62 protein-coding genes and 1 riboswitch (1 of these 63 cut by a window edge) are annotated in these 55,243 nt (G+C 69.4%); of the genes, 50 read left to right on the top strand and 12 right to left on the bottom strand.

Going from position 1 to position 55,243, the window contains the following annotated elements:
- The 13 genes in view from ACOACQ_RS00310 to ACOACQ_RS00250 are tightly spaced (at most 58 nt apart) and all read left to right on the top strand, a layout consistent with a single transcriptional unit that may run on beyond the window.
- Nucleotides 1-588, top strand: the 3' end of a protein-coding gene (locus ACOACQ_RS00310; protein ID WP_420287366.1) for an MCE family protein. The gene continues 735 nt to the left of window position 1, outside the view; 588 of the gene's 1,323 nt are visible here — the last part of the coding sequence; its start codon lies beyond the left edge, outside the window; it ends in the stop codon at nt 586-588.
- Complete coding sequence (locus ACOACQ_RS00305) at nt 585-1,688, top strand: MCE family protein (RefSeq protein ID WP_420287365.1); 1,104 nt, start codon at nt 585-587, stop codon at nt 1,686-1,688. The genes ACOACQ_RS00310 and ACOACQ_RS00305 overlap by 4 nt, the downstream gene beginning before the upstream one ends.
- Nucleotides 1,688-2,668, top strand: a complete 981-nt coding sequence (locus ACOACQ_RS00300; protein WP_378597094.1) for an MCE family protein — start codon at nt 1,688-1,690, stop codon at nt 2,666-2,668. The genes ACOACQ_RS00305 and ACOACQ_RS00300 overlap by 1 nt, the downstream gene beginning before the upstream one ends.
- The gene (locus tag ACOACQ_RS00295) at nt 2,668-3,903 is read left to right on the top strand and encodes an MCE family protein (protein ID WP_378597095.1); all 1,236 of its coding nucleotides are present in this window, start codon (nt 2,668-2,670) and stop codon (nt 3,901-3,903) included. Before ACOACQ_RS00300 ends, ACOACQ_RS00295 begins: the two co-directional genes overlap by 1 nt.
- Entirely contained in the window at nt 3,900-5,258 is a 1,359-nt protein-coding gene (locus ACOACQ_RS00290) for an MCE family protein (protein WP_420287364.1), read from the top strand. Before ACOACQ_RS00295 ends, ACOACQ_RS00290 begins: the two co-directional genes overlap by 4 nt.
- Complete coding sequence (locus ACOACQ_RS00285; RefSeq protein WP_420287363.1) at nt 5,255-6,526, top strand: MlaD family protein; 1,272 nt, start codon at nt 5,255-5,257, stop codon at nt 6,524-6,526. The genes ACOACQ_RS00290 and ACOACQ_RS00285 overlap by 4 nt, the downstream gene beginning before the upstream one ends.
- Entirely contained in the window at nt 6,487-7,125 is a 639-nt protein-coding gene (locus tag ACOACQ_RS00280) for a hypothetical protein (RefSeq protein ID WP_378597099.1), read from the top strand. The genes ACOACQ_RS00285 and ACOACQ_RS00280 overlap by 40 nt, the downstream gene beginning before the upstream one ends.
- An 11-nt stretch (nt 7,126-7,136) precedes the next feature.
- On the top strand, nt 7,137-7,958 hold the full coding sequence (locus tag ACOACQ_RS00275; RefSeq protein ID WP_420287362.1) for a hypothetical protein: 822 nt from the start codon (nt 7,137-7,139) through the stop codon (nt 7,956-7,958).
- A 19-nt stretch (nt 7,959-7,977) separates the two neighbouring features.
- Nucleotides 7,978-8,976, top strand: coding sequence for an NAD(P)/FAD-dependent oxidoreductase (locus ACOACQ_RS00270; RefSeq protein ID WP_420287361.1), 999 nt, complete (start codon nt 7,978-7,980; stop codon nt 8,974-8,976).
- Nucleotide 8,977: 1 nt separating this feature from the next.
- Nucleotides 8,978-9,448, top strand: coding sequence for a pyridoxamine 5'-phosphate oxidase family protein (locus ACOACQ_RS00265; protein WP_378597103.1), 471 nt, complete (start codon nt 8,978-8,980; stop codon nt 9,446-9,448).
- Nucleotides 9,449-9,453: 5 nt separating this feature from the next.
- Nucleotides 9,454-9,657, top strand: a complete 204-nt coding sequence (locus ACOACQ_RS00260) for a ferredoxin (RefSeq protein ID WP_378597104.1) — start codon at nt 9,454-9,456, stop codon at nt 9,655-9,657.
- Nucleotides 9,658-9,659: 2 nt separating this feature from the next.
- Nucleotides 9,660-10,565, top strand: a complete 906-nt coding sequence (locus ACOACQ_RS00255) for a 3-oxoacyl-ACP reductase (RefSeq protein WP_378597105.1) — start codon at nt 9,660-9,662, stop codon at nt 10,563-10,565.
- A 58-nt stretch (nt 10,566-10,623) separates the two neighbouring features.
- Nucleotides 10,624-11,379, top strand: coding sequence for a glucose 1-dehydrogenase (locus ACOACQ_RS00250; RefSeq protein ID WP_378597106.1), 756 nt, complete (start codon nt 10,624-10,626; stop codon nt 11,377-11,379).
- A 93-nt stretch (nt 11,380-11,472) separates the two neighbouring features.
- On the opposite strand, the gene ACOACQ_RS00245 is transcribed toward ACOACQ_RS00250, so the two are convergent.
- Nucleotides 11,473-12,084 (bottom strand): TetR family transcriptional regulator, encoded by a 612-nt coding sequence (locus tag ACOACQ_RS00245; protein WP_420287360.1) that lies wholly within the window; start codon nt 12,082-12,084, stop codon nt 11,473-11,475.
- 189 nt (nt 12,085-12,273) lie between these two features.
- On the opposite strand from ACOACQ_RS00245, the gene ACOACQ_RS00240 reads away from it, so the two are divergent.
- Genes ACOACQ_RS00240 through ACOACQ_RS00230 form a run of 3 tightly spaced genes read left to right on the top strand, consistent with a single transcriptional unit; the run spans nt 12,274 to nt 15,466 of the window.
- Nucleotides 12,274-13,569: a glycosyltransferase family 4 protein gene (locus tag ACOACQ_RS00240; RefSeq protein ID WP_420287359.1), complete on the top strand. Its 1,296-nt coding sequence runs from the start codon at nt 12,274-12,276 to the stop codon at nt 13,567-13,569.
- 11 nt (nt 13,570-13,580) lie between these two features.
- The gene (locus ACOACQ_RS00235) at nt 13,581-14,330 is read left to right on the top strand and encodes a class I SAM-dependent methyltransferase (RefSeq protein ID WP_378597109.1); all 750 of its coding nucleotides are present in this window, start codon (nt 13,581-13,583) and stop codon (nt 14,328-14,330) included.
- Entirely contained in the window at nt 14,327-15,466 is a 1,140-nt protein-coding gene (locus ACOACQ_RS00230; protein ID WP_420287358.1) for a prenyltransferase, read from the top strand. Before ACOACQ_RS00235 ends, ACOACQ_RS00230 begins: the two co-directional genes overlap by 4 nt.
- Here the strand turns inward: ACOACQ_RS00230 and ACOACQ_RS00225 are convergent.
- Nucleotides 15,437-16,111: a class I SAM-dependent methyltransferase gene (locus tag ACOACQ_RS00225; RefSeq protein WP_420287357.1), complete on the bottom strand. Its 675-nt coding sequence runs from the start codon at nt 16,109-16,111 to the stop codon at nt 15,437-15,439. The genes ACOACQ_RS00230 and ACOACQ_RS00225 overlap by 30 nt on opposite strands.
- 64 nt (nt 16,112-16,175) lie before the next feature.
- Here ACOACQ_RS00225 and ACOACQ_RS00220 point away from each other — a divergent pair, with 64 nt between their 5' ends.
- Nucleotides 16,176-18,200, top strand: a complete 2,025-nt coding sequence (locus ACOACQ_RS00220; protein ID WP_420287356.1) for an acyl-CoA dehydrogenase family protein — start codon at nt 16,176-16,178, stop codon at nt 18,198-18,200.
- A 3-nt stretch (nt 18,201-18,203) separates the two neighbouring features.
- On the opposite strand, the gene ACOACQ_RS00215 is transcribed toward ACOACQ_RS00220, so the two are convergent.
- Nucleotides 18,204-19,469 (bottom strand): alpha/beta hydrolase fold domain-containing protein, encoded by a 1,266-nt coding sequence (locus ACOACQ_RS00215; protein WP_420287355.1) that lies wholly within the window; start codon nt 19,467-19,469, stop codon nt 18,204-18,206.
- A gap of 87 nt (nt 19,470-19,556) precedes the next feature.
- On the opposite strand from ACOACQ_RS00215, the gene ACOACQ_RS00210 reads away from it, so the two are divergent.
- Nucleotides 19,557-20,966: a WS/DGAT/MGAT family O-acyltransferase gene (locus tag ACOACQ_RS00210; protein WP_420287354.1), complete on the top strand. Its 1,410-nt coding sequence runs from the start codon at nt 19,557-19,559 to the stop codon at nt 20,964-20,966.
- Here the strand turns inward: ACOACQ_RS00210 and ACOACQ_RS00205 are convergent.
- The gene (locus ACOACQ_RS00205) at nt 20,963-21,874 is read right to left on the bottom strand and encodes an alpha/beta fold hydrolase (RefSeq protein WP_420287353.1); all 912 of its coding nucleotides are present in this window, start codon (nt 21,872-21,874) and stop codon (nt 20,963-20,965) included. The two genes, ACOACQ_RS00210 and ACOACQ_RS00205, sit on opposite strands and share 4 nt — an antisense overlap.
- A 34-nt stretch (nt 21,875-21,908) precedes the next feature.
- Here ACOACQ_RS00205 and ACOACQ_RS00200 point away from each other — a divergent pair, with 34 nt between their 5' ends.
- Genes ACOACQ_RS00200 through ACOACQ_RS00180 form a run of 5 tightly spaced genes read left to right on the top strand, consistent with a single transcriptional unit; the run spans nt 21,909 to nt 26,544 of the window.
- Entirely contained in the window at nt 21,909-24,059 is a 2,151-nt protein-coding gene (locus ACOACQ_RS00200; protein ID WP_420287352.1) for an acyl-CoA dehydrogenase, read from the top strand.
- Nucleotides 24,056-24,562, top strand: a complete 507-nt coding sequence (locus tag ACOACQ_RS00195; protein WP_420287351.1) for an FAS1-like dehydratase domain-containing protein — start codon at nt 24,056-24,058, stop codon at nt 24,560-24,562. The genes ACOACQ_RS00200 and ACOACQ_RS00195 overlap by 4 nt, the downstream gene beginning before the upstream one ends.
- A 1-nt stretch (nt 24,563) precedes the next feature.
- Complete coding sequence (locus ACOACQ_RS00190) at nt 24,564-24,992, top strand: Zn-ribbon domain-containing OB-fold protein (RefSeq protein ID WP_420287350.1); 429 nt, start codon at nt 24,564-24,566, stop codon at nt 24,990-24,992.
- The gene (locus ACOACQ_RS00185) at nt 24,989-25,378 is read left to right on the top strand and encodes a MaoC family dehydratase (RefSeq protein WP_378597120.1); all 390 of its coding nucleotides are present in this window, start codon (nt 24,989-24,991) and stop codon (nt 25,376-25,378) included. Before ACOACQ_RS00190 ends, ACOACQ_RS00185 begins: the two co-directional genes overlap by 4 nt.
- Complete coding sequence (locus ACOACQ_RS00180) at nt 25,375-26,544, top strand: lipid-transfer protein (protein WP_420287349.1); 1,170 nt, start codon at nt 25,375-25,377, stop codon at nt 26,542-26,544. The genes ACOACQ_RS00185 and ACOACQ_RS00180 overlap by 4 nt, the downstream gene beginning before the upstream one ends.
- Nucleotides 26,545-26,629: 85 nt before the next feature.
- Here ACOACQ_RS00180 and ACOACQ_RS00175 read toward each other — a convergent pair whose 3' ends face one another.
- A complete protein-coding gene (locus ACOACQ_RS00175; RefSeq protein WP_420287348.1) occupies nt 26,630-26,938 on the bottom strand; it encodes a putative quinol monooxygenase in 309 nt (102 codons plus the stop codon).
- A gap of 56 nt (nt 26,939-26,994) precedes the next feature.
- On the opposite strand from ACOACQ_RS00175, the gene ACOACQ_RS00170 reads away from it, so the two are divergent.
- A complete protein-coding gene (locus ACOACQ_RS00170) occupies nt 26,995-27,231 on the top strand; it encodes a hypothetical protein (RefSeq protein WP_378597124.1) in 237 nt (78 codons plus the stop codon).
- On the opposite strand, the gene ACOACQ_RS00165 is transcribed toward ACOACQ_RS00170, so the two are convergent.
- From ACOACQ_RS00165 to ACOACQ_RS00155, 3 genes are read right to left on the bottom strand one after another with little or no spacing between them, the layout of a single operon-like run.
- Nucleotides 27,232-28,023, bottom strand: a complete 792-nt coding sequence (locus ACOACQ_RS00165; protein ID WP_420287347.1) for a DUF817 domain-containing protein — start codon at nt 28,021-28,023, stop codon at nt 27,232-27,234. It abuts the gene before it with no gap.
- Nucleotides 28,024-28,026: 3 nt separating this feature from the next.
- On the bottom strand, nt 28,027-28,518 hold the full coding sequence (locus ACOACQ_RS00160) for a cupin domain-containing protein (RefSeq protein WP_378597126.1): 492 nt from the start codon (nt 28,516-28,518) through the stop codon (nt 28,027-28,029).
- Nucleotides 28,519-28,539: 21 nt separating this feature from the next.
- Nucleotides 28,540-28,680: a hypothetical protein gene (locus ACOACQ_RS00155; RefSeq protein WP_378597127.1), complete on the bottom strand. Its 141-nt coding sequence runs from the start codon at nt 28,678-28,680 to the stop codon at nt 28,540-28,542.
- A gap of 80 nt (nt 28,681-28,760) precedes the next feature.
- Nucleotides 28,761-28,915, top strand: a riboswitch (FMN riboswitch).
- Nucleotides 28,916-29,042: 127 nt separating this feature from the next.
- Between ACOACQ_RS00155 and ribD the strand changes: the two genes are divergently transcribed.
- The 7 genes from ribD to ACOACQ_RS00120 are packed head-to-tail and all read left to right on the top strand — an operon-like array spanning nt 29,043 to nt 34,037.
- Entirely contained in the window at nt 29,043-30,062 is a 1,020-nt protein-coding gene (gene ribD / locus ACOACQ_RS00150) for a bifunctional diaminohydroxyphosphoribosylaminopyrimidine deaminase/5-amino-6-(5-phosphoribosylamino)uracil reductase RibD (RefSeq protein ID WP_378597158.1), read from the top strand.
- A gap of 4 nt (nt 30,063-30,066) precedes the next feature.
- Nucleotides 30,067-30,681, top strand: coding sequence for a riboflavin synthase (locus ACOACQ_RS00145; protein ID WP_378597128.1), 615 nt, complete (start codon nt 30,067-30,069; stop codon nt 30,679-30,681).
- Nucleotide 30,682: 1 nt separating this feature from the next.
- Nucleotides 30,683-31,936: a bifunctional 3,4-dihydroxy-2-butanone-4-phosphate synthase/GTP cyclohydrolase II gene (locus ACOACQ_RS00140; RefSeq protein ID WP_420287346.1), complete on the top strand. Its 1,254-nt coding sequence runs from the start codon at nt 30,683-30,685 to the stop codon at nt 31,934-31,936.
- 1 nt (nt 31,937) lies between these two features.
- Entirely contained in the window at nt 31,938-32,423 is a 486-nt protein-coding gene (gene ribH, locus ACOACQ_RS00135; protein WP_378597132.1) for a 6,7-dimethyl-8-ribityllumazine synthase, read from the top strand.
- A 45-nt stretch (nt 32,424-32,468) separates the two neighbouring features.
- Nucleotides 32,469-32,732 carry a phosphoribosyl-ATP diphosphatase gene (locus tag ACOACQ_RS00130; protein WP_378597133.1) on the top strand — a complete coding sequence of 88 codons (264 nt, stop codon included), beginning with the start codon at nt 32,469-32,471 and terminating at the stop codon, nt 32,730-32,732.
- Nucleotides 32,733-32,742: 10 nt separating this feature from the next.
- Complete coding sequence (gene hisG / locus ACOACQ_RS00125; RefSeq protein WP_420287345.1) at nt 32,743-33,585, top strand: ATP phosphoribosyltransferase; 843 nt, start codon at nt 32,743-32,745, stop codon at nt 33,583-33,585.
- A 59-nt stretch (nt 33,586-33,644) separates the two neighbouring features.
- Nucleotides 33,645-34,037 carry a PH domain-containing protein gene (locus tag ACOACQ_RS00120; protein WP_378597136.1) on the top strand — a complete coding sequence of 131 codons (393 nt, stop codon included), beginning with the start codon at nt 33,645-33,647 and terminating at the stop codon, nt 34,035-34,037.
- Here the strand turns inward: ACOACQ_RS00120 and ACOACQ_RS00115 are convergent.
- Genes ACOACQ_RS00115 through ACOACQ_RS00105 form a run of 3 tightly spaced genes read right to left on the bottom strand, consistent with a single transcriptional unit; the run spans nt 34,034 to nt 36,699 of the window.
- A complete protein-coding gene (locus tag ACOACQ_RS00115) occupies nt 34,034-34,921 on the bottom strand; it encodes an aldose 1-epimerase family protein (protein WP_420287344.1) in 888 nt (295 codons plus the stop codon). The genes ACOACQ_RS00120 and ACOACQ_RS00115 overlap by 4 nt on opposite strands.
- Nucleotides 34,922-34,943: 22 nt before the next feature.
- Nucleotides 34,944-35,480, bottom strand: a complete 537-nt coding sequence (locus tag ACOACQ_RS00110) for a uridine kinase family protein (RefSeq protein ID WP_420287343.1) — start codon at nt 35,478-35,480, stop codon at nt 34,944-34,946.
- Nucleotides 35,464-36,699, bottom strand: a complete 1,236-nt coding sequence (locus tag ACOACQ_RS00105; RefSeq protein ID WP_420287342.1) for an amino acid deaminase/aldolase — start codon at nt 36,697-36,699, stop codon at nt 35,464-35,466. The genes ACOACQ_RS00110 and ACOACQ_RS00105 overlap by 17 nt, the downstream gene beginning before the upstream one ends.
- A gap of 34 nt (nt 36,700-36,733) precedes the next feature.
- On the opposite strand from ACOACQ_RS00105, the gene ACOACQ_RS00100 reads away from it, so the two are divergent.
- The 19 genes from ACOACQ_RS00100 (at nt 36,734) to argH (ending at nt 54,858) form a co-directional block, all read left to right on the top strand.
- A complete protein-coding gene (locus ACOACQ_RS00100) occupies nt 36,734-37,294 on the top strand; it encodes an SseB family protein (RefSeq protein ID WP_378597140.1) in 561 nt (186 codons plus the stop codon).
- A 253-nt stretch (nt 37,295-37,547) separates the two neighbouring features.
- Nucleotides 37,548-38,267, top strand: a complete 720-nt coding sequence (gene infC / locus ACOACQ_RS00095; protein ID WP_420287341.1) for a translation initiation factor IF-3 — start codon at nt 37,548-37,550, stop codon at nt 38,265-38,267.
- 63 nt (nt 38,268-38,330) lie between these two features.
- On the top strand, nt 38,331-38,525 hold the full coding sequence (gene rpmI, locus ACOACQ_RS00090) for a 50S ribosomal protein L35 (protein WP_378597142.1): 195 nt from the start codon (nt 38,331-38,333) through the stop codon (nt 38,523-38,525).
- 38 nt (nt 38,526-38,563) lie between these two features.
- On the top strand, nt 38,564-38,950 hold the full coding sequence (gene rplT, locus ACOACQ_RS00085) for a 50S ribosomal protein L20 (RefSeq protein ID WP_378597143.1): 387 nt from the start codon (nt 38,564-38,566) through the stop codon (nt 38,948-38,950).
- 16 nt (nt 38,951-38,966) lie between these two features.
- Nucleotides 38,967-39,785 (top strand): TrmH family RNA methyltransferase, encoded by an 819-nt coding sequence (locus ACOACQ_RS00080; protein ID WP_420287340.1) that lies wholly within the window; start codon nt 38,967-38,969, stop codon nt 39,783-39,785.
- Between the two features lie 61 nt (nt 39,786-39,846).
- Nucleotides 39,847-40,890: an ATP-binding protein gene (locus ACOACQ_RS00075; protein ID WP_420287339.1), complete on the top strand. Its 1,044-nt coding sequence runs from the start codon at nt 39,847-39,849 to the stop codon at nt 40,888-40,890.
- Nucleotides 40,891-40,905: 15 nt separating this feature from the next.
- Nucleotides 40,906-41,502, top strand: coding sequence for a DinB family protein (locus ACOACQ_RS00070; protein WP_378597146.1), 597 nt, complete (start codon nt 40,906-40,908; stop codon nt 41,500-41,502).
- 50 nt (nt 41,503-41,552) lie between these two features.
- Nucleotides 41,553-42,677 carry a phenylalanine--tRNA ligase subunit alpha gene (pheS, locus tag ACOACQ_RS00065; RefSeq protein ID WP_420287338.1) on the top strand — a complete coding sequence of 375 codons (1,125 nt, stop codon included), beginning with the start codon at nt 41,553-41,555 and terminating at the stop codon, nt 42,675-42,677.
- Nucleotides 42,677-45,160: a phenylalanine--tRNA ligase subunit beta gene (pheT, locus tag ACOACQ_RS00060; RefSeq protein WP_420287337.1), complete on the top strand. Its 2,484-nt coding sequence runs from the start codon at nt 42,677-42,679 to the stop codon at nt 45,158-45,160. The genes pheS and pheT overlap by 1 nt, the downstream gene beginning before the upstream one ends.
- Before the next feature lie 43 nt (nt 45,161-45,203).
- On the top strand, nt 45,204-46,259 hold the full coding sequence (gene argC, locus ACOACQ_RS00055) for an N-acetyl-gamma-glutamyl-phosphate reductase (RefSeq protein WP_378597149.1): 1,056 nt from the start codon (nt 45,204-45,206) through the stop codon (nt 46,257-46,259).
- Nucleotides 46,256-46,699 carry an ACT domain-containing protein gene (locus ACOACQ_RS00050; protein WP_378597150.1) on the top strand — a complete coding sequence of 148 codons (444 nt, stop codon included), beginning with the start codon at nt 46,256-46,258 and terminating at the stop codon, nt 46,697-46,699. Before argC ends, ACOACQ_RS00050 begins: the two co-directional genes overlap by 4 nt.
- Before the next feature lie 25 nt (nt 46,700-46,724).
- On the top strand, nt 46,725-47,882 hold the full coding sequence (gene argJ / locus ACOACQ_RS00045; RefSeq protein WP_378597151.1) for a bifunctional glutamate N-acetyltransferase/amino-acid acetyltransferase ArgJ: 1,158 nt from the start codon (nt 46,725-46,727) through the stop codon (nt 47,880-47,882).
- Nucleotides 47,883-47,896: 14 nt separating this feature from the next.
- Nucleotides 47,897-48,832, top strand: a complete 936-nt coding sequence (argB, locus tag ACOACQ_RS00040) for an acetylglutamate kinase (protein WP_378597152.1) — start codon at nt 47,897-47,899, stop codon at nt 48,830-48,832.
- An 8-nt stretch (nt 48,833-48,840) separates the two neighbouring features.
- Nucleotides 48,841-50,061: an acetylornithine transaminase gene (locus ACOACQ_RS00035; protein ID WP_420287336.1), complete on the top strand. Its 1,221-nt coding sequence runs from the start codon at nt 48,841-48,843 to the stop codon at nt 50,059-50,061.
- Nucleotides 50,058-51,002, top strand: a complete 945-nt coding sequence (gene argF, locus ACOACQ_RS00030; protein ID WP_420287335.1) for an ornithine carbamoyltransferase — start codon at nt 50,058-50,060, stop codon at nt 51,000-51,002. The genes ACOACQ_RS00035 and argF overlap by 4 nt, the downstream gene beginning before the upstream one ends.
- Nucleotides 50,995-51,534, top strand: a complete 540-nt coding sequence (locus ACOACQ_RS00025) for an arginine repressor (RefSeq protein WP_182376135.1) — start codon at nt 50,995-50,997, stop codon at nt 51,532-51,534. Before argF ends, ACOACQ_RS00025 begins: the two co-directional genes overlap by 8 nt.
- A complete protein-coding gene (gene argG, locus ACOACQ_RS00020; protein ID WP_378597154.1) occupies nt 51,531-52,961 on the top strand; it encodes an argininosuccinate synthase in 1,431 nt (476 codons plus the stop codon). The genes ACOACQ_RS00025 and argG overlap by 4 nt, the downstream gene beginning before the upstream one ends.
- Nucleotides 52,961-53,434 (top strand): NUDIX hydrolase, encoded by a 474-nt coding sequence (locus tag ACOACQ_RS00015; protein WP_378597155.1) that lies wholly within the window; start codon nt 52,961-52,963, stop codon nt 53,432-53,434. Before argG ends, ACOACQ_RS00015 begins: the two co-directional genes overlap by 1 nt.
- A complete protein-coding gene (gene argH, locus ACOACQ_RS00010) occupies nt 53,431-54,858 on the top strand; it encodes an argininosuccinate lyase (protein ID WP_420287334.1) in 1,428 nt (475 codons plus the stop codon). Before ACOACQ_RS00015 ends, argH begins: the two co-directional genes overlap by 4 nt.
- 186 nt (nt 54,859-55,044) lie before the next feature.
- Here the strand turns inward: argH and ACOACQ_RS00005 are convergent.
- A partial coding sequence (locus ACOACQ_RS00005) for a hypothetical protein (RefSeq protein ID WP_420287333.1) occupies nt 55,045-55,243 on the bottom strand: 199 nt, incomplete at its 5' end.

The following is a 55,243-nucleotide window of genomic DNA, read 5'->3' as shown; positions in this document are numbered from 1 at the left end:
GCCGACCTCGACGTCTTCTTCTCCGACCTCACCGGCCTGGCGAACACCGCGCGTCGCATCCTCGGCGACAACGAGCAGAACCTCATCCGGATGGGTGAGGTCACCGCTCCGGTGATCGCCCTGCTGGCGCGGTACTCGCCCGAGTTCCCGTGCCTGATCCGCGGCGCCGCCAACTACGAGCCGATCCTCTCCAAGACCTTCGAGGGCAACGTCGTCAAGCAGTACATGGAGTTCGGCAACCCGCAGTTCCGTCCGTACGACGAGCGCGACCTGCCGGAGTACGGCGAGGTCGGGCACGGACCGTGGTGCCTGGGCCTGCCGAAGTTCACCGTGCCGGCTCCCGGCGTGAAGCTCGACCAGGGGTCCGACATCGACGAGAAGGGCGGGTACCTCCCGTTCCCGATCCCCGGCCTCCCCAACCCGAACCCCGCCGCAGACATCGACAGTGGCTACGCCGGCAGCGCCGGCGAGCAGGAGGTCCTCAACGCGATGCTCGCTGGTGACAGCGGCCGTTCCCCCGAGGCGTACGGCGCACTGGGGTCCCTGTTGTACGGGCCCGTGGTCCGCGAAGGGAAGGCGGCCGGATGAGTCTCCCCACCGAAGCGAACCTGCGCCGTCAGCGCAACCACGCCACCTACTCGGCAGCGATCAAGCTCGGCGTCTTCACCATGGTCTCCATCTTCGTGACCGGCCTGCTGGCCGTGATCATGGGCAACATCGGCTTCGGCGATCGCAACGAGTACCGGGCCATCTTCACCAACGCGACGTCGCTGTCGAAGGGAGACGACGTACGCGTCGCAGGCGTCAACGTCGGCGAGGTCAAGAAGGTCGAGCACTACGAGCGTTCCCGGGCGATCGTGACCTTCAAGGTCGACGCGGGCGTGAAGATGACGACCGCATCGCGTGCCGAGATCCGGTTCCTCAACCTCGTCGGTGACCGCTACATGGCGCTCGAGGCAGGCACCGGCTCCGAGGACGCGCGACCGCTCGAGGACGGCGGGACCATCCCGGTCGACCACACCAAGCCGGCCCTCGACCTCACCGTGCTCTTCGACGGCTTCAAGCCGCTCTTCGCAGCGCTGAGCCCCGAGCAGGTCAACGAGCTCAGCATGAACCTGGTGCAGGTGCTGCAGGGCGAGGGCGGAACCGTGAAGAGCCTCCTCGCACACACGGCTTCACTCACCGGCACGCTCGCCGACCGCGACGCGCTGATCGGTGACGTGGTGACCAACCTGAGCCAGACGTTGAAGACCGTCGACGAGCGCCACGACCAGCTCAGCACCCTGGTGATCGAGCTGAAGGACTGGATGACCGACCTGGCGAAGGATCGCGACACGATCGGCTCCTCACTCGACAACATCTCGCAGCTCACGGTGACCGTGGCGGACCTGTTGCGCCGGGGCCGGCCGTTGCTCAAGGAGGACATCGCCGCGCTGCGCGCGCTGTCCAGGCTGCTCAACAAGCCCGAGAACCGCGCCAACCTGTCGCAGCTCCTGGACCGGATGCCCGAGACGATGCAGGACCAGACCCGGACCGGCACCTACGGCTCCTGGTACCAGTACTACGTCTGCGGCTTCTCCGCGAAGATCAGGCTGCCGCTGGTCGCGAACCTGCCGATCATCAAGGAGATCCAGAAGTACATCGGGGACATCGAGTTCCACTCCAGCGCGCCGAGGTGTCAGGACTGATGGCCAGGGCAAGCGAAGCACGCGTACTGCGGCTCGGCGTGATCACCCTCGTGGTGATGGTGCTGGTGTCGGCGGCGACCTTCAACCTCGGCAAGTTCCCGGGCTTCCGGGGTACCACGTACTACGCCGAGTTCAGCGACGCCAGCGGCATCCACAAGGGCAACATCGTCCAGGTGGGCGGGATCCGGGTGGGCCGGGTCAGCGACGTGACCCTCGACGGGGACAAGGTCGTGGTGAAGTTCGACCTCGACGGCGACGTCGACTTCGGCAAGGAGAGCACGGCCTCGATCGAGGTCCTCAACCTGCTGGGCGAGAAGTACCTCGACGTGCAGCCGGTCGGCAAGGGCCAGCTCGCCGAGGGCGGCACGATCCCGGTCGAGCGCACCGAGTCCGCGTACGACATCGTCGGCGTCTTCAGTGACCTCACGAACACGACCGAGGACATCGACACCCAGCAGTTGTCGGAAGCGCTGGACACGGTGGCCGACACGCTCGATGTCTCCGCCCCCGAGATCCAGGCGTCCTTCGACGGCATCGCGCGCCTCTCGCGCAGCGTCGCCTCCCGGGACGAGGAGATCCAGACCCTCTTCGAGAGCTCGAAGGAGGTCACCAAGGTCCTCTCCGAGCGCAGCGACGACATCGTGAAGCTGATGAAGAGCAGCGACCTGGTCTTCCAGGAGCTCACCAAGCGCCAGACCGCTGTCCACGACCTGCTGGTCAACGCGCGCCTCCTGGCGCAGGAGCTGCGCGGCCTCGTGAAGGACAACGAGAAGCAGATCGGCCCCGCCCTCAAGGAGGTCGACGGCCTGGTGAGCTTCCTCTCGAGCAAGAAGAAGAAGATCAAGGAGACGCTGGCGGCCCTCGGTCCGTACGTCTCCATCCTGTCCAACATCATCGGCACCGGCCCGTGGTTCGACGCCTACGCGGCGAACCTGCTCGCCCTGCCCACCGGTGAGTTCCTGCCCGGATTCCCGGAGTGATGACGATGGTTTCCTCGATCTTCAAGCGCATCGACCGACGGGTCCTGATCCTCGTCGGCGTGGTCCTGCTCGTCGCCGTCATGATCAACGTCTTCAACTCGCCGACCAGGATGAAGACGGTGACCGCGCACTTCCCGCGAGCGGTCAGCGTCTACAAGGGCACCGACGTCCGGATCCTCGGCGTCAACGTCGGCAAGGTGACGGCAGTGACCCCGGCCGGCAACTCGGTCCGGGTCGAGATGGAGTACGACGCGTCGTACAAGATCCCCGCGGAGGCCCAGGCCGTCATCGTGACGCCGACCCTGGTCGCCGACCGGTTCGTCCAGCTCACGCCCGTGTACGTAGGAGGCGACGTGATGGCGGACGGTGCCGACATCGCGCTGCCGCAGACCGGGGTTCCGGTCGAGCTCGACCGCATCTACGCCAGCCTCCAGTCGCTGACCCAGGCGCTCGGCCCCAACGGGGTCAATGCCGACGGCACCCTCGACCACCTGCTGGCGGCGGGGGAGAAGGCCTTCTCGGGGCAGGGCACCAAGGGCAACCAGATGATCCGTGACCTCGCCCAGGCCGCCGAGACGTTCGGCGACGGCGCCGGCCCGTTGTTCGAGACGGTGACCTACCTGGCCGAGTTCACCAGGACCCTGGCCGAGAACGACACCCTGGTGCGCGCCTTCATGCAGGACCTCACTGGTGTCTCGGCGATGCTCGCCGAGGAGAGCGACGAGCTGGAGCAGGCCGTGACCGCGGTCGCCCAGGCCGTCGGCAGCGTCGAGTCCTTCGTGAAGAACAACCGGGATGCGTTCGTCACCGACGTGCGGAAGCTGACCGACGTGCTGAGCACCATCGTGTCCGAGAAGGACAACCTGAAGAAGGCGATGGAGGTCGCACCCGTGGCCATGGGCAACCTGCACATGGGCTTCGACCACGTCACCGACTCGCAGAACTCCCGCATCGGCATCGGTGGCCAGATCTGGGATGCCGACGGCTTCCTCTGCGCCGTGATCCAGCAGCAGCCGGGCATGCCTGCCGCGCTCAAGGACACGACCTGCGACCTGATCGAGAAGCTGCTCGAGCCGATCATCAGCCAGTTGCCGTGGCTGCCGCCCGAGTACAAGTCGTACCTGCCCAAGCAGGTCGACACCCCCCAGGGGATCCGGCGACCCGAGGTCACCGAGGTCTCCTACTCGACGGGTGACAACGCCTCGGTCGAGAGCCTGCTCGGAGGTGGATCGTGACCAGCCGCTTCGTGGATGGCCGACTCGGGCGCCGGTGGGCCCGCGGTGCGGCGGCGCTGCTGGCCGGCGCCGTGCTGCTCACCGGATGTGACTTCGACGGCGCCTATGACCTGCCCCTGCCCGGGCACCCGGTCGACGCCGACGACGCCTTCGAGATCACGGCGTACTTCAAGGACGTCCTCAACGTCGTCCCGCGGTCCCCGGTCATGGTCGACGACGTCGTCGTCGGCGAGGTGACCGAGGTCGAGCGGGCCGGCTGGAACGCCAAGGTCACCCTGATCCTGCGCAAGGACGTGGTGCTCCCCGACAACGTCATCGCCGACATCCGGCAGGTGTCCCTCCTCGGCGAGAAGTACGTCGCCCTCGAAGCCCCGAAGGAGCAGGTGGCCACCGGTCGTCTGGCCGAGGGCGACACCATCCAGCTCGCCGAGACGGGCCGGAACCCGGAGGTCGAGGAAGTGCTCGGCGCCCTCTCGTTCCTGCTCAGCGGCGGCGGCGTTGCCCAGCTCGGCACGATCGTGCACGAGGCGAACCAGGTGATGTCGGGACGCGAGGACCGGTTGCGCAACCTGCTGTCGTCCCTGGACTCGGTGGTCGGCACCATCGACCAGCAGAAGGTCGACATCATCAACGCGCTGCAGTCGATGAACAACCTGACCACCAAGCTCAACGCGGAGAAGGACACGATCGGCGAGGCGCTCGACGCCACCGGCCCGGCGATCAAGGTCCTCGCAGCCCAGCACGACGAGCTGATCGCGATGCTGACCGCCCTCGACAAGCTGGGCAAGGTCGGCACCCGGGTCATCAACGCGAGCAAGGAGGACGTGCTGAGCATCCTCAAGGACCTCAGCCCGGTCCTGCGCAAGCTGACCGAGGCCGACGAGCAGCTCGCACCCGGCCTCAACCTGCTCGTGAGCTTCCCGTTCCCGCAGTCGGCCAACAAGATCGTCGAGGGCGACTATGCCGACACGATCATCCGCGCCGACCTGGACATCGCCAACCTCTACAAGACGCTGGGGCTCCCGGAGATCCAGCTGCCCGACCTCGGCGAGGTGCTGAACCAGGTGACCCGGTGCCTGCAGAGCGGGAACCTCACCGGGACCGCGTGCGCCAAGGTGCTCAACGACGTCAACCTGCTCAAGGACCTGCAGGACCAGTGCAAGACGGCCGCGCTCAGGACGAGCCCGGTGTGCAAGCTGCTGAACTCGCTGCCGACCCTCGACCTGAACAACCTGTTGAAGAACGGCCTGCTCGGCTCGGACGGCCCGCTGGCGGGTCTCACCCGCGGCCTGTTCGGCACCGAGGCGTCGTACGACAACGACACCACCGAGAGCCTCCTGGGAGCGACGGCATGAGCCGCGGCGTACGGATCCGGCTGATGGCCTTCGTCGTGCTGAGCGCGGTGGGCATCACCTACATCACGGCCAGCTACCTCGGCCTGGTCGACAAGGTCACCGGTCGTGGCCTCACGGTCACTGCGACGCTGCCCGGCTCCGGCGGCATCTTCGAAGGCAGCGAGGTGACCTACCGCGGCGTCAAGATCGGCAAGGTCTCCAAGGTGGTGCCGACCGAGGAGGGCATCGACCTGACCCTCGCGCTGGACCACGACGCGAAGGTCCCGCTCGACTCGGCGATCTCGGTGCACAACCTCTCTGCTGTCGGTGAGCAGTACTTCGACTTCCAGCCTGCTGACGACAAGGGCCCGTACGCGAAGGACGGGTCGAAGTTCGTCGGCACGGCCGAGTCGCTCCCCGTCGATGAGGGCGACCTGCTGGTCGACCTCAACCAGTTCGTCCAATCGGTCGACAAGGAGAGCCTGCAGAAGGTCGTCGAGGAGCTCGGCGTCATGTTCAACGACACCGGGGCAGACCTCCAGCGACTGCTCGACGGTGGTTCGAAGTTCATCGCCGAGGCCAGCGAGCACACCGACGAGACGATCGCCCTGCTGAACGACGGCCTGACCGTCCTGCGCACCCAGCAGGGCGAGAAGGAGAACATCCGCAAGTTCGCCGCCGACCTGAACACGGTCACGACGATGCTGCGGGAGAACGACGGAAGCCTGCGCACCGTCCTCAGCGCCACCCCGGGCGCCGCGCGCGAGCTGACGCGCCTGTTGAAGGAACTGGAACCGACCCTGCCGATCCTCTTCGGTGACCTCGTCACGATCGACCAGATCCTGTTCACCGAGCTCGACGGGCTCGAGCAGCTGCTCGTCACCTACCCGGCGCTGATCGCTGGTGGGCCGAGCGGGAGCACGGCCGACGGCTACGGCCACGTCAACCTCCAGTTCGACTACAGCGTCCCGCCCTGCACCCAGGGCTACGTGCCGCCCGAGGACTGGCGTTCCACGCAGGACCTGACCGACGTGGAGCCCGCAGACGTGAGCTGTACGGCGCCCCCGCCGTACGCCATGCGGGGCAGCAGGTACGTCCCGGCGAACCGCAAGAACCGGGCGTCCCCGGGCCGCGTCTACAGTGGCACCTACGACCCGTCCACCGGCGCTGTGCCCGGACTGGTCGACACAGCAGGGAACCCGGTGAAGCTGATGCAGCCGGAGAACCTGTCCGTCCTGGGAGGGGATGCGTGGAAGTGGCTGTTGGTGGGTCCGGTGGCGAGCCGGTGACCCCGGCGTTGACCGAGGAACGCAGCCGCGTCCGGCTCAACATCGCGCTCTATGCCGCGATCGTGATCTTCGCGTGCATGGCCGTCCTGGTCGCGATCGCGTTGAAGTCGGAGCTGGACTCGCGCGTCGACGGTGTCGACGTGGTGCCCGGTGCCGGACAGGACGTCGGCCGCGGCATCGTCCAGGCCGTCCCCCTGGCCAAGGACTCGGAGCAGGAGCGCGTCGCCGCGCAGCTCGAGGCCGCGACGAAGATGGTCACGGCCTTCGTGAACTTCAGCTACAAGGAGCCCGACGCGACCATCAAGTCGGTGCAGTCGATGTCGACCGGGGACTTCCTCAAGGAGTACAACAAGGGCGTCTCCGGCCTGAAGAAGCTCGCCAGCGAGGCCCAGTCCAGCATGGTCGCCGAGGTCGTCTGGTCCGGCCTGGTGGCCGGCGACAACGACTCGGCCACCGTGATCGTCGCCACCAGCGGCACGGTCACCAACAAGACAACGGAGTTCAAGGAAGAGGCGCGCAACTACCGGATCCAGGTCGAACTGGCCCTGGTCAAGGACCGCTGGCTCACCCGTGACCTCCAGTACGTGCAGTTGGGCTGAGGAGTACCCCCATGAGTCGCCCCACACCCCGACGCCCCGCGAGCTCGCGCGGCACCACGCCCCGACCGCGCAAGCTTGCCGGCCAGAGCCCGACGACGCGTCCGGAAGAGACCGACGAGACGGTCGAGTTGGCCGACAAGGCCGACAAGGCCGAGACGGCCGACGAGGTCGAGGCGGTCGAGACCACGTCCGAAGCGTCGACGCCGGAGCCCGCCGACGAGCCGACCGTCGAGTCCGGTGCACCCGGCCTGCTGGCTCGCCCGCGGACCACGCGCCGTCTCGTGATCGCCCTCGTGCTCGTCGCCCTGGTCCTCTTCGCCCAGGCCGTGTGGTTCGGGATCCTGAAGGTGACCGAGGACGACCCGGCGCCCAAGGTCACCGACACCGCCGGTGAGATCACCGTGCCCGACGGCCGGCCGGTCGTCGCTTCCGAGATCGCCACCGTCGAGGGTGTGGAGGCAGCCGCCAAGGCTGCCCAGGACATCGTCGCGGTCGACTACCAGAAGTACGACGCCGAGGTCGACGCTGCCGCCAAGGTGATGACCTCGAAGTTCGAGGGGCAGTACCGCACGACCGCAAGGGACATCAAGGAGCAGTTCGTGCTCCAGAAGACGGTGGTCCAGGCCAACGTCGTCGCCCAGGGTGTCGTCCGGGCCAACCGGACCAGGCTGCAGGCGCTGGTGTTCCTCAACCAGGTGGTTTCACGGGAACGCGAGGGGAAGCCGGAGACCGTGGTGACGCCCTTCAAGGTGCTGGTCACGATGGTGCACACCGACCAGGGCTGGCTCGTCGATGGTCTCGACACGGATCAGCGGCGAGACAAGACCAACTAGAACACGTTACAGTTCTGTGGTGGCCACCTCCGAGAGCGTCGAGTGCGACGTCGTCATCGTCGGCGCCGGGCCCACGGGGCTGTTCGCCACCTACTACGCCGGCTTCCGTGGCCTGCGTGTGGCGCTGATCGACTCGTTGCCGGAGCTCGGTGGCCAGATCACCGCGATGTACCCCGAGAAGGCGATCCTGGACGTGGCGGGCTTCCCGTCCGTGAAGGGTCGCGAGCTCGTCGACGGCCTGGTGGCCCAGGCGCTGACCGCGGAGCCGGTCCAGCTGCTGGGCCGGACTGCGCTCGAGCTCGTGGCCAACGAGGAGTCCGGTGTCAGCCTGACCCTCGACGACGGCACCGTCGTGAACGCCAAGGCACTCATCATCACCGCCGGCATCGGGAAGTTCAGCCCGCGCCCGCTTCCGGCGGCTGCCGGATGGATCGGGCGCGGTGTCGAGTTCTTCGTGCCGAGCTTTGCGCCGTACGACGGCAAGGACGTCGTCATCGTCGGGGGAGGCGACAGCGCCTTCGACTGGGCCCTCCACCTCGAACCGATCGCGCGCTCCGTCACGCTGGTGCACCGCCGCGACGCGTTCCGCGCGCACGAACGCACCGTCGAGCAGGTCCGCTCGTCCTCGACCCAGTTCGTCACCAAGGCTGAGGTGACCGCGCTGCGCGACGCTGCCGGCGGCACCGACGGAGAACTTGCCGAGGTCGAGATCACCGTCGACGGCGTGCCGCAGGCCCGGCCGGCGCAGGCGGTCGTGGCGGCGCTCGGCTTCGTTGCCGACCTCGGCCCCCTCCAGCAGTGGGGGCTCGAGACGCACCGTCGCCACATCGTGGTCGACGGGGCCATGCGCACGAGCCTGCCGCGGGTCTTCGCGGCCGGCGACATCACCGAGTACGACGGCAAGGTCCGCCTGATCGCCGTGGGCTTCGGTGAGGCCGCCACCGCGGTCAACAACGCCGCCGTCGTCATTGACCCGAGTGCCCACGTGTTCCCGGGCCACTCGTCGGAAGGAAGCTGACATGGGTGCTGCAGGACGCGACAAGGTGAAGCTCACCGATGAGGAGGTCGCCGCGCTGTTGGGCGAGAACCTCAAGGTGCAGGTGGCCGCCAACGGGCACGAGGGATTCCCGCACCTCACCACGCTGTTCTACGTCGTGCGCGAGGGCAAGATCGCGTTCTGGACCTACGGACGCAGCCAGAAGATCGTCAACCTCGAGCGGGACCCGCGGGTCACCGCGCTCGTCGAGGACGGCGTCGACTACTTCGAGCTGCGTGGCGTATCGATCGAGGGACGCGCGGAGATCGTCCGCGACTACGACACGATCTTCGAGATCGGCGCGGCCGTCGCCACCCGGATGGTGGGTGCCGAGTCCTTCGAGGCACTGGGGGACTTCGGGCGCGAGACGGTCGAGAAACAGGCGACCAAGCGGGTGGGCGTGATCATCCACCCCGAGAAGGTCGCTTCCTGGGACCACCGGAAGATGACGTGAAAGGCATGACTGACATGAAGATCAAGGTCGACTTCGACCTGTGTGAGTCCAACGGGCTGTGCGAGGCCATGGCGCCCGAGGTGTTCGAGCTGGACGACGACGACTTCCTCCAGCTCCACACCGAGCAGACGACCGACGAGAACATCGCGCAGGTCCGTCAGGCGGTTGCCGCCTGCCCGCGCGCCGCCATCACGTTGGTGGAGGAGTGAGCGTGGCAGACAGCACGTCGCTCGAGGGCAAGGTCGCGGTCGTCACGGGAGCAGGTGCGGGCCTGGGTCGCGCCGAGGCGCTGGCCCTGGCCGCCGCTGGCGCGAAGGTCGTCGTCAACGACCTCGCCGGAGCCGGTGACGACGCCGTCGAGGAGATCCGTTCGCTCGGTGGCGAGGCAGTCGTCGTCGAGGGTGACATCAGCCAGCGCAGGACGGCCGATGCCTTGATGACCGCAGCGATCGACGGCTTCGGTGGTCTCGACGTCGTCGTCAACAACGCCGGCATGACGCGTGACCGGATGCTCTTCAACCTGACCGACGACGAGTGGGACGCGGTCATCGCCGTCCACCTGCGCGGCCACTTCCTGCTCTCGCGCAACGCGGCGTCGTACTGGCGCGGTCGGGCGAAGGCGAGCGAGTCCGGCCTGACCTACGGCAGCATCGTCAACACGGCCTCCGAGGCCTTCCTGGGTGGCTCGCCGGGGCAGGCCAACTACGCCGCGGCCAAGGCCGGGATCACCGCGCTCACGCTGTCCACGGCCCGTGGACTGGGCAAGATCGGCGTCCGCGCCAACGTCATCTGCCCCCGGGCACGCACCGCGATGACGGCCCAGGTCTTCGGTGAGGACCAGTCCGGCCTCCAGGTCGATCCGTACTCCCCGGACCACGTCGCACCCGTCGTGGCGTACCTCGCCTCGCCGGCAGCCGAGCGGATCACCGGCCAGGTCTTCGTCGTGTACGGCGGCATGGTGGCCCTCGTGGCGGCTCCGGTCGTCGAGCAGCGCTTCGACAAGTCGGGCGACCTCTGGACCGGTGAGGACCTCGACAAGCAGCTCGGCGACTTCTTCGCCGACCGGGACCCGGCCAACGGCTTCGCGGCCGACTCGATCATGCAACTGACCGTCTGAGGGTTTCGAGGCTCGCTGCGCTCGCACCTCAACCACCGAGAAAGACAGATAAGAGATAATGGGTCGTCTGGACAACAAGGTCGCCATCGTCACCGGTGGCGCACAGGGACAGGGCGCCGCGATCGCGCGTGCCTACGTCGCCGAGGGCGCCAAGGTCGTCATCGCCGACGTGGCGAAGGAAGCAGGTCAGGCGCTCGCCGACGAGCTGGGTGACAACGCCCACTTCATGCACCACGACGTCAGCGACGCCGCGTCCTGGACCGCGCTGGTCGAGGACGCCAACACCCGCTTCGGCCCGGTCAACGTGCTCGCGAACAACGCCGGCATCCTCCGCTTCGGTGACATCGAGCGGATGCCTGCCGAAGAGGTCGAGCTCGTGTGGCGGGTCAACCAGCTCGGCGTCTTCCTCGGCATGCAGTCGGTGGCCCGCACGATGCGCAAGAACGGCGGCGGCTCGATCATCAACGCCTCCTCGGTCGAGGGCCTCGCCGGCATGCCGTCCTGCACCGCGTACGCCGCCACGAAGTGGGCGATCCGCGGCATGACCAAGTGCGCCGCGATGGAGCTCGGTCCGAAGGGGATCCGGGTCAATTCGGTGCACCCCGGCATGATCGACACCCCGATGACGCGGGTCCACGGTGGCGACGCCGCCATGGAGTACGGCGCCAGCAAGGTGCCGCTGCGCCGGGTCGGTGTCCCGGAGGACATCGCACCGGTCTACGTGTTCCTGGCCAGCGAGGAGTCGTCGTACATCAACGGCGCCGAGATCGCCGTCGACGGTGGCGTGACGAGCACGCACGCCTTCGGTGCCTGAGCGCGTCAAATGGTCGGCAGCGCGGCGGGAGGCGTCGGCTGGCAGCTTGCTGCCCGCTGCTGCGCCGGAGACGCGCTCGGCCCGATGGAGCAGTCAGTCCCGGAGGATCAGATGAATCGCCGTGTCCATGTGCGCAGCGGTCTCCGCTGCGGTGGAGCGGCCGGTCACCCAGGCGACCAGCGCCGAGAGCCACACGTCACCGAGGACCCGTGCCACGGCGACGTCCTCGTCGGTGATCGAGCCCTCGGCGGGGACCCCGCCGTGCATGGCGTGGGTGACGATCGAGGTCATCGACATGCCGACGACGTGGATCTCGTTGGCGACGCTGCTGTCGGCGAACATGAAGGCCCGGGTCAGCGCCTCGGTGAGCTTCGGGTCGCCCTGCATGCCCCGCGCCATCCGCTTGAGGACATACAGGACGCGGTCGGCCTGGGTGTCGCCGGGGATCTCCCGCTCGTTGAGCCGGACGGCCGTCTCCTCGAACTGACGTCCGAGGGCGGAGACCAGCAGATGGATCTTCGAGGGGAAGTAGCGGTACAGCGTGCCCAGGGCGACGTCGGCCTGCTCGGCCACCGCCCGCATCTGGACTGCATCGAAGCCGCCGGCCGTGGCGAGTTCGTAGGTGGCGTCGAGGATCCGCTTGCGTCGATCGCGCTGCGCGGCAGAACCAAGGTCGTCTGTCGACGTCGAGTTCGCGATGGTCACCGTGTCTCCTGTGTGGGTCTGACGTTGCGGTCCCGTTGGGTCCACAGATATAGGCTACTGGCAGGTAGCGCATAATTAGAAACACGTTCCAGTTTTGTTCGGCCCTGCTTCCACCGGGAGCTCGGCGCCGTGACTCAGCGCAATGAGCCAGCGCCTGAGCAGTACCCCAGTGAGATTAAGGAGATCCGAATGCGGATCGCAATGCTGTCCTACCGCAGCAAGCCCCACGTGGGCGGACAGGGTATCTACATCCGTCGGTTGACCCGGGAGCTCGCTGCCCTGGGCCACACCGTCGAGGTGTTCTCCGGCCAGCCCTACCCCGAGCTCGACGAGGGGGTGACCCTCACCAAGGTGCCGAGCCTCGACCTCTATCAACCAGGCGACGAGTTCCGCAATCCCCGCCCGAGCGAGTACCGCGACCTGATCGACGTCGAGGAGTGGCTCAGGATGCGCAGCGGCGCGTTCCCGGAGCCGCTGACGTTCAGCAAGCGCGTGGTGAAGGTCCTCAAGGGGCGGCGCGACGACTTCGACATCGTCTTCGACAACCAGACCCTGGCCATGCCCCTGCTCGGCATCGAGGACCCCGCGGTGGTGGGCCTCCCGCTCGCCGCGACCATCCACCACCCGATCACCATGGACCGCCGCATCGAGCTCGCCGCGGCCGTCTGGGCCAAGCGCAAGGCCGGCTCGAAGTGGCGCTTCGAGCTGCCGAAGATCGGCGTGTGGCGCTGGTACTCCTTCCTCTCCCAGCAGAAGCGGACTGCGCCCCGCCTGCGCCGGGTGATGGTGCCTTCCGAGTCGTCCAAGCGCGACATCGTGCGTGAGTTCAACGTCGACCCGGCGCGGATCGAGACGATCCTGCTGGGCGTCGACGATCGCTTCGTGCCGCCCACCGAGCCCCGCGTACCCGGCCGGGTCCTCGCGATGGCCAGCGCCGACGCGCCACTGAAGGGCATCTCGGTCCTGCTCGAGGCGTTTGCCAAGCTGGTCGTCGAACGCGACCTGGAGCTCGTGCTGGTGACCAAGCCCAAGGAGGGTGGCGTCACCGAGAAGCTCATCGACCGCCTCGGCATCGCCGACCGGGTCTCGTTCGCCAACGGCCTCTCCGACGACGAGCTCGTCGCGCTGATGGGCTCGGCCGAGCTGGCCTGCGTCCCCTCGCTGTACGAGGGCTTCTCGCTGCCGACCGCCGAGCTGATGGCCTGCGAGACGCCGCTCGTGGTCTCGCGGGCAGGGGCCATCCCGGAGGTCGTCGGTCCCGACGGCCTCTGCGCGGACGTGGTGGAGCCCGGAGACGTCGGAGCACTGACCGCTGCGCTCGCCGCGCTGCTGGACGACCCCGCCCGCCGTGCCGAGATGGGCGCCGCGGGACGCCGCCGCGTCAAGGAGCTGTTCAGCTGGACAGCCGTCGCTGTGAGCACTGCGGCCGTCCTCGAGGACGTGATCGCCGAGTACAAGGCCGAGATGGCCGAGAAGAAGGCCTGAGGAGAACTGACATGCTGACCGTTGACTTCGACCGACTGGGCCTCAAGCCCGGTGACCGCGTGCTCGACATGGGCGCCGGTGCCGGCCGCCACAGCTTCGAGATGTACCGCCGCGGTGCAGACGTGATCGCGTTCGACATCGATGCCGATGAGCTCGAAGGCGTGCGCGACCTGTTCGTCGCGATGAAGGAGGCCGGCGAGGTCCCCGAGGGCGCCGAGGCCGACGTCAAGCAGGGTGACGCGCTCGCGCTGCCCTTCGCCGACGGTGAGTTCGACCGGATCGTGTGCTCCGAGGTGCTCGAGCACATCCACGACGACGTCGCGGCGATCCGCGAGCTGATCCGGGTCCTGCGGCCCGGTGGAACCCTGGCCGTGACCGTGCCCCGCTGGTTGCCCGAGGTCATCAACTGGAGCCTCTCGGCCGACTACCACAACGCCGAGGGCGGCCACATCCGGATCTACACCGACCACGAGCTGGTCGACAAGGTCACCAAGGGCGGCCGCTTCAATGACGGCACGCCCGGTGAGGCGATGCTGTTCGAGGGCAAGAGCTACACGCACGGCCTGCACTCGCCGTACTGGTGGATCAAGTGCGCGGTCGGTGTCGAGAACGACAACCACCCGCTCGCGAGGGCGTACCACAAGCTCCTCGTCTGGGAGATCATGAAGCAGCCCAAGGCCCTGCAGGTGGCCGGCAAGGTGCTCGACCCGATGATCGGCAAGAGCATGGTGCTGTACTTCCGGAAGCCGGACGCCGGATGACCGGCGTGATCCCCGAGGTGCCGCTGAGCCGGCTCCCGTACGTCGAGGGCGTCATCAGCGCCCAGCAGGTCGCCGACACCGCAGCGGCGATCGCGGCGATGCAGGAGCCGTGGGGCGCCGTGCCGTGGACCACGGGCGAGCACGTCGACATCTGGAACCACGTCGAGGCCGCCATGGCGATGCTCGTCGGTGGACAGGTGGAGGCCGCCGAGCGCGCCTACGCCTGGATCCCGACCGTCCAGCGCGCCGACGGTTCCTGGCCGATGAAGCTGGTCGGCGGCGTGGCCGACGACGAGCGCGGCGAGGTCAACATGTCGGCGTACTTCGCCGTCGGCCTGTGGCACCACTGGCTGGTGCAACGCGACCTCGCCTTCATCCGGAGGTACTGGCCCTCCGTGCGGGCCGGCCTGGACTTCGTCGTGTCGCTCCAGCAGAGCTTCGGTGGCATCCGCTGGACCCCGGTCGACGACTTCTGCCTGCTCACCGGCAACTCGAGCATCTATCACTCGCTCCGTGCGGGTGTTGCGCTCGCCGACCTGATGGACGACCCGCAGCCCGAGTGGGAGCTGGCGGGTGGCCGCCTCGGTCACGCCGTGCGCACCCACCCGGACCTGTTCGAGGACAAGACGACGTACTCCATGGACTGGTACTACCCGGTCCTCGGTGGCCCCGTCCGTGGCGACGCGGCCCGCGAGCTGCTGGCCCGGCGCTGGAACGACTTCGTGGTCCCCGGCCTCGGCATCCACTGCGTCGACACCAACCCCTGGGTCACCGGTGCGGAGACCTGTGAGCTCGCGATGGCGCTCGACGTCATCGGCGACCACACCCGTGCGCTGGCACTGCTCACCGAGATGCAGCACCTGCGCGAGGACGACGGTCGCTACTGGACCGGTTGGGTGTACGACGACCCGACGCGACCGTCCGACGGGGAGCCCCGCAACGTGCACTGGCCGGTCGAGCACACGACGTACACCGCGGCCGCGGTGCTGCTCGCGGTCGACGCCCTCGGGGAGACCTACGGGCACGCATCGCCGGGCTCGGGGATCATGCGCGGGACCTCGCTGGCCCCGCACTTCGAGGAGATCGCCCTCGAGTGCGACTGCCCCTCAGCGGACCGGGTCTCCAGCCACGCCTGACGTGCGCTGGAGGATGCGCATCGAGCCGACGGCGTCGATCTCGGTGAACTGGCCGCTGGCCAGTGCGGGAAGGTAGATCAGCTCGTAGGGCGGGCGACCGCCTTCGGCCGGGTCGGGGAAGACGTCGTGGATGGCCAGGTAGCCACCTGCATCGACCCAGCGCGGCCACCCGAGGAAGTCGTCGCGGGCGGGCTGTTCCCCGTGCCCGCCGTCGATGAAGAGCAGCGAGAGCGGCGTGCGCCAGTGCGCGGCGACGGTCGTGGACTGGCCGACGATCGCGACCACGTGGTCCTCGAGTCCGGCGCGGGCGATGTTCTTGCGGAACTGGCCCAGGGTGTCCATCAGCCCGAACTCCTGGTCGACCACCGTGGTGTCGTGGTGCTCCCAGCCTGCCTGGTTCTCCTCCGACCCGCGGTGGTGGTCGACGGTGAAGACGGTTGCGGGTGTGCCGGCTGCGGTCACCTCGCGCGCGGCGGCGCCCAGGTAGATGCCGGACTTCCCGCAGTAGGTGCCGACCTCGAGGGCCGGGCCGTGGGGGAGGCGTTCGCGGGCCACCCGGTAGAGCAGGTCGCCCTCGTCCTCGGGCATGAAGCCCTTGGCGCGGCGCGCGTGTTCCAGCAGGTCGGACGGCATGGTGTCGGGCACGGGGTGATTCTAGTAAACTGAAACCTGTTCTACTTCGCCGCACCAACGAACCCACGGGAGCACCATGTCCCTCGGCATCACCGACGACCAGGTCGAACTGGCCGACAACCTGCGCAAGTGGGCGGCCAGCCTGGACCCGATCGCAGCGGCGCGCGCCGCCGAGGGCGACGTCGCTGCCCGTTTCGACGAGGTCTGGTCGGCCGCCGAAGCCATGGGGGTCACCACGATCGCGGTGCCGGAGTCGGCCGGGGGTGGGGGAGGAACGGTCCTCGACCAGGCGGTCGCGCTCGAGGCCTGTGCGCACGAACTGGTTCCCGGCGGCCTCCTCGGTTCGGCCGTCGTCGCCACGCTCCAGCAGCGGGCGGGTCGCTTCGGCATTCAGGTCCACCCCGGTGGCGCCGTGTGGGACGGCGGCACGGCGATCGAGAGCTTCCTGCTCGACGGAGCAGGGGAGGTCACCCCTGAGGCCGGCATCGACCTCAGTGCCCGTCACGCCCGATCCCACGGTCCGGCTGGGGACGCGGGGGAGCCGCGTCGCCGCCTGGTCGCCGTCACCCTCGCTGCGGCCGAGGCCGCCGGGGTTGCTCGCTGGTGCCTGGAGACCGCGGTCGACTACGCCAAGGTGCGCGAGCAGTTCGGGCAGAAGATCGGGGCCTTCCAGGCCATCAAGCACCTGTGTGCCCAGATGCTCGAGACCGCCGAGGCCGTCACGGCCGCCGCCTGGGACGCGGCAGCGTCGGCCGATGGTGACGACGTCGAGCAGTGGTCGTTCGCGGTCGACGTCGCGCAGGCGACCTGCTTCGACGGCGCCGTCGAGGTGGCCAAGGGCTGCATCCAGGTGCTCGGCGGCATCGGCTTCACCCACGAGCACGACGCCCACCTCTACTTCCGCCGCGCCCTGAGCCTGCGTGCGCTCGTCGGTTCGGCCGACGACGCTGCCGAACGGCTCACGGCTGCCGCCGTGGCCGGAGTACGACGCCAGGTGGACGTCGACCTCGAAGGGCGCGACGACGCGATCCGCCCCGAGGTACGGGCTTCCGCCGAGCGCATCGCTGCCCTGCCGGCGGGCGACCAGCGAGCGGCACTGGTGGAGACGGGTTACCTGACGCCGCACTGGCCCGCGCCCTACGGGCTCGGCGCCGATCCGACCACGCAGATCGTGATCGACCAGGAGCTCGGCCGGGCGGGCGTCGTACGACCGGACCTGGTGATCGCCGGGTGGGCGGTGCCGACGATCCTCGCCCACGGCACCGACGCGCAGCGCGAACGCTTCGTGCTGCCGTCCCTGCTGGGGGACCTGGTGTGGTGCCAGCTGTTCTCCGAACCGGGATCCGGCTCCGACCTGGCGTCGCTGCGCATGCGCGCCGAGCGGGTTGACGGCGGCTGGCGCCTGACGGGCCAGAAGGTGTGGAACTCGATGGCCGAGCGTGCGGACTGGGGCATCTGCCTGGCCCGCACCGATCCCGACGTCCCGCAGCACAAGGGCATCACCTACTTCCTGGTGGACATGAGGTCCGCGGGGATCGAGGTCCGGCCGCTGCGCGAGATCACGGGGGAGGCGCTGTTCAACGAGGTGTTCCTCGACGACGTCTTCGTGCCCGACGACTGCGTCGTGGCCGAGCCCGGTGACGGGTGGAAGCTGGCCCGCACGACGCTGGCCAACGAGCGGGTCGCGATGGCCAGCGCACGCCTCACCAAGAGCGTGGAGCGTGCCGTCGAGATCGCCGCGTCCCGCGACCTCGGGCCGGTCGCCCGGGTCCAGGTCGGCCACCAGGTGGCCCTCGCCACCGTCTGTGCCCTGCTGGGTGTCCGCACCACGCTGCGTGCCCTCGGCGGTCACGGCCCGGGTTCGGAGTCGAGCGTGGCGAAGCTGCTCGGCGTCCGCAGCCGTCAGGACTCCTCGGAGCTGGTCGTGAAGCTCCAGGGCGACGACCTCGCCGTGCTGGGCCCGATCAGCAAGGTGTCGGAGGACCCGCTGGCGGCCGACATCTGGGAGCAGCTCAACACGCGCTGCCTGTCGATCGCGGGCGGTACGACGCAGATCCTGCGCAACGTGGCCGCGGAGCGGATCCTCGGCCTGCCGCGCTGAGGTCTACTCCGCTGCGATGACCTCGGCGGGCGAGCCCTGCTCGCGGCGCCAGAGGTTCCAGTGCCAGTTGAGGAACCGCTCGGTCGCGCGCACGAGGTGCTGCGACCGGATCGACGGGAAGATGTCGAACGCGTGCTGGGTGGTCGGCAGCTCGGCGTAGCTCACCGTGCGCTTCGAGGTGTCCCGCAGCGCCTTGACGAAGGCGCGCGCCTGGCCCACCTCGACGAGCGTGTCGTTGACGCCGTGGATCACGAAGAAGTCGGGAGCGTCGGAGGTGATCCGCAGCAGCGGCGACGCCTGCTCGTAGACGTCGGGCAGGTCGGAGTAGCGCTTGCGGAACACCCGTGGTCCGAGGAAGGTGTCGCGCATCAGGGCGGTGTTGGGCAGGCCGGTGACACCGGCCATGTCGTAGACGCCGTAGTAGGGGACCGCCGCCTGGATCGTGGTGTCGGCGTCCTCGAAGCCGGGCTGGAACTCCGGCGCGTTCGGCGTGACGGCGGCCAGGGCGGAGAGGTGGCCACCGGCGGATCCGCCGGTGATCGCGATGTAGTTCGGGTCGCCGCCGTACGCCTCGATGTTCTCGCGGATCCACGCGATCGCGGCCTTGACGTCGACGATGTGCGCCGGCCAGGGGTCGCGGGGCGAGAGGCGGTAGTTGATCGCGACGCACACCCAGCCGCGGGCGGCGAGGTGCTGCATGAGGGGGAGCCCCTGCTGATCCTTCCTGCCGATGGTCCAGGCGCCGCCGTGCACCTGCAGCAGCACCGGCGCGCCAGCGGCGGGCGTGACCTCCGACGTGTAGACGTCGAGCATGCCGCGCTTGCCGTACGGCGCGAACGGGATGTCGCGGTGGACCTCCACGCCGGCCTTGCGCGCCGCGCGGCCGAAGGCGAACGGGTTCACGATCCGGCCCCACGGGGTCGCGAGGTCCGCCGGGGACGGCTTGGCGTCGAGCTGCTCGACGTAGTCGACGCCGAGGCCTTCGACCAGCGCGTTCTCGGCCTCGGTCACCGACCGGCGGCTCTGCTGGATCAGGTAGGCCAGGCCCGCCGAGGACAGGCCGGCGAGCGCGAGTCCGCGGACGCTTCGGCGCGGTCCGGCGACGTGCGCGGCCGCATCGGCGACGGTCAGGCCCAGGACGTGGGGGGCGAGTTCACCGGTGACCCAGCCGGCGAAGAACGCCGGGATGCCGGCGCGGAAGCCGGGGAGGGGTCGGATGGCGTTGGCGGTCAGCGCTGCGGTGATGGCCTGGCGCCGTACGAATCCCATGACCGGATCCTATCCGTGTCGTTGTAGGAAACTGGTACGTGTTCTACTCAGGGACCGGCGCGCCCCGCACAGATGGAGAATGACGGAATGGATCGGCTTTCGGGACTGGACGCGAGTTTTCTCTACCTGGAGACCCCCGACCAGCTGATGCACGTCTGTGCGGTCATGGTGCTGGACCCCGCGACGATGACGGCGCCGTACTCCTTCGGCTCGCTCCAGGCTGCGCTCAACCGGAGTGTCCGCGACGTGCCCGACTTCACCCGCAAGGTGCGCGGTGTGCCCCTCGGGCTCGACCACCCCGTGTGGGTGCGGGACACGTCGTTCGACATCGAGCGCCACGTGCACCGCCTCGCCCTCCCGACGCCCGGTGGCTACCGCGAGCTGATGGACCTGTGCGCGCACCTCGCCTCGCTCCCGCTGGACCGTTCGCGTCCGCTGTGGGAGATGTGGGTCATCGAGGGCTACCGGCCCGAGGGCGGGGACGAGAAGGTCGTCGTGTTCGCCAAGATGCACCACGCGACGGTCGACGGTGTCTCCGGCGCGAACCTGATCTCGCACCTCTGCTCGATCGAGCCCGACGCTCCGCCGATGCTCGTCGAGCACGGCCGCCACCCCCGCAGCCCCGGACGGCGCGAGCTCCTCGGCCGTGCCGTCATCGGTACGGCGACCCGCCCCATCACGCTCGCGAAGGTGATCGGGCCGTCGGCCCAGCTGGTCACCAGGACGATCGGCCGCGCCCGTCAGGGTACGGCGATGGCCGCACCGTTCTCCGCGCCGCGCACGTCGTTCAACGGCACGATCACCTCGCACCGCTCCATCGCGATGGTCGACCTGTCGCTCGACGACATCCGCGCGATCAAGAAGGAGACGGGGACGACGGTCAACGACGTGGTCCTGGCGATCGCCGGGGGAGCGCTGCGTGCCTACCTCTCCGAACGTGACGAGCTCCCGACTGCCTCGCTGCTGGCAACGGTGCCGGTGAGTGTGCGCGACAGCTCGCGCAGGTCGTCGGGCTCCAACAAGGTGAGCGCCATGTTCACGAAGCTGGGCACCGACATCGCCGACCCGTTGGAGCGGCTGCAGATGCTCGCCCACCGCAACCGCATCGCGAAGGCCCACCACAACGCGATCAGTGCCGACGCGTTGCAGGACTGGGCAGAGTTCGCGGCGCCGCGGACGTTCGGCCTGGCGGTGCGGACCTACGCCAACCTGCGACTGGCCGAACGGCACCCCGTCGTCCACAACCTCGTCATCTCCAACGTCCCGGGCCCGCCGATCCCGCTCTACTTCATGGGCGCCCGGATCGAAGCGTTGTGCCCGCTGGGACCGGTGTTCCACGGCGCCGGCCTGAACCTCACGGTGATGTCGAACGCCGGGCAGATGCACGTCGGTGCGATCGCTTGTCGCGAGTCGATGCCGGACGCGGACGCGCTGGTGCGGCACTTCCCGCTGGAGCTCGAGCGGCTCCAGGCCGCCTGGGAGTCGAGCAGCCGCTAGCGCTGGCGGAAGTCCCGGCTCCGGGCGTTGACGGTGGCCGCCGCCTCGACAAACCGCGGCACGAACTTCTCCGACCCCAGCACGCACCCGGCGTGGCCGTCGTCGACCTCGTGGATGGTGGCGCCCGGGATCGAGCGCGCGAACGCGATCTGGCGCGCGGTCGGGATCACCCGGTCCCGCATCATCACCACGACCGCGGTCGGGACGTCGATCCGGCTGAGCCAGGGCCGGGAGTGGTGCTGGCCGAGCGCCGCCACGGCCTGGCCGACGGCCCACGGGCTGGTGGAGCGGAACTCGCGCAACGCCCATTCGTGCATGTCGGAGGGCACGAAGTCGACGCTGCGGCCGGCAGCCCGGGTCGCCTTGATGGCGGTGCGGGAACGGGACAGGCCGCGCAGCGCGAGCATCGTGCCGCCCATGCCCAGGAAGAAGCCGCGCTCGGCGGCGTTGAGCTGGAACCGGTCGGTGGTCGCCCCGAGGACGAGCCCCGACACCTTGTCGGGGTGCTGGCGCCAGACGCGCTGGGCGATGATCGAGCCCATCGAGTAGCCGCCGACGATCACCTTCTCGAGGCCGAGGACGTCGACCAGGGCGGCCACGTCGTCGGCGCAGTCGGCCAGCGAGAACTCCTCGCTATGGATGCCCCTGCCGTGCCACCGCTGGTCGAGGGTGATCACCCGGAATCTCTTCGCGAGCGGATGGATGACGGGGAAGAAGGTGAGCAGCCCCGTGGTGCCGAGGGCGTGCAGCAGCACGATGGTCGGTGCGTTCGGGGTGGGGCCCGGGGTGTCGGTGACGTAGGTCGACCCGCCGCGGCCCGGCAGCTCGACCATCCGGCCGCGCGGGACGTCGATCTCCGGAAGGTGGACCCGACGGCGTGTGACATCGGTCAGTGAGACGACACCCATGCGAAGCAGACTAGAACACGTTACAGTTTGCTTCGTGGATGTTGAGGCGATCAATGCTGTCCGCGCCGTCGTGGGCGAGGTGCTGGAGCGCGAGTCGGACGCTCGGGAGTGGGCGGCCTGGGCCGCTGCCGGCCTGACGTCGCTCCCGGTCCCCGAGGAGTACGGCGGCGAGGGGCTCGGGCTCAGCGAGGTCGCCGTGCTGCTGCGCGAAGCCGGACACGCTGCCGTCCAGGTCCCCGCGTGGGAGACCCTCTGCTGCGGCGCGCTGACCCTGGCGTCGTACGGCACCGAAGCGCAGCGCAAGGAGTTCCTGCCCGGCGTCGTCGCCGGCGACGTGATCCTGACGCCCGCGCTGCGTGGCTCCGTGACGTACGCCGACGGCACGGTCAACGGCCGCGCCCTGTCGGTGACCTACGCGTGGAACGCCGCCCGCCTGCTGGTCATCGCCCGCGAGGGCGACCGCGACGTCGTCGCGCTCGTCGACCCGACGGGTCCCGGCGTCACCCTGCTGGAGTCCAGTGCCTCCAGCGCCGCACCCCGGCACACGGTCGTCCTCGAGAACGCTGCCGCCGAGGTGCTCGAGGACGGCGCAGCCGCCTACCTCTCCGATGTCGCCCGCGCCGGCCTCGCCGTCACGGCGGCCGGCGTGCTCGCCGGCGCCCGCGACCTGACTGCCGCCTATGTCAAGGGCCGCCAGCAGTTCGGCCGGTCGCTGGCGGAGTTCCAGGCCGTGTCGCTGCAGATGGCCGACGTCTACGTCACCTCCCGCACCGTCGACCTCGCGGCCGACAACGCCGTGTGGCGCGTCGCCTCGGGCCTGCCGGCGGGCGACGACCTCGCCGTGGCCGGCTACTGGGTGAGCCAGGTGGCGCCGTACGCCTTCCGGACCTGCCACCACCTGCACGGCGGCATGGGCGTCGACATCACCTACCCGCTGGTGGGCTACACGACCTGGGGCACCGACCTGGCGCACGCGCTCGACACGACCGCCGCGCAGGTGCCGGTCGAGGCGGCCGAGGCCAAGAACCTGGAGCTCACCGAGGAGCAGCGCGCACTCAAGGCCGAGGTCCGCGCGTACTTCACCGGCATCGCCCACGACGAGCCGGCCGACCCCGGCCCCGATGGCGCCTGGGACCGGCACGGTCCGTCGTACCAGAAGCTGATCCGCCAGCTCGGCATCGACGGCTGGATGGGGATCGGCTGGCCGAAGGAGTACGGCGGCCACGGGCTCGGCGAGATCGAGCAGACGATCTTCGCCAACGAGGCGCAGTACGCCGACGTCCACCTGCCTGCGGTGACGTTGCAGACCGTGGGCCCGACCCTGATCCGCTACGGCACCGAGAAGCAGAAGGACATGTTCCTCTCGCGGATCCTCGCCGGTGACGTGCACTTCGCGATCGGCTACAGCGAGCCGGACGCCGGCACGGACCTCGCGTCGCTGCGCACCACGGCGAAGCGCGACGGCGACCACTACGTCGTCAACGGCCAGAAGATGTGGACCACCGGCGGCCACCAGGCCGACTACCTGTGGCTCGCCGTGCGCACCGACCCGGACGCGCCGAAGCACAAGGGCATCTCGATCCTGATCGTCGACACCACCGACCCCGGCTACAGCTGGACGCCGATCATCACGGCCGATGGCTCGCACCACGTCAACGCGACGTACTTCAACGACGTCCGCGTGCCCGTCGACATGCTGGTCGGCGAGGAGAACCAGGGCTGGAAGCTGATCACCACCCAGCTCAACCACGAGCGCGTCATGCTCGGCCCGGCCGGCCGCATCGAGGGACTGCGCGACCGGATCGTGCGCTGGGCCGACGCCGCGGGCGTGCGCGACCTGCCGGACGTCGTCGACCTGCTCGGAAAGACCACCGCAGTGTTCCGGATCAACGAGCTCCTCAACTGGGAGGTCGCCCGGGCCGCCGCGACCGGCGAGATCAAGGTCGCCGACGCGTCGTCGTCCAAGGTGTTCGCCGCCGACCAGGTCCAGCACCTGCTGGCCGACCTGATCTCCCTGGTGCACCGCCACGGCGACGCAGGGGAGCCGGAGACCCGGCGCCTGCTCGACTACCTCGACGCCCAGGCCAAGCGGAACCTCGTCATCACCTTCGGAGGGGGCGTGCAGGAAGTGCAGCGCGAGCTGATCTCGATGTTCGGACTGGGCCTGCCGCGGGTGCCCCGATGAGCGACCTGCACGAGAAGATCATGGCGGAGGCCGAGCGCATCATCGCGCTCGGCGAGGCCTCGGAGACGCTGGCCCCGCATCCCGTGAACCAGCCGACGATCAGCGCGTGGCTCGACGCGATGCAGTACGACAACGAACGGTTCCGGACCGGCGAGGCACCCCCGTCGATGGCCCAGGTCTGGACGATGCCCGGCCTCGGTCGCAAGCGCGCCGACGACGACCCGCTGCACTCGATGATGGGCATCCTCACCGACGCCGGCTTCACCGCCGTGCTCGGCACGAACTGCGAGCAGACCTACGAGCGCTACCTCCGCGACGGCGAGCAGCTGCGGGTCACCACGTCGCTCGAATCCGTGGTCGGTCCGAAGAACACCGGCATGGGCCTGGGCTACTTCGTGACCTCGCGCAACCGCTGGTACGTCGACCACCCGGACGGGCACGGTGAGCTGGTAGCGACCATGCTCTTCCGGGTCCTCAAGTTCATCCCCAAGGCCGGTGGTTGAGGTGCCAGCGGAGCGAGCCCCGACACCCGTGATCCGGCCGATGGTCAACCGCGACTCGGCGTACTTCTGGGAAGGAACCCGGAAGGGAGAGCTGCGGATCCAGAGCTGCAACGCGTGCGGCGCCCTGCGCCACCCACCCGGTCCCGCCTGTCCCGAGTGCGGTGCGCTCGACCGCGGCCATGTCGTCGCATCCGGCCGCGGCACGGTCTTCTCCTACATCGTGCACCGCCACCCGCCGGTTCCCGGAAAGGAACTGCCCATCGTGATCGCCCTGATCGACCTCGAGGAGGGCGTCCGCATGGTCGGCGAGGTGACCGACGTGGCCGACGACGAGATCGAGATCGGCATGCCCCTGCAGGTCGACTTCAACGAGGTCGACGACGACCTGACCCTGCCGATCTGGACCCGTGTTCCCGAGGAGGGCAAGTGAGGACTCTCGAGGCCGGCCAGGCGATTCCCGAGTGGAGCCTGCCGATGACCCCGACCACGATCGTGAGCACCGCGATCGCGACCCGTGACTGGCAGGACGTCCACCACGACCGCGACGTCGCGCAGGCGGCCGGTTCCAAGGACATCTTCATGAACATCCTGACCACCAACGGACTCGTCGAGAAGTTCGTCGCCGACTGGGTCGGTCACGACAGCCAGCTGAAGGGGATCGCGATCCGGCTCGGTGCTCCGGCGCATCCGTACGACACGCTGACGTTCTCCGGCACCGTCACCGAGGTGGCCGACGGGGTGGCGACGATCGCTGTCGTCGGTCGGGTGTCGCTGGGCGACCACGTCACCGGCACCGTCAAGGTGAGCGTCGCGTGACGCGCTCGCTCAGCGGCAAGGCCGCGATCGCCGGTATCGGTGCGACCGAGTTCTCCAAGGAGTCCGGTCGCTCCGAGCTCCAGCTCTCCGTCGAGGCCGTGCGGACCGCGCTGGCCGACTGCGGGCTGACGCCGGCCGACGTCGACGGCCTGACCACCTTCACGATGGACACGTCGTCGGAGATCGCGGTCGCCCGCGAGCTCGGGATCCCCGAGCTCCGCTTCTTCAGCCGGGTCAATTACGGCGGCGGCGCGGGCTGCGCCACGATCCAGCAGGCCGCGATGGCCGTCGCGACGGGTGTGGCCGACGTCGTCGTCGCCTACCGCGGCTTCAACGAACGTTCGGGGGCCCGCTTCGGCCAGGTCTCGGTCGCGGCCGCGACCCAGGTCAACACCAACGGGCTCGACAACGCGTGGACCTACCCGATGGGGCTCGGCACTCCCGCCGCCACGGTCGCGATGCAGGCCCGCCGCTACATGCATGAGTACGGCGCCACGTCCGAGGACTTCGGCCGCGTCGCCGTTGCCGATCGCAGGCACGCGGCCAACAACCCGGCGGCGTTCTTCTACGGCAAGCCGATCACGCTCGAGGAGCACCAGGCCTCACGGATGATCGCGGACCCCCTGCACCTGCTCGACTGCTGCCAGGAGTCCGACGGTGCGGTTGCGATCGTCGTCGTGTCGGCGGAGCGGGCGCGCGACCTGGCCCGCAAGCCGGCGTACATCACAGCCGCAGCCCAGGGTTCGGGTCGCGACCAGTTCGTGATGACGTCGTACTACCGCGATGACATCGGCATCCCCGAGATGGGCGTCGTCGGCCGCGAGCTCTGGCGCCAGTCCGGCCTCGCCCCGGCGGACCTGCCGATGGCGATCCTCTACGACCACTTCACGCCCTATGTCCTCATGCAGCTCGAGGAGCTCGGCTTCTGCGGTCGCGGCGAGGCCAGTGACTTCATCAGGGACGGAGCGATCGAGATCGGGGGCCGCCTCCCCATCAACACCCACGGCGGCCAGCTCGGCGAGGCGTACATCCACGGCATGAACGGCATCGCCGAAGGCGTTCGTCAGATCCGGGGTACCTCGGTCAACCCGGTCGACGACGTGCAGAACGTGCTCGTCACCGCCGGCACCGGCGTGCCGACGAGCGGGTTGATCCTCAGCGCCTGACCGCCCGTTGGTCGAGGAGGTTGCGCAGCAACCGTCCTGCCCGTTGGTCGAGGAGGTTGCGCAGCAACCGTCTCGAGACCCTGCGCTACCCCTGCTTGACCCACTGAGGAGTCAACGAGGTGACCTGCGGCGGTCCGGACAGCAGCGGCTCGACCTCGCGCAGGTAGGCGGCGTAGGCGTCGGTCTCCAGGAACCGTTGCGACGACTCGGCGCTGTCGTAGACCTGGAAGGCGCTGATCGCGTCCGGATCTGCGTTGTCGAAGCAGTAGAAGTACGCGACGTGGCCGGGGTTGCCATCGACGGCGGGCGCCATGTGCGCCTCCCAGACCTTCTGTACGTCGTCCCGCCGTCCCGGCTGTGTCTGGTGGCGGATGATCAGTGCGAGCTGGGCCATGGCGCGATGCTGTCACCGGCCACCGACATGCGGCGCCCGAGAACTACGCTGACCCGGTGACTTCCGAGAAGAAGCGTCAACCGAGCGCCATCGACCGCTGGGTGATGAACCACTCCACCGCGGCCCTGCTGGTCGGTCTCGCGCTCGTGGTGGTCGGGGTCGTGCTCGGCGCAATGGCTCGGTCCGGCAGTGACATCGCCGGAGTGCTGCAGTGGGTGGCGTTCGCGCCGGCCGCCCTGCTCATCGGCATGGCCGCCCAGGCGAGGAGCATGGCCAGGCGCTCTGGCCGCTGATCACGGCGTGACGTCCGGCTCGCTCGGCACGTGATAGAGCCGTCCCTCCTGCGCCTTGACGGTCGCCACGAGCACGAAGCTCATCGTGACCAACAGCGCCCAGGCGCCGAGCTTTGACGTGTGCACCGCCTCCCAGACATCGGCCTGGCCGGGGTAGCGCCAGGCGTCGAGGAAGGTCGCCATGTTCTCGGCGAGCCACAGGAAGAACCCGATCAGCACGAACGACAGCGAGAGCGGCATCCGGTAGCGGGCGTCGCCGACAGTGAAGTGCACCTGGCAGCGGCGCAGGACCCACAAGCCGACCACGGCCAGCCACACGCGCACGTCCGCGATCCAGTGGTGGGTGAAGAAGTTGGCGTAGATGCCGACAGCCACCACGGTCGTCAGGGCAGCCGGGTAGTGCGACACCCGGAGGTCGAACCGCCGCCACGCCTGGCAGATGTACGAGCCGACCGCGGCGTACATGAAGCCGGAGAACAGCGGCACGTCGCCGACCTCGGCCCAGGCTTCGCCCGGGTACGCCCACGAGCCCTCGGCGACCTTGAAGACCTCCAGGCCGAGGCCGAGGGCATGGAACGCGAAGATCACCAGCACCTCGCGCCAGGTCTCCAGGCCGATCGCCCAGAACCCGAACGTCAGGGCGAGGCACCACAGCAGAAGGGCGTCGTACCGGGCGATCGGCAACGGGACGAGATAGGCCAGGGCGAGTCCGACGAAGACTCCGACGGCGAAGGCGCAGGACTGCGCCTCGAGCCAGCCGAACCGGACCAGCTGCGTGAGGAAGCGGCGCAAGGACTACTCGTCGACCCAGAAGTTGTCGTGCTCGGCCATGAAGGCGTCGTACTGCTCGGGTGTCCACTGCTCGCCGGCCGCAAGGCGACCGAGTCCCTCGAAGTAGGGCTCCCGTGGAGCGCCGGGGGAGAAGTGCAGCAGCATCGACGCGGTGGCGCCCGATGTGTTGCGGAAGCCGTGCAGCCCGCCGGGCGGCACGTGGATGAAGTCGCCGGACCTCGTCGTGGTCCAGTCCTCACCGTTGTGGATCTGGATCTCGCCCTCGAGGATGTAGAACGACTCGGCGATGGTCTTGTGGAAGTGCGGTCCGGGGCCGCTCACGGCCTCGGAGAACTCCCAGCGGTACAGGCCGAAGAGGCCGCCGGTGCTCTCGCCGCGGGCGAGGTAGTGGACGCGGTTCCCGTTCGGGTAGGTCACTTCGGGAGCGGCATCGCCGGGGCGGATGCGGGCCGAGACCTCGCCATCGCCGTCGTACAGGGGTGGGGGATACGACATGGCGCCACGCTACCTGCGCTGTCACTCCCTTTTCTGGCCACCGAGACCGATGCCGAGCGCCACTCCGAGGAGCAGGCCCAGGATCAGCAGGATGACTCGATCGGTGGCGAACCAGAGCAGCACACCGCCCAGACAGCAGAGACCGAGTGCGAGGCGGTTCACCCGCTCGACGGTAGCCGGTTCCGCGTGACGGGACCCACAACCTGTACAGATCGTTGCTGTGCGACGATAGATCCAAGAGCTCGCGTGCTCTGGGGTCGGTGAAAATCCGAGCCGGCGGTGAATGGGTGAATGGCTTGTTTCGCCCACAGTCCGCGACCCGATCGCAGCCAGTGATCGGTTGACCAGGTGTGATTCCTGGACCGACGGTCAAAGTCCGGATGGGAAGTGCACGCACGAGTGTCCGACAGCGGAGCAGGTTTGCCGCCGTCGTTCGCCCTGCCAGACCCCGGAGTCCGTGAAGCAACACAACGGATGACGAAGAGGCAGCAGTGGCAGAGACCTTCACCCGCGAGTACGACGCGATGCGTCGCGCCCTCGCGCTGGCCGCGTCCCCCGGCGTGCCGCTCCACCCGAACCCCCGCGTCGGCTGCGTGCTGCTCGCCCCCGACGGCACCATCGTCGGCGAGGGCTTCCACCGCGGCGCGGGAAACCCGCACGCCGAGATCGAAGCCCTGACGGCTGCCGGCGACCTCGCCGCGGGTGCCACCGCCGTCGTCACCCTCGAGCCCTGCAACCACACCGGCCGCACCGGCCCGTGCTCCGAGGCCCTCATCGCTGCCGGAGTACGACGAGTGGTGGTCGCCCAGCGCGACCCGAACCCGGTTGCCGGCGGCGGCCTGGAGGTACTCACCGCTGCTGGCGTCGAGACCGACTCCGGGACGCTCGAGGAGGCCGCGATCGAGCTGAACCCGGCGTGGACGTTCGCCCACGTCCACGGCCGCCCGTTCGTCACCTGGAAGTTCGCAACGACCCTCGACGGTCGATCGGCGGCCAGTGACGGAACCTCCCGTTGGGTCTCCTCTCTGCCGGCGCGCCACGACACCCATCTGCTGCGTGCGCTCTGCGACACGATGCTGGTCGGCACCAACACCGTCGAGGTCGACGACCCGCAGCTGACCGTGCGCGACGAGGACGACCAGCCGGTCGCCGTACAACCGCTCCGCGTGGTTCTCGGCCGACGTGACCTCGACGCCGACCGGCGGATCTTCGACGACGTCGCGGAGACCGTGCACCTGCGGACCCGCGATCCGCTCGAGGCGCTGCAGACCCTCTACACCGAGCACGACCGCCACCACGTCTTCCTCGAGGGCGGCCCCACGGTGGCGGCAGCCTTCATCAAGGCGGGCCTGGTCGACGAGATCGTCACCTACGTCGCGCCCCTCCTGCTGGGTGCGGGCAAGGCGGCCGTGGGCCGGCTGGGAATCGGCACCATCACCAAGGCGTTGCGGTTCGAGTTGGTCGACACCGCCGTCATCGGCGAGGGGATCGAGGCGAACGTCCGCCTCACCCTGCGACCCGCTGCCACCACCGAGAGGAACTGACCAGATGTTCACCGGCATCGTCGAGGAGCTCGGCACCGTCGCCGCCATCGAGGACCAGGGCGACGCGATCCGGCTCACCATCACGTCCGACATCACGCTGTCCGACGCCGGCCTCGGAGACTCGATCGCGGTCAACGGCTGTTGCCTGACCGTCGCCGAGCGCACCGACAGCACGTGGACGGCCGACGTGATGGCCGAGACGCTCGACAAGACCAGCATCGGCGGCCTCGTCGTGGGCGAGCAGGTCAACCTGGAGCGCGCCGTCACCGCGGAGAAGCGCCTCGGGGGCCACATCGTCCAGGGCCACGTCGACGCGGTCGGTGAGGTCGTCGCCCGGACCCCCAGTGAGCACTGGGAGATCGTGGAGATCGCGATGCCCGCCGAGCTCGGCCGCTACCTCGTCGACAAGGGTTCCATCACCGTCGACGGCACCTCCCTCACCGTCGTGGAGGCGGGGGAGACCACCTTCACCGTGAGCCTCATTCCCGAGACGCTCGCGCGCACCACCCTCGGCTTCCGGACACCCGGCAGCCGCGTCAACCTCGAGGTCGACGTCATCGCCAAGCACGTCGAGAAGCTCGTTCGCGCCTACACAGCCCCCGCGGCAAAGGAGAACTGACATGTCCGTCAGGCTGGATTCCATCGAGCGAGCCATCGCCGACATCGCCGCAGGCAAGGCGGTCATCGTGGTTGACGACGAGGACCGCGAGAACGAGGGCGACATCATCTTCGCCGCGAGCAAGGCCACGCCTGAGCTGATGGCGTGGACGATCCGCCACTCCAGTGGCGTGATCTGCGTGCCGATGCCGGGCGACATGCTCGACCGGCTAGAGATCCCCCTCATGACGCCGCACAACAAGGACGCCTACCGGACGGCGTACACGCTGTCGGTGGACGCCCGCGACGGTGTCTCGACCGGCATCTCCGCGGCCGACCGCGCCCACACGGCGCGGGTCCTGGCCGACTCGGCCACCGAGTCGTGGGAGCTGACGCGTCCCGGACACGTCTTCCCCCTGCGCTACCGCGAGGGTGGCGTGCTGGTCCGCCGTGGCCACACCGAGTCCGCCGTCGACCTGTGCCGCCTCGCCGGACTGACCCCGGCCGGAGTGCTCGTCGAGGTCGTCAACGACGACGGCACCATGAAGCGTGCCCCCGAGCTGCGCGAGTTCGCCGACGAGCACGGCGTCGCGATGATCTCGATCGAGGACCTCGTCCGCTACCGCCGCCGCGTCGAGCGCCACGTGGTGCGCGAGGCCGAGACCCGGCTGCCCACGAGCCACGGCGAGTTCACGGCGATCGGCTACACGATCACCGTCGACGACAGCGAGCACGTCGCCCTCGTGTACGGCGACCTGGACACCCTCAACGACGAAGGCCCCGTGCTGACGCGGGTCCACTCGGAGTGCCTCACCGGAGACGTGTTCGGCAGCAGCCGCTGCGACTGCGGTCCCCAGCTGAACGAGGCGCTCGACCGGATCGTCGAGGAGGGCCGCGGCGTGCTGGTCTACCTCCGTGGCCACGAGGGCCGGGGGATCGGCCTGGTCGCGAAGCTGCAGGCCTACCAGCTGCAGGACGGCGGCCGCGACACGGTCGACGCCAACCTCGACCTGGGCCTGCCCGCCGACGCGCGCCACTACGGCGCCGCCACCCAGATCCTCAAGGACCTGGGCGTCACCGAGGTGCGCCTGCTGACGAACAACCCCGAGAAGGTCAGCGACCTCGAGGACTACGGCATCAAGGTCGCCGAGCGTGTGCAGCTCACTCCGCACCCCAACGACCACAACCTGGCCTACCTGCTCACCAAGCGGGACCGGATGGGCCACGACCTGCCCCATCTCGCACTCGCCGAGACCGAACGCGAAGGAATCATCTGACATGGCTGGACACGGCGCCCCCGAGATCGCGCCCATCGACTGCCACGACCTGCGGGTCGCGGTGGTGGCGGCGAGCTGGCACACCGAGGTGATGGACGGCCTGATCGCCGGCGCGCAGCGGGCCTTCGCGGACCACAAGCTCGAAGCGCCCGTCGTGGTGCGCGTGCCCGGCACGTTCGAGCTGCCGGTGGCGGCGGCAGCCCTCGCGCCGTCGTACGACGCCGTGATCGCCCTCGGCGTGGTCATCCGCGGTGGTACGCCCCACTTCGACTTCGTCTGCAACGCCGCGACCGATGGCCTGACCCGCGTCTCGCTCGACCACTCGACGCCGATCGGCTTCGGTGTCCTCACCTGTGACGACGACGCGCAGGCCCTCGATCGGGCTGGCCTGCCGGGCTCCTCGGAGGACAAGGGCTACGAGGCGGCCTCGGCGGCGTTGCAGACCGCGGCGACGCTCAAGCGCATCCGTCGCGGCTACACCGGGTGAGACCGGCGCAGGACCACTGGTCCTGACGCCGTAGGCTCAACCCCTGTGAAGACGTTCGACGAGCTGTTCGCTGAGCTCAGCGAGAAGGCCCAGACCCGGCCCCAGGGCTCGGGCACCGTGGCGGCCCTCGATGCCGGCGTCCATGCGATCGGCAAGAAGCTGATCGAGGAAGCCGCCGAGTCCTGGATGGCTGCAGAGCATGAGGGCCGCGAGGCCACCGCGCTGGAGATCAGCCAGCTGCTGTACCACGCCCAGGTCCTCATGATCGCGAGCGGACTCTCGCTCGAGGACGTCTACACCCACCTCTGAGGAACACTTCATGCTCAAGATCGCCGTCCCCAACAAGGGGGCCCTGTCCGAGGCCGCCTCGACGATGTTGCGCGAAGCGGGCTACGCCCAGCGCTCGGACTCCAAGCAGCTCACCAAGCTCGACCCTGACAACGGCGTCGAGTTCTTCTACCTGCGACCGCGTGACATCGCGTTGTACGTCGGCGAGGGCACCCTCGACGCCGGCATCACCGGCCGCGACCTGCTCCTCGACTCGCACGCCCACGCCACCGAGGCGCTGCAGCTCGGCTTCGGTCGCTCGAAGTTCCGCTTCGCGGCCAAGCCCGGCACAGCCACGGACGTGCACGACCTCGGCGGTCTCCGGGTCGCGACGTCGTACGACGGCGTGCTGAAGCGGTACCTCGCCGATCTCGGTGTCGACGCCAGTGTCGTGCGCCTCGACGGCGCGGTCGAGACCAGCATCCAGCTCGGTGTGGCCGACGTGATCGCCGATGTGGTCGAGACCGGCAGCACCCTGCGTGCGGCCGGCCTGGAGGTGTTCGGCGACGTGATCCTCGAGTCCGAGGCCGTGATGATCACCCGCGTGGACGCCGACGCCGGCGCGTTGGAGACCCTCACCCGGCGCCTGCAGGGCGTCCTGGTGGCCCGCGCCTACGTGATGATGGACTACGACATCCCGGTCCAGCAGGTCGAGCAGGCCATCGCGCTGACCCCCGGCATCGAGAGCCCGACCGTCAGCCCGCTTCATCGCGAAGGCTGGGTCGCGGTTCGCTCGATGGTGCAGCGTTCGGCTGCCCAGCGCGTGATGGACGACCTGTGGGCGCTCGGTGCCCGAGCCATCCTCACGACCGACATCCACGCCTGCCGGCTCTGATGGCCGACGCCCAAGCGGCCCCTGCGTTGCCCCGGACCTGGCGCCCGTTCGGTCCGCGGATGGCCGCAGCCGTCTTCGGGGTCGTCCTGGTCGGCGCCTTCGCGTGGCTCTGGGTCGGCTTCGACCAGGACACGAAGGACTCGGTCGGGTTCCTGCAGAAGGCCACCGTCATCGGCTTCATCCTGCTCGGCCTGGTCCTGATGAACGGCCTGGCCCGGTCCCGGGTCATTGCGCGCGACACCGGCTTGACTGTCATCAACGGCTACCGCAAGCACGAGCTGGCATGGTCCGAGGTGGGCACGGTGAGGTTCCCGCAGGGAGCGCCGTGGCCGCACCTGCTGCAGTCCGGGGACGAGAAGCTGTCCCTGATGGGCATCCACTCGTCCGACGGCCAGCGGGCAGCGATCGCGATCCGCGAGCTGCGGGCCGTCGTGGCCGACCATCGCGCCTAGACTGCGCGGATTCCCCACGTGGCCGCGAAGGTCGTGCCGGGCTCCAGCACGACGAGGTCGTCGCCGGAGTTGAACGCGTCCGGGGGAGCGGTCATCGGCTCGATGGCCACCGAAGAGCGCGGTGTCCTCGTGTCCTCGCCCGTGTAGACCTGCAGCCACCGGTGGTGCTCGTCGACCCAGAGCTCCACACCGGTGTCGTCCGCGGACAGTCGGATCGTGGCGACGCCCTCGTCGTCCCGATCCACGTCTGTGACGCCGTGATTGAGCACGGTCTCGCCCAGCGGATCAGTGACGAGGCCCGAGAAGGAATCCCTTCCCGTCGGCAGCAGCCGCTCGGTGTCCACCGTCAGGTAGGTCGCTGCCGGAAGCTCCATCCTCCAACCGTCGCAGGGACCGTCGCCCGCCACCAGGTACGGATGTGCGCCCGACGCGTACGGCGCAGCCGTGGATGCCAGGTTCGTCGCGGCCTGGGTCACGTGGAGCCCGTCCGGTCCGACCGTGTACGTGACGCGGAGGTCCAGCGCCCACGGATAGCCCGTCTGCGCAGGCAGGAAGTAGCCGAGCTCCAACCGGTCAACCTCGTGCGAAACGACCGACCAGGCCACCCACCGGACCAGTCCGTGCGACGCGTTCTGTCGCGACGGCTCGGTGAGCGCGAGCTGCTGCTGCTTGCCCCCGAAGGTGTAGCGCCCGTCGCGGATCCGGTTCGGCCACGGCATCAGCAGCTGGCCGCGGCCGCCGTCGGCCATCGCGTCCTCGGCGAAGCCCTCGATCAGCGGCCGTCCCTCGAAGGTCAGCTCACGCAGCGCACCGCCGCTCTCGGTGACCACGGCGCGATGGCCCGCGGACTCGATGACGAACTGGTCCCCGCTCGGTGGCTTCACGACATCGGAGACTAGTGGGCGCTCAGGTGCGGATGACGATGTCGGCACGGGCCCGGGTGTTCTCCCGCTCGTGCAGGGCCGTCTCGTCGTCGAGCCAGGTCAGCCAGTGATCGAGCTGGTCGTCGCCGTCGCGCGCCAGGCCCCGCGCCAGCCGGGTCTCACGATCGGCCTCCACCCAGACGAGCAACGTCACCAGGTCGTCGTACGACGACGCAGCGGAGCCGACGCCCTCGAGGATGAGCAACGGGCCGGGCGTGACGTCGCGCGTCTCGGCCCAGCCGTCGGCAACCCAGTCCCACCGCCGCCACTGACCGGTCTCGCCGGACGCGAGCGGCCGCAGCAACGCGTCGATGCTCGCGCCCAGGCCGGGCAGTCCGCGCCAGCCCTCGAGCATCTCGTCGGTCCCGATGACGACGGCCTCGGGTGCGAGCTCTGCGACCGCTGCTGCCAGCGTGGTCTTGCCGGACCCGGCCAGGCCGTCGATGCAGATCAGCCGTCCGGCGCCCAGCGTTGCCGGACGGGCAAGGGCGGCAGCGAGGACCTCAGAAGGCGAGGCCATGTCCCCGGTAGGTCGGCACCTCGTCGACGAACCGCTCGCCGTCGGCGAGCAGCACGGTGGTGCCGTGCTCGAACGGTTCACCGGACTTCGCGTGCCGGAACCACACGAGGTCACCGATCGCGAGGGTCGGTGCGTTGGTGCCCACCAGCGGCGTCTGGACCTCACCCGCGCCCTCGAGGCCGGTCAGGCTCAGCCCGGCCGGCGCCCACGGTGTCGGCGCACGGTCGGCGCCCGCCGGACCGGAGGCGATCAGGCCGCCGCCGTGCACGGTCGCGATCTCGCTGGTCGGCTTGCGGGTGACCGGCAGCCCGAAGAACGCGGCCGGAGCGGGATGGAACGACTGGTAGTGGTCGAACAGCGTCGGCCCCAGGAGGCCGGAGCCCGCGGTGACCTCGGTGACGACCGGGTCGGCCGCCGAGGACTCCAGCGACCCCGAGCCACCGGCGTTCCAGAAGATCGGTCCGGTGTGGCCGCCGTGCCCTTCGAGCGCGTGCAGGCCCTCGGCGATCGCGGTCCTGCGGACCTCGAGCTGGGCGATCGACAGCTGCTTGAGCTTGCGCACGACGGCCGACTTCGCGCGCTGGTGCGGCACGGCGTCGGGGACGCCGGCCACCTGGCCCTCGTAGGTCATCACGCCGACGAACTGGAAGCCCGGGCGCTCGATGACGGTGCGGGCGAGCTCGGTGACCGACCCGACGTCGTACAAGGGGGAGCGCTTGGGTCCGACGAGCTGGCCGCCCCAGCGCAGGCCGGCGTCGATGTCGATCGCCACGCGGATCGGGACGGCGGTGGAGGCGCGGAGGGCGTCGACCGCGTCGAGGTGGGCGACGTCGTCGATCATGATCGTGATCCGCGATGCGGCACGGGGCGACGCGACCAGGGACGAGAGAGCGCGTCGGTCGACGCTGGGATAGGCCACCACGATGTCGTCGCTGATGTCCTGGTCGGCGAGCCACAGGGCCTCGGCCAACGTGTAGGCCAGCACCCCGGCGAAGCCGTCGATCGCCAGTGCGCGCGTGATCAGCGCCGGGACCCGCAGCGACTTCGAGGCGACGCGGATCGGCGTGCCGCCGGCCCGGCGGACGAGGTCCGCTGCGTTGGTGTCGAAGGCGTCGAGATCGACCACGAACGTGGGGGTGGACAGCGGGTCGGGCCAGGCCCGGACGGCCGTGGCGAGGCGCGCCGCCAGGCGGTTGCGCGCGACAGACGTGTGATGCACGTCGTCATGTTTCCATGAGTGCCATGATCCTCCGGTGACCGAACCGCCGAACGAGCGCCCCGATGCGCGCCGCCTCGAAGGATCGGCCTACGTCGATGACGACGGAAGTGCCGATGCAGCGCTGGCCATCGCCCTCAAGGAGTACGACGAAGGGTCGGCGCCGTACCCCGCCGTCATCGCTGCGATCGCCCCCGCTCGACTGATCGTCCCCGTGATCGCCCTCCTCGGCGAGACGGGCGAGGGTGCCGTGGGCGCTGACGGGACCGCGCTCGTCACGGACAAGTCGAGCAACATGGCCGCCGTGCTCCTGACCGGGGCCGACGGGCGGCTCGCCCTGCTCGCCTTCACCGATCTCGACGCGCTCGCCCGCTGGGACCCGCAGGCCCGTCCCGTGCCGGTCGCTGCCCATCTGGCGGCAGCGACGGCCGTCCAGGAGGGTGCCGCGGCGGTGGTCATCGACGTCGCCGGACCGCACGCGTTCGCGCTCGCCGACGACGACCTCCACCGGGTCGCGTCGGGATGGACGACGGTCCAGCTCGAGGACGGTGGCTGGGGCTGGCTCGGCACCGCTCCGGACGACCACGTTGCGGATTAGCCCCGGGCGGAACATCTCCGATACCATCGGGCGTTGACCGATCAGTCCGCTCTCGCGAGCGGGCCGATCCACAAGCGGGGACCAGCACCATCGTCTCCCACCCGCACGGCCGCCAGGTTGTCGGGTCCGGTCCATGGAGAGCCCCATTCTCCGTTGTCTCACGACAGCGGAGTCGCACGACGGGGCTCGCTACTGGCTTCCGCTTGTTTTAGCGGGAGCCTTTTCCTTTTCCCAGTTCCACTTGGGAAAAGTGGTGGCGGACTCCCGACCGAACGAGTTTGGAGGACACATCAGCACCGAGCTGCGCATCAACGAGCGGATCCGGGTTCCCGAGGTCCGGCTTGTTGGACCCAACGGCGAGACCGTGGGCATCGTTTCCACCGACCAGGCACTCAAGCTTGCGCAAGAGGCCGATCTGGACCTGGTGGAGATCGCCCCCATGGGCAAGCCTCCCGTCTGCAAGCTCATGGACTACGGGAAGTTCAAGTACGAGAACGCCCAGAAGGCCCGTGAAGCACGACGGAACCAGACCAACGTCATCATCAAGGAGATGAAGCTCCGGCCGAAGATCGACGCGCACGACTACGAGACCAAGAAGGGTCACGTGGTGCGCTTCCTCAAGGCTGGCGACAAGGTCAAGATCACGATCATGTTCCGCGGTCGCGAGCAGCACCGCCCCGAGCTGGGGTACCGGCTGCTGCAGCGACTGGCCGAAGACGTGGGGGAGCTCGGCTTCATCGAGTCCAACCCCAAGCAGGACGGCCGCAACATGGTGATGGTCCTGGGTCCGCACAAGAAGAAGGCCGAGGCCAAGGCCGAGGTCAAGGCGGCCAAGGAAGAGCTTCGCGCCGAGCGCGAGGCCGAGATCGCCGAGGAGCGCGCTGCCCAGGCAGAGCGCACGGCCATCAAGCCTGCTGCTCAGAAGAAGGAACGGGGTCGCTCGGAGAACCTCGATCCCGAGATCGAAGCCTGAGCCACACGACTTGGGCCCGGCATGCCGGGTCCCACAGAACTTCGCAACAAGGAGACGAGAGATATGCCGAAGAACAAGACGCACTCCGGTGCCAAGAAGCGGTTCAAGGTGACGGGCAGCGGCAAGATCCTTCGTCAGAAGGCCGGCATGCGCCACAACCTGGAGAAGAAGGCCTCCAAGGTCACCCGCCGCCTCAGCGGAACGACCGAGGTCGCCAAGAACGACGTCCCGCGCGCGAAGAAGATGCTCGGTCTCTGACCGCCCTTCGCACTGATCACTGAAACAAGGAGCACAAGATGGCACGCGTCAAGCGCGCAGTGAACGCGGCGAAGAAGCGTCGTACCACCCTCGAGCGGGCCAGCGGTTACCGCGGCCAGCGCTCGCGGCTGTACCGCAAGGCCAAGGAGCAGGTCACCCACTCCCTGGTCTACAGCTACAACGACCGCAAGAAGAACAAGGGCAACTTCCGCCGCCTGTGGATCCAGCGCATCAACGCCGCTGCCCGCGCGGAGGGCCTGACCTACAACCGCTTCATCCAGGGCCTGAACCTGGCGGGCATCGAGGTCGACCGCAAGATCCTTGCCGACCTCGCCGTCAACGAGCCGTCGACCTTCAACGCCCTGGTTGCCCAGGCGAAGGCCGCGCTGCCCGAGGACGTCAACGCGCCCAAGGTCTCTGCTTGATCTTCGGAGCCTGACGATGGTTCCCCTGACCGCTGGCAACACCAGGGTCAAGGACGCACGGAAATTGCACCGCCGTTCGGAGAGATCCGAGCGGCGGTGTTTCCTTGCCGACGGCCCGAAGGCCGTCGAGGGGGCGCTGGGCGTCCCCGATTGCGTGATCGAGGTCTTCGCGACTCCGGCTGCCGCCGAGGAGTACGCCGACCTGCTCGGCGCCGCACCCGTCACGCTCGTCGATGACCGGGCGATGGGTGGGCTGAGCGACAGCGTCAGCCCCGCCGGCCTCGTCGCGGTCTGTCACTTCCTCGACGTCCCGCTCGCGTCGGTGGTCTCGCGGGTCGAGGAGTTCGCGCTGCGACCGTCTCGAGACCCGCTCCCGATGCTCGCCATGTGCGCGGACGTCCGCGACCCCGGCAACGCGGGCACCGTCATCCGGTGCGCGGACGCGGCCGGTGCCACCGGCGTCGTGCTCGCCGGCGACGCGGTCGACCTGCACAACCCGAAGACCATCCGGGCGTCGGTGGGCAGCGCGTTCCACCTCCCGGTCGCCCTGGAGCGGGATCCCGCTGCTGCCGTCGCCGCTGCCCGTGCGGCCGGCTACCAGGTGCTGGCAGCCGTCGGCGGGGGAGAGCTCGATCTCTTCGCTGCCGACGAGGTGCTGGCCAAGCCGACTGCGTGGCTCTTCGGCAACGAGGCGTGGGGGCTTCCCGAGGAGCTGGCGGCGCTGGCCGACCACCGGGTGAGCATCCCGATCCTGGGTCGCGCCGAGTCGCTCAATCTCGCCACGGCCGCGGCGGTCTGTCTCTACGCAAGCACCCGCGCCATGATGGCTGGGTGAGCACCCCACGCCGTTCTTCTCCTCCGCTGCGCTCCCCCGAACAACGGCGCGGGGACCCCGCATGAGCGATCCCCTCGACCTGCTGCCCGACGGTGTCGTCATCGCCGACGGCGCCGGCCAGGTCACGGCACTCAACACCGTTGCTGCACAGATGCTCGACGCCGATGCGGACAAGGCCATCGGCCAGCCGCTCGACGACGTGCTCGCCCTGACCGATCACGACGGTCTCGCCTGGACCGACGTCAATGCGCCGTACGGCGGCCTGCCGACGCGCACCGGTGTCCCGGAGCAGACCTGGCTGCTGCCCAACGGCACCGAGGTCCTCGTCGCGGCGCGGCTCCATCGTCCCGGGCGCTCGGGCGCCAACCCCATCCGGTCCGTGGAGTCGGTGGCGATCTCGCTGCGCTCGGGCCGCGGCCGGGCACGACTGGACCGGGACCGCTCCGACCTCGTCGCGACGCTGGCCCACGAGCTCCGGTCGCCACTGACCGGCGTCAAGGGATTCGTGCACGCGCTCCTCAACCGCTGGGACAAGCTGACCGACGAGCAGAAGCTGTTGATGCTGACCACGGCCGGTGCCGATGCCGACCGGCTGAGCCGCCTGATCACCGAGCTGCTCGACGTCGCGCGGATCGACACCGGGCGGCTGCAGCTGCATCGGCGTCCCACGGACCTCGCCGCCAAGACCGAACAGGTGCACCTGTCGCTCGCGGTGGTCACCTCGACGCCGATCGAGGTCGTGTCCGACCCGGACCTGCCGCTGGTCGACGCCGACCCCGACAAGGTGCTGCAGGTCATCACGAACGTCATCGAGAACGCCGTGCGGCACGGCAGCGGGACGGTGCGGGTCCACGTCGGCACCTGGTCGGTCGATCCGTCGTACGTCGCGGTCACCGTGACCGACGAGGGTGACGGGATCCCGCTCGAGCTCCGCAAACGGATCTTCACCAAGTTCTGGACCGCCGCCACCGGCGGGGGATCGGGACTGGGCCTCTACATCGTCGCCGGGCTCGTGAAGGCGCACGGCGGGACCGTCGTCGTCGACGACCGGCCAGGCGGCGGAGCGAGCGTGCTCACCGCGTGGCCCGTGGCTGTCCACGCCTGAGTGCACAATGGCCGGATGGTCGACCTGAGCCAACCCGCCGACGCCCTGCGAACCTATCTGGGCCGGGCCCGGGAGGGCCTGGTCTGGAAGCTGGACGGGCTCGGCGAACGAGAGGTCCGACTGCCGCGTACGCCGACCGGCACCAACCTGCTCGGCATCGTGCTGCACTGTGCGAACGTCGAGATCGGCTACTTCGGTCCCACGTTCGGCCGGGAGTGGCCGGACACCGACGATCCGTCGTACCTCTCCCTCGACGTCTACGACGACGATCCGCAGGCCGACTGGTGGGTGCCCGCCGAGGTCAGCACGGCCCACGTCCTTGACTTCTACCGTCGTGTGGCGAGCTTCGCTGACGCAGCGTTCGACGAGCTGTCGCTCGACACCCTGGGCCGGGTGCCGTGGTGGCCCGAGGAGCGGGCGACCACGTCGCTGCACCGGATCGCGATCCACGTGATGAGCGACGTCGCACGCCACGCCGGCCAGGCCGACGTGCTGCGTGAGGCGATCGACGGGACCACCGGAATGCTGCCGGAGGCGACCAACATCCCTGACGCATTCGACTGGCCGGGCTACGTCGCACGACTCACGACGATCGCCGATCAGTTCCCATAAGCGTTACCGGTTCGCGGTGGAGCACCCGCGGTTCCTAGACTTGCCCCCTGATGTCTGGACCGAACACTGACTTTGACCCCGTGGAGGTCGCCGCCGTGAGCCCTGCCGAGCTCGAGGCTGCGCGCGACGCCGCTCTCGCCGCGATCGCTGCCGCCCCCGATCTCGAGGCGCTGAAGGCGGTGCGCAGCGAGCACGCCGGTGACCGCTCGCCACTGGCCCTCGCCAACCGCGAGATCGGCGCTCTTCCGCCCCAGGCCCGCAAGGAGGCAGGCCAGCGGATCGGGCAGGCGCGCGGTGCGGTCAACCAGGCCCTCGCGGCCCGCCAGGCGGTGCTCGAGGTCGAGAACGAAGCCCGGATCCTCGTCGAGGAGGCCGTCGACGTCACGCTGCCGACCGACCGGGACCCGGTGGGTGCCCGGCACCCGCTGACCACGGGCGCCGAGCTGATTGCCGACATCTTCGTCGCGATGGGCTGGGAGGTCGCAGAGGGCCCGGTCATCGAGGCCGAGTGGCTGAACTTCGACGCCCTCAACCTCGGACCGGACCACCCGGCCCGCACCATGCAGGACACGTTCTGGACGGCGCCGGCCGACAACCACCTCGTGCTCCGCACCCACACCAGCCCGGTGCAGGCGCGCACGATGCTCACGCGCGGCGTCACCGACGACGCTCCGATCTACGTCGTGTGTCCCGGTCGCGTGTTCCGCACCGATGAGTACGACGCCACCCACTCGCCGATGTTCCACCAGGTCGAGGGCCTCGCCATCGACAAGGACGTCTCGATGGCGCACCTCAAGGGCACCCTCGACCACTTCGCCGCCCAGATGTTCGGCGAAGGCATCACGACCCGGTTCCGGCCGTCGTACTTCCCCTTCACCGAGCCGTCCGCCGAGGTCGACCTGATCTGCTTCGTCTGCCGCGGAACGGGCCAGAACGACGCGGGCAGCGACGCGTGCCGCACGTGTCGTGGCGAGGGCTGGATCGAGTGGGGCGGCTGCGGCATCGTCAACCCGCGCGTGCTGCAGGCCTGCGGGATCGACTCGAGCAAGTACTCCGGCTTCGCGTTCGGCATGGGCATCGACCGCACCCTGATGTTCCGCCACGGTCTCGAGGACCTGCGCACCCTCTTCGAGGGCGACGTCCGGTTCACCACTGCATTCGGAAGTGAGCTCTAGTGAAGGCCCCCGTTTCCTGGATCCGCGAGTACGTCGACCTGCCGGATGAGGTGACCACCGAGGTACTCACCGACCGGCTGACCGCGCTGGGGCTCAAGCTCGAGGGGATCCACGCCGCGGGCGCGGACATCCAGGGCCCGCTGGTGATCGGCCGCGTGCTGACCCGCGACCCCGAGCCGCAGAAGAACGGCAAGGTCATCAACTGGTGCACCGTCGACGTCGGTGGCGCCAACGGCTCGGGCGAGCCGCAGGGAATCGTGTGCGGTGCCCACAACTTCGAGCCCGGCGACCTCGTGGTCGTCGTGCTCCCCGGCGGCGTGCTGCCGGGTGGCTTCGCGATCAGTGAGCGCAAGACCTACGGCCACCTCTCGGCCGGCATGATCTGTTCCGCCGCCGAGCTCGGCCTGTCCGACGACCACGACGGCATCATCGTGCTGCCCGCCGACGCCGGTGCCCCCGGTGACGACGCCTTCGACCTGCTCGGCCTCGGCGAAGAGGTCATCGAGTTCGAGATCAACCCCGACCGGGCCTACGCACTCTCCCTGCGCGGCGTTGCGCGCGAAGCGGCTCTCGGCTTCGGCCTGCCGTTCACCGACCCCGCCGAACGCGTTGTGCCCGAGGTCGACGGCAAGGCCTACCCGGTCCTCATCGAGGACCCCGCCGGGTGCCCCGTGTTCACGACCCGCGTGGTGACGGGGTTCGACCCGGCCGCTGCGTCCCCGGACTTCATGAAGCGGCGTCTCGAGCAGTACGGCATGCGCTCGATCTCCCTCGCTGTCGACGTCTCCAACTACGTCATGATCGAGCTCGGGCAGCCGACCCACTGCTACGACCGCGACAAGCTGGCCGGACCGATCCGGGCCCGCCGCGCCAACGCGGGCGAGAAGATCACGACGCTGGACGACGTCGTGCGCGAGCTCACCGTCGAGGACCTGGTCATCGCCGACGACAGCGGGCCGATCGGCATCGCCGGCGTGATGGGCGGCGCGGACTCCGAGATCAGTGACACGACGACCTCCATCGTCATCGAGGCCGCACACTTCGACCCGACCACGATCTTCCGGGCGCAGAAGCGCCACAAGCTGCCGTCCGAGGCGTCCAAGCGCTTCGAGCGTGGGGTCGACCCGCTGCTCCCGGCCGCTGCCGCCGACCGGGTCGTCGAGCTCCTCGTCGAGTACGGCGGCGCGACGGCCGAGCCCGGCTTCACCCTCGTGGGCACGGCCCCCGAGCGCCCCACCATCCAGGTGGCCACCGACCTGCCCGCTCGCCTCAGTGGCATCGACATCTCGGCGATGACGACGGTCGAGCACCTCCGTGCGATCGGCGCCGTCGTCACCGAGCACGGCGCCGACACGATCGACGTCACCGGTCCGAGCTGGCGTCCCGACATCAACGAGCCCTACGACCTGGTCGAAGAGGTCGTCCGGATCGTCGGCTACGACCAGGTGCCCAGCGTGCTGCCGCGGCGTGCGACCGGCCGGGGCCTGACCCGCACGCAGCGCCTGCGCCGACAGATCGGCCGCGCCCTCGCGGGTGCCGGCTGCGTCGAGGTCGTGAGCTTCCCGTTCGCCGGTGAGACCACCTTCGACAAGCTCGGGCTCCCCGCCGACGACCCGCTGCGCAACACCGTCGGCCTGGCCAACCCGCTGTCCAGCGAGGAGCCCGGCTACACGACCACGCTGCTGCCGGGCCTGCTCGAGGCCGCCGGCCGCAACGTCGGTCGCGGCACCACCAGCGTCGCCCTGTTCGAGACGGGCACCGTCGCGTTCCCCTCCGACAACGGTCCGGCACCCATCTACGGCGTGCACGCCCGTCCGACGGAGGCCGAGCTCGAGAAGCTGCTCGAGGCCCTGCCCGTGCAACCGCAGCACCTTGCCGTCGTGCTCGCGGGGGAGCGGACGCGGTCGGGCTGGTGGGGTGCCGGAGTCGAGGCCGGCTGGGCCGACGCCCTGGCCGTCGTGCGCCGCCTCGCCGACGAGATCGGTGTCAGCGTCGAGGTCAACGCGGCAGCCCGGATGCCGTGGCACCCGGGGCGATGCGCCCTCATCACGATCGACGAGGTCGAGCTCGGCCACGCCGGCGAGCTGCACCCCTCGGTCTGCAAGGCGTTCGGCCTGCCGCCTCGGAGCGCGGCCCTGGAGATCGACCTGGATGCGCTCATGGCAGCTGCTCCGGACGTCACGCCCGGACCGAAGTTCTCGACCATGCCGGTGGCCAAGGAGGACGTCGCGCTGGTCGTCGAGGACTCGGTGACGGTCGCGGAGGTCGAGGCCGCCCTGCGTGAGGGTGCGGGGGAGCTGCTGGAGTCGGTGCGGCTCTTCGACGTCTACACCGGCGAGCAGATCGGTGCGGGCCACAAGTCGCTGGCCTTCGCGCTGCGGTTCCGGGCGCCGGACCGGACGCTGACCGAGGCCGAGACCAGCGCTGCCCGCACGGCCGCAGTGGCCGCTGCCAGCGAGCGCACGGGAGCAGTGCAGCGCTGACCTGACACCCCATGCACCTTTTCATGCATGACTGTGTATATTCATGCACATGAGCAAGGTACGGGTCGCCGTCGCAGGCGCCAGTGGGTACGCCGGCGGTGAGGTGTTGCGCCTCCTCCTCGGCCACCCTGACGTCGAGATCGGCGCGCTCACCGCGGGCAGCAACGCGGGCGAGACCCTCGGGTCGCTGCAGCCGCACCTGCTGCCGCTCGCCGACCGGATCCTGGAACCGACGACCGCCGAGGTGCTGGCCGGACACGACGTCGTCTTCCTCGGTCTGCCCCACGGCCAGTCCGGTGCGCTCGCCGAGGAGCTCTCGGCTGCTGACGCCGACGTCGTGGTGATCGACTGCGGAGCCGACTTCCGGCTCGAGGACGCCGCGGACTGGGAGCGGTTCTACGGCTCCCCGCACGCGGGCACCTGGCCCTACGGGCTGCCCGAGATCCCCGGCAACCGGGACGCCCTGCGGGGCGCACGGCGGGTCGCCGTCCCTGGCTGCTATCCGACCATCTCGTCCCTGACGCTCGCGCCGGCAGTCGGCGCGGGCCTGGTGACTCCCGACGTCGTCGTCGTGGCCGCGTCCGGAACCAGCGGTGCCGGCAAGGCCGCGAAGACGCACCTGCTCGGCAGTGAGGTGATGGGCAACGCCAGCGCGTACGGCGTCGGTGGCGTCCACCGGCACACGCCGGAGATCACCCAGAACCTCGGCAAGCTCGTCGCCGGAGGACCGGCTGCCGTCAAGGTGAGCTTCACACCGCTGCTCGTCCCGATGTCGCGGGGCATCCTCGCCACCTGCTCGGCGCCACTCGCCCGCGAGGTCAGCGCCGAGGAGGCCCACGAGGTCTATGCCAAGGCGTACGCCGACGAGCCCTTCGTGCACGTCCTGCCCGCCGGCCAGTGGCCGCAGACCCAGTCCGTGCTCGGCTCCAACGCCGTCCACATCCAGGTCACGGTCGACCCCGTGGCCGGCCGGCTGGTCGCCGTCGGCGCGATCGACAACCTTGCGAAGGGCACCGCCGGCGCCGCCGTGCAGTGCATGAACCTCGCCCTCGGACTCGACGAGACCACGGGCCTCACCACGGTAGGACTGGCACCATGACCGAGCAGACCGAAGCGACCGACCAGGCAGACCAGACCCCCGCGACGTCGTACGGCATCTCGAGGTTCCCCGAGACCCTCGCCGTCGTGCGCCTGGCTGCCGGCGCCGAGATCCCCGAGTGGGCCGAGTCGTCCTCGATCTTCTCCATCACCGCCACGGCGACCGAGACCTCGCTGGTCTGCGCGGGCCGGAGCGTCCCCAAGAAGGCGCGGCACGAGAAGCCGTTCACCGCGTTCAGCGTCAACGGTCCGCTCGACTTCGGCCTCGCCGGCGTGCTGGTCGCCCTGCTGACCCCGCTCGCCGAGGACGGGATCAGCGTCTTCACCATCTCGACGTTCGACACCGACTGGATCCTGGTGCCGGCCTCGCAGGCCAACCGTGCCGAAGAGGCGTGGCGACGATCGGGGCACACCGTTGCCCTCGCCGTCCCCGCCAAGTAATCGCACACCTGCAAAGGCCATCACCATGAGCGTCACCCACCCCGCCGGCTTCGTTGCCGCCGGTGCTGCCGTCGGCATCAAGTCCACCGGCAAGAAGGACCTCGCCCTCGTCGTCAACCAGGGCCCCACCTTCGACTCCGCCTCCGTCTTCACGAGCAACCGCTGCAAGGCCAACCCGGTCCTGTGGAGCGAGCAGGCCGTCCAGGACGGCACCGTGCGTGCCGTCGTCCTGAACTCCGGCGGCGCCAACTGCTACACCGGCCCCGAGGGCTTCATCACCACCCACCGGGTCGCTGAGGAGGTCGGCACGCTGCTCGGCATCGGCGCGATCGACGTCGTCGTCTGCTCGACCGGCCTGATCGGCCTGGCCAACGACCGCGACGTGCTGCTCGCCGGCGTCAACACCGTGCACGGCCAGCTCTCGGCCGAAGGTGGCAACGACGCGGCCGAGGCGATCATGACCACCGACACCGTCAGCAAGCAGGTCGTCGTCCAGGGCCCCGACAACGCCTGGTCCATCGGCGGGATGGCCAAGGGCGCCGGGATGCTCGCCCCCGCGCTGGCCACGATGCTCGTCGTCATCACGACCGATGCCGTCGTCCCTGCTGCTGACCTGGACGCCGCGCTCCGCGCTGCAGCCCGGGTGAGCTTCGACCGGCTCGACTCCGACGGTTGTCAGTCCACCAACGACACCGTGACGGTGATGGCCAGCGGCGCGTCCGGCGTCACACCGTCGCTCGACGACTTCACCGCCGCGCTGACCGAGGTGTGCACGTCGCTCGCGAAGCAGTTGCTGGCGGACGCCGAGGGCGCGGACCACGAGATCACGATCACGACGCTCGGCGCCGCGACCGAGGACGAGGCCGTCGAGGTCGGACGCAGCGTGGCCCGCAGCAACCTGTTCAAGGCAGCCGTGTTCGGCAAGGACGCCAACTGGGGACGCGTCCTCGCTTCCGTCGGTACGACGACCGCGACCTTCGACCCGGCCAACCTCGACGTCGCGATCAACGACGTCTGGGTGTGCCGCAACAGCGGACCCGGCGAGAGCCGCGACCTCGTCGACCTCGCACCGCGGGCGGTCACCGTCACCATCGACCTGAAGTCGGGCGACGCCGAGGCGACGGTGTGGACCAACGACCTCACCCACGCCTACGTCCACGAGAACAGCGCCTACAGCTCATGACCGAGGACCAGAAGATGTCGAACACCGACGAGGTGCGGCCCCCGGCCGCCGACCCGTTCAAGGCCGCGACGCTCGCGGGTGCCCTCCCGTGGCTGAAGGCGTACCATGGCAAGATCGTCGTGGTGAAGTACGGCGGCAACGCCATGACCGACGACACCCTCAAGCGGGCCTTCGCCGAGGACATCGCCTTCCTGCGCTTCGCCGGGTTCCGCCCGGTCGTCGTGCACGGTGGCGGACCGCAGATCTCGCTGATGCTCGACCGGCTCGGCATCAAGTCCGAGTTCCGCGGCGGCCTCCGGGTCACCACGCCCGAGGCGATGGACGTGGTCCGGATGGTCCTCGTCGGCCAGGTGCAGCGCGAGCTGGTGGGCCTGATCAACGAGCACGGCCCGCTGGCCGTCGGCCTGTCCGGTGAGGACGCGGGCCTGTTCACGGCCGAGCAGACCGGAACGGTCGTCGACGGCGAAGAGGTGGACCTGGGCCTGGTCGGCGAGGTCGCGAAGGTGCGGCCCGAAGCCGTCCTCGACCTCATCGAGGCCGGTCGGATTCCCGTGGTCTCCAGCGTCGCGCCCGACATCGACGGCGTGATCCACAACGTCAACGCCGACTCGGCGGCCGCAGCGCTCGCTGCCGCGCTCGGCGCCGAGAAGCTGCTCGTGCTCACCGACGTCGAGGGGCTGTACCTCAACTGGCCCAACCCTGACGAGGTCATCGGCGAGATCAGCCCGGAGGCGCTCGAGGAGCTGCTGCCGACACTGGCCAGCGGGATGATCCCCAAGATGGACGCCTGCCTGCAGGCCGTGCGTGGGGGAGTCAAGCGGGCCACGGTCGTCGACGGCCGCCAGGCACACGCCGTCCTCCTCGAGCTGTTCACCGACGAGGGCATCGGGACCCAGGTGCTGCCCGGCGTGACCACGAAGACCCGCAAGGCCCGGGAGGCCCAGTCATGAACACAGTCATGAGCACGCCCCAGAGCCAGGCCGAGTGGACCGAGCGGTACGCCGGCGCACTGATGAACACCTTCGGCCTGCCGAAGCTCGTCCTCACCCGCGGCGAGGGCGCGCACGTCTGGGACGCCGACGGCCGGGAGTACGTCGACCTGCTCGGCGGGATCGCTGTCAACGCGCTGGGCCACGCCCACCCGCGGCTGGTCGCGGCCGTGACCGACCAGCTCCAGACGCTCGGCCACATCTCGAACTTCTTCGCGAGCGGTCCGCAGATCACCCTCGCCGAGAAGCTCGGCGAGCTGCTGCAGGGCAAGCTGGTCGAGCCGGTCGAGACTCGCGTCTTCTTCACCAACTCCGGTGCCGAGGCGAACGAGGCGGCCTTCAAGCTGACCCGTCGTACGGGCCGGACGAAGATCGTCGCGACGACGGGTTCCTTCCACGGCCGCACGATGGGCGCCCTCGCCCTCACCTCGAAGGCCGCCTACCGCGAGCCCTTCGAGCCGCTGCCCGGCGACGTCGTCTTCGTCGAGTACGGCGACGTGGCCGCTCTGGAAGCCGCCGTCGACGACCAGACGGCCGCGGTGCTCATCGAGCCCATCCAGGGCGAGGCCGGCGTGATCGTGCCGCCTCGCGACTACCTGCCGTCTGCACAGCGGATCGCGCACGAGAACGGCGCGCTGCTCTGGCTCGACGAGATCCAGACCGGAGTCGGCCGCACCGGCGCGTGGTTCGCCCACCAGCACCCCGACCTCGTCGACGCACCCGTGGTGCCCGACATCGTCACCCTGGCCAAGGGCCTGGCCGGCGGCATCCCGATCGGTGCGTGCATCGCCACGCACGGGTCGGGCAAGCTGTTCGATCCCGGCAACCACGGCACGACCTTCGGCGGCAACCCGGTCGCGGCCGCGGCAGCGCTGGCCGTGCTCGACGTGATCGAGTCCGACGGCCTGCTCGCGCACGCGACGGCGATGGGCGCCCGTCTTCGCGACGGACTGGTCGCCGATCCCCGGGTCATCGACACGCGAGGCGCGGGCCTCCTGGTCGGGCTGACGCTCGCCGAGCCGAAGTCGGCCGAGGTCGCGTCGGCCGCCCAGGATGCCGGGTTCATCGTCAACGCGGCGACACCGGAGCGGATCCGGATGGCGCCGCCGCTGGTGCTCACCGAGGCCGACGCCGACTCCTTCCTGGCTGCGTGGCCGCAGATCCTGGACCACGCCGGGGTGTCGGCATGACGCGCTCCTTCCTTCGCGACGACGACCTGACTCCCGTCGAGCAAGCCGAGGTGCTGGCACTCGCCGCGAGCCTCAAGGCCGCACCGTACGACCACAAGCCGCTGGCCGGTCCGCGCACCGTGGCGATGATCTTCGACAAGGCGACGCTGCGTACCCAGGCGTCCTTCTCCGCGGGCATCGCCGAGCTCGGCGGCAACCCGATGCTCGTCGACGGGGGCCTTGCGGGCATCGGCAAGAGGGAGTCGATCGCCGACGTCGCCCGGGTGCTCGGCCGCCAGGCGTCCCAGATCGTGTGGCGCACCTACGCGCAGGCGAGCCTCGACGAGATGGCGGCGATGTCCGGCGTGCCCGTCATCAACGCGCTGACCGACGACTTCCACCCCTGCCAGCTGCTCGCGGACCTGCTGACCGTGCAGGAGCACAAGGGTGCACTGGCCGGGCTGACCGTCGCGTTCCTCGGCGACGGCGCCTGCAACATGGGCAACTCGTGGCTGCTCGCCGGCGCGACGGCCGGCATGCACGTGCGGATCAGCGGTCCCGAAGGCTACGTCCCCGACGAAGCCATGTTCGCCCGCGCCAGCGAGATCGCTGCCACGACGGGTGGCTCGGCGGTGTCCGAGAGCGATCCCGTCAAGGCCGTCGCCGGAGCCGAGGTGGTCGTCACCGACACCTGGATCTCGATGGGCAAGGAGGCCGAGGCGGACGCCCGGCGCACGGTGTTCGGGCCCTACGCCGTCACCCCCGACCTCGTCGCCCACGCGAGTGCCGACGCGATCGTGCTGCACTGCCTGCCGGCGTACCGCGGCTCGGAGATCGCGGCCGAGGTCATCGACGGACCGCAGAGCGTGGTGTGGGACGAGGCCGAGAACCGTCGGCACGCGCAGAAGGCCGTGATGGCCTGGCTCCAGGACCCCGCCCGGCTGGAGGCGGACCATGAGTGAGCACGCCCTGACGCCGTTGACGAAGAACGCCCGGCTGGCGCTGATCGTCGAGCTGCTGGAGAGCCGCGAGGTGCGTTCGCAGCCCGAGCTGGCCGACCTGCTCGGTGGCCGCGGCGTGCACGTCACGCAGGCGACGCTGAGCCGCGACCTGGTCGAGGTCGACGCGATCAAGGTCCGGGCAGCGTCCGGCAACCTCGTGTACGCCGTACCCGCTGAAGGCGGCGACCGGACGCCGGTGTCCGCCGAGAGCGGCGCTGCCCACCAACGCCTCTCGCGCCTGTGCGCCGAGCTCCTCGTCAGCGCCGAGGCGAGCGCCAACCTCGTCGTCCTGCGCACCCCTCCCGGGGCCGCGCAGTTCCTCGCCAGTGCCATCGACAAGGCCGAGGTCGGTGCGGACCACGACGTCCTCGGCACGATCGCCGGCGACGACACCGTCCTGGTCATCGGCCGCGACCCCGCCGGGGGAGCAGCACTGGCCCACCGATTCACCTCCCTTGCAGAGCGCACGGAGCCCGAAAGGAACGACAGTTGAGCAAGGTCCTGACCTCCCTGCCCGTGGGAGAGCGCGTTGGTATCGCCTTCTCCGGCGGCCTCGACACCTCCGTCGCCGTCGCGTGGATGCGCGACAAGGGCGCCGTGCCCTGCACCTACACGGCTGACATCGGGCAGCCGGACGAGCCCGACATCGCCGGTGTCCCGGAGCGCGCCCGTGAGTACGGCGCCGAGATCGCCCGCATCGTCGACATCAAGTCGCAGCTGGTCGAGGAGGGCCTGGCTGCACTCGCGTGCGGCGCCTTCCACATCCGGTCCGGTGCGAAGGCCTACTTCAACACGACGCCGCTCGGCCGCGCCGTCACGGGCACCATGCTGGTGCGCGCGATGCAGGCCGACGACGTCAACATCTGGGGCGACGGGTCGACGTACAAGGGCAACGACATCGAGCGGTTCTACCGCTACGGCCTGCTGGCGAACCCCGAGCTGCGCATCTACAAGCCGTGGCTCGATGCCGACTTCGTCACCGAGCTCGGTGGCCGCCACGAGATGAGCGAGTGGCTGGTCGCCCACGGCCTGCCGTACCGCGACTCGACCGAGAAGGCGTACTCCACCGACGCCAACATCTGGGGTGCCACCCACGAGGCGAAGACCCTCGAGCACCTCGACGTCTCGCTCGAGACCGTCGAGCCGATCATGGGCGTGAAGTTCTGGGACCCGTCGGTCGCCATCGAGACCGAGGACGTCGCGGTCACCTTCGAGGCCGGACGTCCGGTCGCCCTCAACGGCCGTCGGTACGACGACCCGGTGGCCCTCGTCCTGGAAGCGAACGTCATCGGCGGACGCCACGGCCTCGGCATGTCCGACCAGATCGAGAACCGGATCATCGAGGCCAAGTCGCGGGGCATCTACGAAGCCCCCGGCATGGCGTTGCTGTTCGCTGCCTACGAGCGCCTGCTGAACGCGGTCCACAACGAGGACACGTTGTCGAACTACCACCTCGAGGGCCGCAAGCTCGGCCGCCTGCTCTACGAAGGCCGCTGGCTGGACCCGCAGGCCCTCATGCTCCGGGAGTCCATCCAGCGATGGATCGCCTCGCTCGTCAACGGCACGGTCACGCTGCGCCTGCGCCGGGGGGACGACTACACGATCGTGAAGACCGAGGGCGCGAACTTCTCCTACCACCCGGAGAAGCTGTCGATGGAGCGCGTCGAGAACGCTGCCTTCGGCCCGACCGACCGGATCGGCCAGCTGACGATGCGCAACCTCGACATCGCCGACTCCCGCGCCAAGCTGGAGCTGTACGCCGCACAGCCGCTGGACCAGGGGCAGGTGCTGGTCGAGAACGGCACGCTCTTCGGTGAGCTGCCGCCCGGCGGCTACGACCAGATCACCGCCAACCCGGACGGTGGCCTGGAAGCGGAGGCGATCCTCGAAGACGTCGCGATGGAGTCCGGAACCGACTGATGCACGCTGAACCGACCCGCCGGACGGTGGCGCGGGTGCTGCCCGTGAGCAGCGACAGCAAGGTGCTGTTGCTGCTCGGCTGCGATCCCGCACTCCCGGACGTCCGCTACTGGTTCACGATCGGTGGCGCCGTCGACCCGGGGGAGTCCCTGGCCGAGGCCGGCGTCCGCGAGCTCCGCGAGGAGACCGGGATCGACGTCCGGGCCGCCGACCTCGGAGAGCCCTTCGGCACCTTCGAGGTGGAGTTCGCCTGGGACGGTCGGGACTACGTGAACGACTCCACCCTGTTCGCCGTGGCGCTCGACGAGACACCGGTCAGCTTCGAGGGGCTCGACGTGCTCGAGGCGCAATCGATCTTCGAGGCGCGATGGTGGACCCCGGAGGAACTGGAAGACGACGGTCGTGCGGTCGACCCGCGGCTGATGGAGCAGATGCGGACGGCGATCGCGCACGTCCGGGGAGGAACGACATGAGCGGCGAGACCAACACGGGCAAGCTCTGGGGTGGCCGGTTCGCCGGCGGCCCCTCGCCGGAGCTCGACGCGCTGTCGCGCTCGACGCACTTCGACTGGCGCCTTGGCCTCTACGACATCGCCGGCTCGCACGCGCACGCCAAGGCACTGGGCGCTGCGGGCCTGCTGACGCCGGCCGACGAGGCCGAGCTGCACCGTGGCCTCGACGCGCTCGCTGCCCGCTTCTCCGACGGGTCGTTGCAGCCGGACCCGTCGGACGAGGACGTGCACGGTGCGCTGGAGCGGTTGTTGATCGACGAGGTCGGCGCCGACGTCGGTGGCCGGCTCCGTGCGGGGCGCTCGCGCAACGACCAGATCGCGACGCTCTTCCGCTGCTACCTGCTCGACCACTCGGTCTCCGTGGGGCGGCTCGTCCTCGACCTGGTCGACGCCCTCGCCACACAGGCCGACGCCCATCTCGGTGAGGTGCCGGCGATCATGCCGGGGCGCACGCACCTGCAGCACGCCCAACCGATCCTGTTGTCGCACCACCTGCTGGCCCACGCGTGGGCCCTGCTGCGTGATGTAGAACGGCTGGGGGACTGGCGTCGTCGTACGGCGGGGGACTCGCCGTACGGCTCCGGGGCACTGGCCGGGCAGAGCCTGGGCCTCGATCCCGAGCTGGTCGCACGTGAGCTCGGGTTCACCAGCTCCACCGCCAACTCGATCGACGGCACGGCGTCGCGCGACTTCGTCGCGGAGTTCGCCTACGTGACGGCACAGACCGGCATCGACATCAGCCGGATCGCCGAGGAAGTGATCCTCTGGGCGACCAGGGAGTTCGACTTCGTGACCCTGCACGACTCGTGGTCGACGGGGTCGAGCATTATGCCGCAGAAGAAGAACCCCGACATCTCCGAGCTGGCCAGGGGCAAGGCCGGGCGACTGGTCGGCAACCTCACCGGGCTGCTGACCACGCTCAAGGCCCTGCCGCTTGCCTACAACCGGGACCTGCAGGAGGACAAGGAGCCGGTGTTCGACTCGGTCGACACCCTCGAGGTGTTGCTCCCTGCGTTCACCGGCCAGGTCGCCACCCTGGTGTTCAACACCGACCGGATGGCGGCTCTGGCTCCTCAGGGCTTCTCCCTGGCGACCGACATCGCCGAGTGGCTGGTGCGCGAGGGCGTCGCGTTCCGCATCGCCCACGAGGTGGCCGGTGCGTGTGTACGACGTTGCGAGGAACTGGGCATCGAGCTCGACGAGCTGAGCGATGAGCAGTTCGCCGCGATCTCGCCGGCGTTGACGCCCGAGGTGCGCAGCGTCCTGACCGTCGAAGGGTCGGTGGCGTCCCGTGACGGCCGCGGCGGCACGGCTCCGGTCCGGGTCCGCGAGCAGCTGAACGACCTCCGTGCACGGTCCCAGGAGCTCCGTTCCACGCTCAGCTGAGCGTGGAACGAGCCTCCTGGAAGCTCAAGGTGCCCCCCGATTTGCAACCGGGGGGACACGTGTTGGTAATGTTCCGTCTTGCCGCAGAACGCAGCAGAAACTCGGCCGAAGATCCTCTGGATCGGACGCAAAAACGAGGTTGAAGCACGTCTGGGCACCGAGTCGAAGAGCTTCAAGACATGGCGGTCACGCCGAGTTGACGAGGGGAAACGACACGGGTAAGGTTTCACAGGTTGCCCCGCGACAGACCTGGCCGAGAGGCTGGCGAAGCGCGAGTGCGTCTGATTCTTGAGAACTCAACAGTGTGTCATGCATATAGATTGTTGTGACTGTTTTGCGCTGACTGCCTTTGGGTGGTTGGTGTGTGGTTTCGGCAATATGATTG

This window comes from Nocardioides sp. CPCC 206347, from assembly GCF_048654605.1.
In the GTDB taxonomy this organism is placed as follows: domain Bacteria; phylum Actinomycetota; class Actinomycetes; order Propionibacteriales; family Nocardioidaceae; genus Nocardioides.
Note: the sequence above shows the minus strand (reverse complement) of the source record. Positions and strands in the feature narration are given on the sequence as shown.

Coding starts and splice junctions, on each gene's coding strand:
- argJ (WP_378597151.1), top strand. CDS start 46,725: ATGAGCGTCACCCACCCCGCCGGCTTCGTTGCCGCCGGTGCTGCCGTC.
- ACOACQ_RS00195 (WP_420287351.1), top strand. CDS start 24,056: ATGAGCGACCTGCACGAGAAGATCATGGCGGAGGCCGAGCGCATCATC.
- argB (WP_378597152.1), top strand. CDS start 47,897: ATGTCGAACACCGACGAGGTGCGGCCCCCGGCCGCCGACCCGTTCAAG.
- pheS (WP_420287338.1), top strand. CDS start 41,553: ATGTCTGGACCGAACACTGACTTTGACCCCGTGGAGGTCGCCGCCGTG.
- ACOACQ_RS00240 (WP_420287359.1), top strand. CDS start 12,274: ATGCGGATCGCAATGCTGTCCTACCGCAGCAAGCCCCACGTGGGCGGA.
- ribH (WP_378597132.1), top strand. CDS start 31,938: ATGGCTGGACACGGCGCCCCCGAGATCGCGCCCATCGACTGCCACGAC.
- ACOACQ_RS00050 (WP_378597150.1), top strand. CDS start 46,256: ATGACCGAGCAGACCGAAGCGACCGACCAGGCAGACCAGACCCCCGCG.
- argH (WP_420287334.1), top strand. CDS start 53,431: ATGAGCGGCGAGACCAACACGGGCAAGCTCTGGGGTGGCCGGTTCGCC.
- hisG (WP_420287345.1), top strand. CDS start 32,743: ATGCTCAAGATCGCCGTCCCCAACAAGGGGGCCCTGTCCGAGGCCGCC.
- ACOACQ_RS00230 (WP_420287358.1), top strand. CDS start 14,327: ATGACCGGCGTGATCCCCGAGGTGCCGCTGAGCCGGCTCCCGTACGTC.
- ACOACQ_RS00205 (WP_420287353.1), bottom strand. CDS start 21,874: ATGGGTGTCGTCTCACTGACCGATGTCACACGCCGTCGGGTCCACCTT.
- ACOACQ_RS00120 (WP_378597136.1), top strand. CDS start 33,645: ATGGCCGCAGCCGTCTTCGGGGTCGTCCTGGTCGGCGCCTTCGCGTGG.
- ACOACQ_RS00175 (WP_420287348.1), bottom strand. CDS start 26,938: ATGGCCCAGCTCGCACTGATCATCCGCCACCAGACACAGCCGGGACGG.
- ACOACQ_RS00220 (WP_420287356.1), top strand. CDS start 16,176: ATGTCCCTCGGCATCACCGACGACCAGGTCGAACTGGCCGACAACCTG.
- argC (WP_378597149.1), top strand. CDS start 45,204: ATGCACATGAGCAAGGTACGGGTCGCCGTCGCAGGCGCCAGTGGGTAC.
- ACOACQ_RS00305 (WP_420287365.1), top strand. CDS start 585: ATGAGTCTCCCCACCGAAGCGAACCTGCGCCGTCAGCGCAACCACGCC.
- ACOACQ_RS00210 (WP_420287354.1), top strand. CDS start 19,557: ATGGATCGGCTTTCGGGACTGGACGCGAGTTTTCTCTACCTGGAGACC.
- ACOACQ_RS00080 (WP_420287340.1), top strand. CDS start 38,967: ATGGTTCCCCTGACCGCTGGCAACACCAGGGTCAAGGACGCACGGAAA.
- ACOACQ_RS00025 (WP_182376135.1), top strand. CDS start 50,995: ATGAGTGAGCACGCCCTGACGCCGTTGACGAAGAACGCCCGGCTGGCG.
- ACOACQ_RS00250 (WP_378597106.1), top strand. CDS start 10,624: ATGGGTCGTCTGGACAACAAGGTCGCCATCGTCACCGGTGGCGCACAG.
- ACOACQ_RS00235 (WP_378597109.1), top strand. CDS start 13,581: ATGCTGACCGTTGACTTCGACCGACTGGGCCTCAAGCCCGGTGACCGC.
- ribD (WP_378597158.1), top strand. CDS start 29,043: ATGCGTCGCGCCCTCGCGCTGGCCGCGTCCCCCGGCGTGCCGCTCCAC.
- ACOACQ_RS00035 (WP_420287336.1), top strand. CDS start 48,841: ATGAGCACGCCCCAGAGCCAGGCCGAGTGGACCGAGCGGTACGCCGGC.
- argF (WP_420287335.1), top strand. CDS start 50,058: ATGACGCGCTCCTTCCTTCGCGACGACGACCTGACTCCCGTCGAGCAA.
- ACOACQ_RS00275 (WP_420287362.1), top strand. CDS start 7,137: ATGAGTCGCCCCACACCCCGACGCCCCGCGAGCTCGCGCGGCACCACG.
- ACOACQ_RS00265 (WP_378597103.1), top strand. CDS start 8,978: ATGGGTGCTGCAGGACGCGACAAGGTGAAGCTCACCGATGAGGAGGTC.
- ACOACQ_RS00145 (WP_378597128.1), top strand. CDS start 30,067: ATGTTCACCGGCATCGTCGAGGAGCTCGGCACCGTCGCCGCCATCGAG.
- ACOACQ_RS00015 (WP_378597155.1), top strand. CDS start 52,961: ATGCACGCTGAACCGACCCGCCGGACGGTGGCGCGGGTGCTGCCCGTG.
- rplT (WP_378597143.1), top strand. CDS start 38,564: ATGGCACGCGTCAAGCGCGCAGTGAACGCGGCGAAGAAGCGTCGTACC.
- ACOACQ_RS00295 (WP_378597095.1), top strand. CDS start 2,668: ATGACGATGGTTTCCTCGATCTTCAAGCGCATCGACCGACGGGTCCTG.
- ACOACQ_RS00070 (WP_378597146.1), top strand. CDS start 40,906: ATGGTCGACCTGAGCCAACCCGCCGACGCCCTGCGAACCTATCTGGGC.
- ACOACQ_RS00140 (WP_420287346.1), top strand. CDS start 30,683: ATGTCCGTCAGGCTGGATTCCATCGAGCGAGCCATCGCCGACATCGCC.
- ACOACQ_RS00160 (WP_378597126.1), bottom strand. CDS start 28,518: ATGTCGTATCCCCCACCCCTGTACGACGGCGATGGCGAGGTCTCGGCC.
- ACOACQ_RS00260 (WP_378597104.1), top strand. CDS start 9,454: ATGACTGACATGAAGATCAAGGTCGACTTCGACCTGTGTGAGTCCAAC.
- ACOACQ_RS00075 (WP_420287339.1), top strand. CDS start 39,847: ATGAGCGATCCCCTCGACCTGCTGCCCGACGGTGTCGTCATCGCCGAC.
- ACOACQ_RS00215 (WP_420287355.1), bottom strand. CDS start 19,469: ATGGGATTCGTACGGCGCCAGGCCATCACCGCAGCGCTGACCGCCAAC.
- ACOACQ_RS00110 (WP_420287343.1), bottom strand. CDS start 35,480: ATGGCCTCGCCTTCTGAGGTCCTCGCTGCCGCCCTTGCCCGTCCGGCA.
- rpmI (WP_378597142.1), top strand. CDS start 38,331: ATGCCGAAGAACAAGACGCACTCCGGTGCCAAGAAGCGGTTCAAGGTG.
- ACOACQ_RS00300 (WP_378597094.1), top strand. CDS start 1,688: ATGGCCAGGGCAAGCGAAGCACGCGTACTGCGGCTCGGCGTGATCACC.
- ACOACQ_RS00285 (WP_420287363.1), top strand. CDS start 5,255: ATGAGCCGCGGCGTACGGATCCGGCTGATGGCCTTCGTCGTGCTGAGC.